Annotated in this window: 51 protein-coding genes and 5 pseudogenes (1 of these 56 only partly in view); 31 read left to right on the top strand and 25 right to left on the bottom strand. The window is 57.0% G+C overall.

All coding sequences use genetic code 11. The annotated features are described in order from the left end of the window. Positions 1–86: 86 nt before the first annotated feature. Positions 87–1,451 carry a sensor histidine kinase gene (locus AC13QE_RS01070; RefSeq protein ID WP_488482205.1) on the bottom strand — a complete coding sequence of 455 codons (1,365 nt, stop codon included), beginning with the start codon at positions 1,449–1,451 and terminating at the stop codon, positions 87–89. After that, positions 1,444–2,109, bottom strand: a complete 666-nt coding sequence (locus tag AC13QE_RS01065) for a response regulator transcription factor (RefSeq protein WP_488482204.1) — start codon at positions 2,107–2,109, stop codon at positions 1,444–1,446. The genes AC13QE_RS01070 and AC13QE_RS01065 overlap by 8 nt, the downstream gene beginning before the upstream one ends. A 100-nt stretch (positions 2,110–2,209) precedes the next feature. Here AC13QE_RS01065 and AC13QE_RS01060 point away from each other — a divergent pair, with 100 nt between their 5' ends. The 4 genes and pseudogenes from AC13QE_RS01060 to AC13QE_RS01045 all read left to right on the top strand — a co-directional run bounded on the left by AC13QE_RS01060 (position 2,210) and on the right by AC13QE_RS01045 (position 5,743). Further along, entirely contained in the window at positions 2,210–2,989 is a 780-nt protein-coding gene (locus tag AC13QE_RS01060; RefSeq protein ID WP_488482203.1) for an ABC transporter ATP-binding protein, read from the top strand. 13 nt (positions 2,990–3,002) lie between these two features. Further along, positions 3,003–3,869, top strand: a complete 867-nt coding sequence (locus AC13QE_RS01055) for an ABC transporter permease (protein ID WP_132720966.1) — start codon at positions 3,003–3,005, stop codon at positions 3,867–3,869. A 41-nt stretch (positions 3,870–3,910) separates the two neighbouring features. After that, a complete protein-coding gene (locus AC13QE_RS01050; protein ID WP_488482202.1) occupies positions 3,911–4,915 on the top strand; it encodes an ABC transporter substrate-binding protein in 1,005 nt (334 codons plus the stop codon). Positions 4,916–5,093: 178 nt separating this feature from the next. Next, positions 5,094–5,743, top strand: a pseudogene (locus AC13QE_RS01045) (IS6 family transposase). A 409-nt stretch (positions 5,744–6,152) separates the two neighbouring features. On the opposite strand, the pseudogene AC13QE_RS01040 reads toward AC13QE_RS01045, so the two are convergent. Further along, positions 6,153–6,444: pseudogene (locus tag AC13QE_RS01040) on the bottom strand (IS6 family transposase); the annotation flags it as partial. A gap of 135 nt (positions 6,445–6,579) precedes the next feature. Continuing rightward, positions 6,580–7,485 carry a helix-turn-helix domain-containing protein gene (locus tag AC13QE_RS01035; protein ID WP_132720964.1) on the bottom strand — a complete coding sequence of 302 codons (906 nt, stop codon included), beginning with the start codon at positions 7,483–7,485 and terminating at the stop codon, positions 6,580–6,582. Positions 7,486–7,686: 201 nt separating this feature from the next. Between AC13QE_RS01035 and AC13QE_RS01030 the strand changes: the two genes are divergently transcribed. From AC13QE_RS01030 to AC13QE_RS00990, 9 genes are all read left to right on the top strand, one after another. Next, positions 7,687–8,877: an ABC transporter substrate-binding protein gene (locus AC13QE_RS01030; RefSeq protein WP_488482857.1), complete on the top strand. Its 1,191-nt coding sequence runs from the start codon at positions 7,687–7,689 to the stop codon at positions 8,875–8,877. Between the two features lie 169 nt (positions 8,878–9,046). Further along, entirely contained in the window at positions 9,047–9,865 is an 819-nt protein-coding gene (locus AC13QE_RS01025; protein ID WP_488482856.1) for a carbohydrate ABC transporter permease, read from the top strand. Next, positions 9,865–10,716 carry a carbohydrate ABC transporter permease gene (locus tag AC13QE_RS01020; RefSeq protein ID WP_132720961.1) on the top strand — a complete coding sequence of 284 codons (852 nt, stop codon included), beginning with the start codon at positions 9,865–9,867 and terminating at the stop codon, positions 10,714–10,716. The genes AC13QE_RS01025 and AC13QE_RS01020 overlap by 1 nt, the downstream gene beginning before the upstream one ends. Beyond that, a complete protein-coding gene (locus AC13QE_RS01015) occupies positions 10,713–12,803 on the top strand; it encodes an alpha-galactosidase (RefSeq protein WP_488482201.1) in 2,091 nt (696 codons plus the stop codon). Before AC13QE_RS01020 ends, AC13QE_RS01015 begins: the two co-directional genes overlap by 4 nt. Positions 12,804–12,808: 5 nt before the next feature. After that, complete coding sequence (locus AC13QE_RS01010) at positions 12,809–13,900, top strand: sn-glycerol-3-phosphate ABC transporter ATP-binding protein UgpC (protein ID WP_132720959.1); 1,092 nt, start codon at positions 12,809–12,811, stop codon at positions 13,898–13,900. Beyond that, on the top strand, positions 13,900–15,852 hold the full coding sequence (locus tag AC13QE_RS01005) for a beta-galactosidase (protein WP_488482200.1): 1,953 nt from the start codon (positions 13,900–13,902) through the stop codon (positions 15,850–15,852). Before AC13QE_RS01010 ends, AC13QE_RS01005 begins: the two co-directional genes overlap by 1 nt. Positions 15,853–16,329: 477 nt before the next feature. After that, on the top strand, positions 16,330–16,593 hold the full coding sequence (locus tag AC13QE_RS01000; protein WP_132720957.1) for a GlsB/YeaQ/YmgE family stress response membrane protein: 264 nt from the start codon (positions 16,330–16,332) through the stop codon (positions 16,591–16,593). Positions 16,594–16,746: 153 nt separating this feature from the next. Beyond that, the gene (locus tag AC13QE_RS00995; RefSeq protein ID WP_132720956.1) at positions 16,747–17,127 is read left to right on the top strand and encodes a DUF3597 domain-containing protein; all 381 of its coding nucleotides are present in this window, start codon (positions 16,747–16,749) and stop codon (positions 17,125–17,127) included. Positions 17,128–17,194: 67 nt separating this feature from the next. After that, positions 17,195–17,476 carry a hypothetical protein gene (locus AC13QE_RS00990; RefSeq protein WP_132720955.1) on the top strand — a complete coding sequence of 94 codons (282 nt, stop codon included), beginning with the start codon at positions 17,195–17,197 and terminating at the stop codon, positions 17,474–17,476. A 384-nt stretch (positions 17,477–17,860) separates the two neighbouring features. Here the strand turns inward: AC13QE_RS00990 and AC13QE_RS00985 are convergent, their stop codons facing one another. The 3 genes from AC13QE_RS00985 to AC13QE_RS00975 all read right to left on the bottom strand — a co-directional run bounded on the left by AC13QE_RS00985 (position 17,861) and on the right by AC13QE_RS00975 (position 21,563). Continuing rightward, positions 17,861–18,784, bottom strand: coding sequence for an ABC transporter permease (locus AC13QE_RS00985; protein WP_488482199.1), 924 nt, complete (start codon positions 18,782–18,784; stop codon positions 17,861–17,863). Further along, a complete protein-coding gene (locus AC13QE_RS00980; protein WP_488482198.1) occupies positions 18,777–19,787 on the bottom strand; it encodes an ABC transporter permease in 1,011 nt (336 codons plus the stop codon). Before AC13QE_RS00980 ends, AC13QE_RS00985 begins: the two co-directional genes overlap by 8 nt. A 69-nt stretch (positions 19,788–19,856) precedes the next feature. After that, positions 19,857–21,563, bottom strand: a complete 1,707-nt coding sequence (locus AC13QE_RS00975) for a peptide ABC transporter substrate-binding protein (protein WP_488482197.1) — start codon at positions 21,561–21,563, stop codon at positions 19,857–19,859. Between the two features lie 625 nt (positions 21,564–22,188). On the opposite strand from AC13QE_RS00975, the gene AC13QE_RS00970 reads away from it, so the two are divergent. Continuing rightward, positions 22,189–23,352 carry a M20 aminoacylase family protein gene (locus AC13QE_RS00970; protein WP_488482196.1) on the top strand — a complete coding sequence of 388 codons (1,164 nt, stop codon included), beginning with the start codon at positions 22,189–22,191 and terminating at the stop codon, positions 23,350–23,352. A 222-nt stretch (positions 23,353–23,574) separates the two neighbouring features. Here AC13QE_RS00970 and AC13QE_RS00965 read toward each other — a convergent pair whose 3' ends face one another. Then, positions 23,575–24,627, bottom strand: coding sequence for a helix-turn-helix domain-containing protein (locus tag AC13QE_RS00965; RefSeq protein WP_488482195.1), 1,053 nt, complete (start codon positions 24,625–24,627; stop codon positions 23,575–23,577). A 172-nt stretch (positions 24,628–24,799) separates the two neighbouring features. On the opposite strand from AC13QE_RS00965, the gene AC13QE_RS00960 reads away from it, so the two are divergent. Beyond that, on the top strand, positions 24,800–25,387 hold the full coding sequence (locus tag AC13QE_RS00960) for a TetR/AcrR family transcriptional regulator (protein WP_488482194.1): 588 nt from the start codon (positions 24,800–24,802) through the stop codon (positions 25,385–25,387). 105 nt (positions 25,388–25,492) lie between these two features. Here the strand turns inward: AC13QE_RS00960 and AC13QE_RS00955 are convergent, their stop codons facing one another. Continuing rightward, positions 25,493–25,951: a hypothetical protein gene (locus tag AC13QE_RS00955; RefSeq protein WP_488482193.1), complete on the bottom strand. Its 459-nt coding sequence runs from the start codon at positions 25,949–25,951 to the stop codon at positions 25,493–25,495. Positions 25,952–26,237: 286 nt separating this feature from the next. Between AC13QE_RS00955 and AC13QE_RS00950 the strand changes: the two genes are divergently transcribed. The 5 genes from AC13QE_RS00950 (at position 26,238) to AC13QE_RS00930 (ending at position 29,311) form a co-directional block, all read left to right on the top strand. Then, positions 26,238–26,627, top strand: a complete 390-nt coding sequence (locus AC13QE_RS00950) for a hypothetical protein (RefSeq protein ID WP_488482192.1) — start codon at positions 26,238–26,240, stop codon at positions 26,625–26,627. Between the two features lie 102 nt (positions 26,628–26,729). Next, complete coding sequence (locus AC13QE_RS00945) at positions 26,730–27,419, top strand: lysozyme inhibitor LprI family protein (protein WP_488482191.1); 690 nt, start codon at positions 26,730–26,732, stop codon at positions 27,417–27,419. 155 nt (positions 27,420–27,574) lie between these two features. Beyond that, positions 27,575–28,399, top strand: coding sequence for a lysozyme inhibitor LprI family protein (locus AC13QE_RS00940; RefSeq protein WP_488482190.1), 825 nt, complete (start codon positions 27,575–27,577; stop codon positions 28,397–28,399). A 121-nt stretch (positions 28,400–28,520) separates the two neighbouring features. Beyond that, positions 28,521–28,841, top strand: a complete 321-nt coding sequence (locus tag AC13QE_RS00935) for a lysozyme inhibitor LprI family protein (RefSeq protein ID WP_488482189.1) — start codon at positions 28,521–28,523, stop codon at positions 28,839–28,841. Beyond that, positions 28,838–29,311, top strand: a complete 474-nt coding sequence (locus AC13QE_RS00930) for a hypothetical protein (protein WP_488482188.1) — start codon at positions 28,838–28,840, stop codon at positions 29,309–29,311. Before AC13QE_RS00935 ends, AC13QE_RS00930 begins: the two co-directional genes overlap by 4 nt. Positions 29,312–29,343: 32 nt before the next feature. On the opposite strand, the gene AC13QE_RS00925 is transcribed toward AC13QE_RS00930, so the two are convergent. Next, complete coding sequence (locus AC13QE_RS00925; RefSeq protein WP_488482187.1) at positions 29,344–29,793, bottom strand: lysozyme inhibitor LprI family protein; 450 nt, start codon at positions 29,791–29,793, stop codon at positions 29,344–29,346. Between the two features lie 825 nt (positions 29,794–30,618). On the opposite strand from AC13QE_RS00925, the gene AC13QE_RS00920 reads away from it, so the two are divergent. Then, the gene (locus AC13QE_RS00920) at positions 30,619–31,608 is read left to right on the top strand and encodes a DUF4424 domain-containing protein (protein WP_488482186.1); all 990 of its coding nucleotides are present in this window, start codon (positions 30,619–30,621) and stop codon (positions 31,606–31,608) included. A 72-nt stretch (positions 31,609–31,680) separates the two neighbouring features. Further along, the gene (locus AC13QE_RS00915) at positions 31,681–33,576 is read left to right on the top strand and encodes a DUF4344 domain-containing metallopeptidase (RefSeq protein ID WP_488482185.1); all 1,896 of its coding nucleotides are present in this window, start codon (positions 31,681–31,683) and stop codon (positions 33,574–33,576) included. Positions 33,577–33,704: 128 nt separating this feature from the next. Here AC13QE_RS00915 and AC13QE_RS00910 read toward each other — a convergent pair whose 3' ends face one another. Together AC13QE_RS00910 and AC13QE_RS00905 are read right to left on the bottom strand one after the other, a co-directional pair. Continuing rightward, entirely contained in the window at positions 33,705–34,565 is an 861-nt protein-coding gene (locus AC13QE_RS00910; protein ID WP_488482184.1) for a hypothetical protein, read from the bottom strand. Between the two features lie 427 nt (positions 34,566–34,992). Further along, positions 34,993–35,382 (bottom strand): hypothetical protein, encoded by a 390-nt coding sequence (locus AC13QE_RS00905; protein ID WP_488482183.1) that lies wholly within the window; start codon positions 35,380–35,382, stop codon positions 34,993–34,995. Positions 35,383–35,804: 422 nt separating this feature from the next. Between AC13QE_RS00905 and AC13QE_RS00900 the strand changes: the two genes are divergently transcribed. The 4 genes from AC13QE_RS00900 (at position 35,805) to AC13QE_RS00885 (ending at position 39,132) form a co-directional block, all read left to right on the top strand. Further along, positions 35,805–36,848, top strand: a complete 1,044-nt coding sequence (locus AC13QE_RS00900; protein WP_488482182.1) for a tetratricopeptide repeat protein — start codon at positions 35,805–35,807, stop codon at positions 36,846–36,848. A 602-nt stretch (positions 36,849–37,450) separates the two neighbouring features. Continuing rightward, positions 37,451–38,284: an SGNH/GDSL hydrolase family protein gene (locus AC13QE_RS00895; protein ID WP_488482181.1), complete on the top strand. Its 834-nt coding sequence runs from the start codon at positions 37,451–37,453 to the stop codon at positions 38,282–38,284. After that, complete coding sequence (locus tag AC13QE_RS00890; protein WP_488482180.1) at positions 38,281–38,523, top strand: SDR family oxidoreductase; 243 nt, start codon at positions 38,281–38,283, stop codon at positions 38,521–38,523. The genes AC13QE_RS00895 and AC13QE_RS00890 overlap by 4 nt, the downstream gene beginning before the upstream one ends. A 168-nt stretch (positions 38,524–38,691) precedes the next feature. Next, the gene (locus AC13QE_RS00885) at positions 38,692–39,132 is read left to right on the top strand and encodes a Rossmann-fold NAD(P)-binding domain-containing protein (protein WP_488482179.1); all 441 of its coding nucleotides are present in this window, start codon (positions 38,692–38,694) and stop codon (positions 39,130–39,132) included. On the opposite strand, the gene AC13QE_RS00880 is transcribed toward AC13QE_RS00885, so the two are convergent. After that, positions 39,129–39,758, bottom strand: a complete 630-nt coding sequence (locus AC13QE_RS00880; RefSeq protein WP_488482178.1) for a TetR/AcrR family transcriptional regulator — start codon at positions 39,756–39,758, stop codon at positions 39,129–39,131. The two genes, AC13QE_RS00885 and AC13QE_RS00880, sit on opposite strands and share 4 nt — an antisense overlap. A 539-nt stretch (positions 39,759–40,297) precedes the next feature. Between AC13QE_RS00880 and AC13QE_RS00875 the strand changes: the two are divergent. Then, positions 40,298–40,997, top strand: a pseudogene (locus AC13QE_RS00875) (TOBE domain-containing protein); the annotation flags it as partial. A gap of 702 nt (positions 40,998–41,699) precedes the next feature. On the opposite strand, the pseudogene AC13QE_RS00870 reads toward AC13QE_RS00875, so the two are convergent. After that, positions 41,700–42,450 (bottom strand): annotated as a pseudogene (locus AC13QE_RS00870) (IS6 family transposase). Positions 42,451–42,725: 275 nt separating this feature from the next. Between AC13QE_RS00870 and AC13QE_RS00865 the strand changes: the two are divergent. After that, positions 42,726–43,085, top strand: coding sequence for an SPW repeat protein (locus AC13QE_RS00865; RefSeq protein WP_488482177.1), 360 nt, complete (start codon positions 42,726–42,728; stop codon positions 43,083–43,085). Between the two features lie 330 nt (positions 43,086–43,415). Here AC13QE_RS00865 and AC13QE_RS00860 read toward each other — a convergent pair whose 3' ends face one another. The 8 genes and pseudogenes from AC13QE_RS00860 to AC13QE_RS00825 all read right to left on the bottom strand — a co-directional run. Further along, entirely contained in the window at positions 43,416–43,748 is a 333-nt protein-coding gene (locus AC13QE_RS00860) for a cytochrome C oxidase subunit IV family protein (RefSeq protein WP_132720933.1), read from the bottom strand. 10 nt (positions 43,749–43,758) lie between these two features. Further along, positions 43,759–44,481, bottom strand: a complete 723-nt coding sequence (locus AC13QE_RS00855) for a heme-copper oxidase subunit III family protein (RefSeq protein ID WP_132721011.1) — start codon at positions 44,479–44,481, stop codon at positions 43,759–43,761. Between the two features lie 12 nt (positions 44,482–44,493). Beyond that, entirely contained in the window at positions 44,494–45,198 is a 705-nt protein-coding gene (locus AC13QE_RS00850; RefSeq protein ID WP_488482176.1) for a cytochrome c oxidase subunit 3, read from the bottom strand. Further along, positions 45,195–46,973, bottom strand: coding sequence for a cytochrome c oxidase subunit I (locus AC13QE_RS00845; protein WP_488482175.1), 1,779 nt, complete (start codon positions 46,971–46,973; stop codon positions 45,195–45,197). Before AC13QE_RS00845 ends, AC13QE_RS00850 begins: the two co-directional genes overlap by 4 nt. 56 nt (positions 46,974–47,029) lie before the next feature. Then, positions 47,030–47,833: a cytochrome c oxidase subunit II gene (locus tag AC13QE_RS00840; RefSeq protein ID WP_132720930.1), complete on the bottom strand. Its 804-nt coding sequence runs from the start codon at positions 47,831–47,833 to the stop codon at positions 47,030–47,032. Positions 47,834–48,068: 235 nt separating this feature from the next. Further along, positions 48,069–48,455 (bottom strand): c-type cytochrome, encoded by a 387-nt coding sequence (locus AC13QE_RS00835; protein WP_132720929.1) that lies wholly within the window; start codon positions 48,453–48,455, stop codon positions 48,069–48,071. A gap of 107 nt (positions 48,456–48,562) precedes the next feature. Beyond that, positions 48,563–49,375, bottom strand: coding sequence for a DUF2189 domain-containing protein (locus AC13QE_RS00830; RefSeq protein ID WP_488482174.1), 813 nt, complete (start codon positions 49,373–49,375; stop codon positions 48,563–48,565). 290 nt (positions 49,376–49,665) lie between these two features. After that, a pseudogene (locus AC13QE_RS00825) lies at positions 49,666–49,875 on the bottom strand (IS6 family transposase); the annotation flags it as partial. Positions 49,876–50,224: 349 nt separating this feature from the next. On the opposite strand from AC13QE_RS00825, the gene AC13QE_RS00820 reads away from it, so the two are divergent. Together AC13QE_RS00820 and AC13QE_RS00815 are read left to right on the top strand one after the other, a co-directional pair. Next, complete coding sequence (locus AC13QE_RS00820) at positions 50,225–51,178, top strand: sulfonate ABC transporter substrate-binding protein (RefSeq protein WP_488482173.1); 954 nt, start codon at positions 50,225–50,227, stop codon at positions 51,176–51,178. 560 nt (positions 51,179–51,738) lie between these two features. Beyond that, complete coding sequence (locus tag AC13QE_RS00815) at positions 51,739–52,515, top strand: TylF/MycF/NovP-related O-methyltransferase (protein WP_488482172.1); 777 nt, start codon at positions 51,739–51,741, stop codon at positions 52,513–52,515. A 183-nt stretch (positions 52,516–52,698) separates the two neighbouring features. Here AC13QE_RS00815 and AC13QE_RS00810 read toward each other — a convergent pair whose 3' ends face one another. From AC13QE_RS00810 to AC13QE_RS00800, 3 genes are all read right to left on the bottom strand, one after another. After that, on the bottom strand, positions 52,699–53,826 hold the full coding sequence (locus AC13QE_RS00810) for an NAD(P)/FAD-dependent oxidoreductase (protein ID WP_488482171.1): 1,128 nt from the start codon (positions 53,824–53,826) through the stop codon (positions 52,699–52,701). 68 nt (positions 53,827–53,894) lie between these two features. After that, positions 53,895–55,415 (bottom strand): amino acid ABC transporter permease/ATP-binding protein, encoded by a 1,521-nt coding sequence (locus AC13QE_RS00805; protein WP_488482170.1) that lies wholly within the window; start codon positions 55,413–55,415, stop codon positions 53,895–53,897. Positions 55,416–55,483: 68 nt separating this feature from the next. Then, positions 55,484–56,311: an ABC transporter substrate-binding protein gene (locus tag AC13QE_RS00800; protein WP_488482169.1), complete on the bottom strand. Its 828-nt coding sequence runs from the start codon at positions 56,309–56,311 to the stop codon at positions 55,484–55,486. A 184-nt stretch (positions 56,312–56,495) separates the two neighbouring features. On the opposite strand from AC13QE_RS00800, the gene AC13QE_RS00795 reads away from it, so the two are divergent. Beyond that, positions 56,496–56,578: the beginning of a LacI family DNA-binding transcriptional regulator gene (locus AC13QE_RS00795; protein ID WP_488482168.1), read on the top strand. It continues 997 nt past the right edge of the window; the window shows 83 of its 1,080 coding nt (coding positions 1–83); it begins with the start codon at positions 56,496–56,498; its stop codon lies off the right edge, out of view.

Genomic DNA, 56,578 nt, shown 5'->3' with positions numbered 1-56,578 from the left:
TGGTCCCGCTCCCTTCAAGAGCGATTTTCTTAAGGTTAGGCGGCAATCTGTGACGCACATTTCCCGCATTCGAGCTTGGATTTCGCTTATCCCGTCTGTGACGGCAGCGTTAATTGAACGACGGTGACGTTGTTTTCCCTGTGAAAGAGTAATGTGCCGTTGTGCGATCTGGCGACTTCGTAGGCGATCGTCAAACCCAATCCTGAGCCGCGTGACTTCGAACCTTTCTCAAACGGCGCAAGCAGCGATTGCGGGTCTGTTTCAAAGCCGTCTCCATCGTCGCGGATAACGACGCTTGCGCCTGCCGGAAGAGCTTCGACCTCGACTTCCAGCCTGGAGGTCGCTCCATGCGCCAACGCGTTGCTGATGAGGTTGGAAATTGCCTCGCGAAGGCTTATCGGATCGACGGGGAGCACGAGGGGAGGTGTTGCGGGCTTGAAGCTGATATCGACGTCCCTCGAGATGGAAAGAGGTATCGCTTTCGACATGACCAGCCGGACCAGCTCGTTGATATCGACTGGGTCCAGCCTGCTTGAATCGATGCGGTGCAGGATCATGGCGTGATCGAGCAATTGTCCGGTGAGCCGCCCCAGTTCGCTGTTTCTTTCTTTTATGCGCGATATCGCGTCGTTGACTGCGGTATCGGATTTGGCATGTGAAAGCATCTCGACCTGAGCGTCGAGGGCCGCAAGCGGCGTGCGCATCTGGTGTGCTGCATCCCCGATGAACCGCTGGAACATCGCCATTCGCTCAGATAATCTGCGCATGAATTCATCAATGGCCTGCACGAGATTGCGTATTTCAACCGGGGGCTCGGCATGGATTGGGGATAGATCGTCAGGGTCTCGGGATTGTATCTCCTGCTCGATCTGGATAAGCGGCTTCAGGGCAAATCGCAGCGAGAGAGCGGTCGCCGATACGGCCAGCAGGAACATCACGGCGATCACACCCAGCGCCTCGTAGGTCAGTCTGCGGGCGAGAGCGGTGCGGGCATGTATCGTCTGTGCCACCGTGATCTCCGCCCAGCCGGTCACAGCGGCATTTTCGATTTTCTTCGAAATAGTGGCCATGCGCACGGGCTGATCCGCGTAGACGCCGTCCTCGAAGACCAACTCCTTCTGCGTCGCCCGAGGCGGCGCTGTGGGGGAAAGATCCTCACTGCCGGCAACGATGATGCCGCGTGGATCGACGATGCGGTAGAAGACAAGATCGTACGCCGCAAGACCTGAGATGGCCGAGGCCGGGGGGTCCAGCGTCACGACACCGCCTTGCACAAAGACGTTTTCTGCAAATTGGACCGCACCGTTTCCAAGGAGCCTGTCATAGGCCTCCTGCGCTGCGGTACCGGCAGCGTAATAGGCTGTGCAGCCCAGAATGAAGGCTCCGCCGGCGAGAACACCGGCAACAAGCCCAAGTATTCTGACCCTGATCGATCGACCGAATTCACGCATGAACAATTTGATATCCGAGGCCCCGCAGCGTTCGGATCTCCACGGAAGAGCCACTGAGCTTCCGCCTTATTCTTGCGACGAACTGCTCGACGGCGTTGGAGCTTGGATCCTGATCGAAATTGAAAAGCTGATCGATCAGCTCCTCCTTGGAGAAAATTCTCTCCGGTCTTGAAACGAGTATTTCGAGAACGGTCAACTCCCTGCGTGTGAGGCTGAGGGGCTGACCGCCGACTGATGCCACGCGAGCCTTGCGGTCCACCACGAGGGCACCGAAAGAAATGCGGTTATCCGTCAGGCCGTCGCTGCGCCTCAACAGGGCTCGCGCTCTTGCTTCAAGCTCGCCGTAATCGAACGGCTTAGTCAGATAATCATCTGCACCGAGATCCAAAGCGCTGATCTTCTCGTTGACTTCGGAACGTGCGGTCAGCACCAAGACAGGCGTTTTTACGCGGCGAGAACGGATGTTGCGCAGGACCTCCAACCCATCGCAGCCAGGTAGGGTCAGGTCGAGGATAACCAGATCGTAGGTCTGGACGTTGAGGAGGTCGATGGCATTGGCTCCATTCGCTTCCAGATCGATGGCATGGCCGGCATTCTCCAGGCGGATGGATATCGCCCTCGCAATGTCCTCGGTATCCTCCACAATTAAAACTCGCACGCTTTCACGCCTCCCCCGCTTGAGTCAGACAAGAGTCAGAATAGCTTGCTAACGTCCAAATCGCACTAGAGGAGTTGCAGACTATATTTCGGGAGGATCGATGGACATGCTATCCACTGGCGTGATGCCGGCACCTTTGTTGCGCGTTGAAGGCGTCACCATACAATACAAGACGCCTGAAGCGTTGATCACAGCAACCCGCCGTGTGAGCTTCGATGTACATAATTCCGACCGCTTCATTCTCCTTGGACCGTCGGGTTGCGGAAAATCAACCCTGCTGAAGGCGATCGGGGGCTATCTTCCGGTGACGGAAGGGAAAATCACCGTCAAGGACCGTGCGGTCACCGAACCCGGTCCGGACCGCATGATGGTTTTTCAGGAATTCGATCAGCTGCTTCCGTGGAAGACTGTTATCGAAAACGTCACGTTCGCACTCACTGCATCTGGTCGCCTTTCAGGCGCGGAAGCGCGTGACCGCGCGGAGTCCTACATCGAAAAGGTGGGACTGACCAAGTTCATGAACAATTACCCGCATATGCTGTCGGGCGGCATGAAGCAGCGCGTGGCAATTGCACGCGGAATGGCGATGGAGCCCGACGTCCTTCTCATGGACGAGCCTTTCGCCGCTCTCGACGCCCTGACCCGCCGCAAGATGCAGGACGAGCTGCTGCGTCTGTGGGATGATACCAAATTCACTGTTCTTTTCGTCACCCACTCGATTGAAGAGGCGATCCGCGTCGGCACACGCATTTTACTGCTGTCGCCCCATCCTGGCGAGGTCAAGGCCGAGCTCAACAGCATTGCGCCGGATCAACTCGGGACTGCCAAACAGGCGGAGCTTGAGATCCGCATCAACGACATGCTGTTCGCATCACACTGACGGGGTGACCAAAATGACCGACCTTTTCACCTTCAGACCGGAAGTCATAAACGACGTGGATTCCGGTAACGCTCCCATTGTCGCCAAGTCTGTCAGTGCGTTCGAACGCGCCTATCGACTGGGTTTCCTTCGGAAAGCCTTCATCCTCCTAGTTCTGGCCGCGATATGGGAGATCTATGGCCGTTGGCTTGCCAATCCTCTCCTTTTCCCGACGTTCGGGCAGACCGTTGACGCCTTTATCGCCAATATCGTCAACGGCGTCATTCCCGATCGTATGCTCGTATCGCTCAAAACGCTGGTCATCGGCTATGGCATTGGCATCGTTCTCGCGTCGCTGCTGACCACCCTGGCGATCGGCTCACGGCTGGGCGCGGACCTACTCGAGACGTTGACCTCGATGTTCAATCCGCTTCCGGCGATTGCGCTTCTGCCTCTGGCTCTTATCTGGTTCGGCCTTGGTTCGGGCAGCGTCATCTTCGTTCTGGTTCACTCGGTACTGTGGGCGATCGCATTGAACACCCATGCCGGCTTCCGCTCTGTCTCTCCGACACTCAAGATGGTCGGCCAGAACTACCACCTCAAGCGCCTCAAGCTGGTCCGGCTCATCCTTATTCCTGCGGCCTTTCCCGCCATTCTGACTGGCCTGAAGGTGGGCTGGGCGTTCGCTTGGCGAACCCTGATCGCGGCGGAACTGGTTTTTGGCGTGTCGTCCGGTTCAGGCGGACTAGGTTGGTTCATCTACGAGAACCGCAATCAGCTTGAAACGGCAAATGTGTTTGCCGGCCTGTTCACCGTCATTCTGATCGGCCTTTTCGTCGAGAACGTTATTTTTGCAGCCATTGAGCGCAAGACGGTTCGTCGATGGGGCATGCAACACTAGCCGTCAAACGAAGAATTCATGTTTATAAGGAGGAGAAAGACATGAAACTGAAACAAGCATTCCTAGGTCTGATTGCAGCCGGCCTGCTCGCCACTGCCGCGCATGCAGAGGTCAACGAAGTCAGGATTTCCAAGGGCTTCGGCATTCTCTATCTGCCCTTGATCGTCATGGAGAACCAGAAGCTTCTCGAGAAGCATGCCAAGGAAGCCGGTCTTGGCGACGTCAAGGTTTCCTGGCTCTCGCTCGATGGTGGCAACGTCATCAACGATGCCATGATGGCCGGCACCCTGGATTTTGCCGGAACGGGTGCCCCGGGCTTCGTGACCCTATGGTCCAAGGCGAAGGGCATCCCCAACGTCGAAGTCGTCGGCGTTTCGGGCCTGAGCTCCACTTCGCTGTGGCTCAATACCAACAAACCTGAGATCAAGTCACTCAAGGACTTTACGAGCGCCGACAAGATTGCACTTCCCGGCATCAAGACATCGCTTGCCGCCGTCGTGCTGCAGATGATCGTCGCCAAGGAGTTCGGTGAAGAGAATTACGCGAAACTCGATCCTCTCACCGTTAGCCTTCCTCACCCCGAAGCGCTGGCGGCTCTTGTTGGCGGGAAAACCGAAATTGACGCACATTTCACGTCCCCTCCCTTCCAGTATGTCGAAGCAAAGTCGCCTAACATTCACCGGGTGCTGAGCTCGACTGATTATCTCGGCAACATCACGCTCGACGTCACCTTCGCGCCGAAGAAGTTCGTCGACGCCAACCCCAAGATGACGCAGGCCTTTATCGATGCTCTCGATGAGGCCAACGACTTGATTGCCAAGGACAAGAAGACGGCGGCGGAAATCTTCTCCAAGAGTTCGAAGGTCAAGGTCGAACCCGCGGATGCGCAGGAGATGATCGAGGACAAGGACGCAAAGTTCGATACGACCCCGAACGGGATCATGAATTTTGCCGACTTCATGCACCGCGCCGGCCTGATCAAGACCGTTCCAGCCAAGTGGAGCGATATGTTCGTTCCGCAGCTTGCGGATCGCAGCGGCAGCTGAGCTCCTCCCAGCGAGGGTCGAGACATTCCGATGTCTTGGCCCTCGTAAACTTTTCCACCGCGATGGAAATACGCTCGATGGGGATGTCAGGTTAACTGGAGATGAAGCTGTTGGCTGGTAGTTGGCAACCCTGCTCCAGGCCAGAGTCGGTTACAAGCGTCATCGCTACCCACTGTCTATGATCGCGCACGCATCTGGCTTTACATCCGATTTCCGTTGAGCCTGCGGCTGGTGGAAGAGATGCTATTGGAGCGCGGTATTGTCGTCTCCTATGAGACGATCCGGTGTTGGGCGAAGAAGGTCGGTCCGGATTATGCTGGACGTTTGCGGCGGAAATCGCCGAGCGCCAACGATGTATGGCACCTCGATGAAGCCGCCGTTTCGATCGGCGGCAAGAAGCACTGGCTCCGGCGCGCCGTCGATCAGGATGGCTTCGTTCTTGAAGTGCTGGTTCAAAGTCGCCGAAATGCCAAGGCGGCCAAGCGTTCGATGCGCAAACTGTTAAAGGATCACGGCCACGCGCCACGTGTGATGGTCACCGACAAGCTTCGATCCTACGATGTTGCAAAGCGCGAGATCATGCCCAGTGTTGAACATCGCTCTCACAAGGGGCTGACCAATCGGGCGGAGAATTCCCATCAGCCAACCCGGCGGCGAGAACGGATCATGAAGCGCTTCAAGTCGAAACGACATCTGCAACGCGCTTCGTTTCCATCCCTGACCCACTCCAACGTGTTCAACATTCCCCGCTCCGACATAACCTCAAGCCATTTTCGCGAACTGCGTGCGGCAGCGATGAGCCTGTGGACGCAAATCGCTCGGGTATGAACCGTGAAAGCGACTAGGCCCACCATTGCACCGCGGTCGTTAACTTTACGATGCCTCATCGCAGTGTGTTGCCTGATTTAATAAGCGGCCACAGCCATTGAATACAACATAGCATGCGATATATCTGCAGAGACGCGACGCAACTCTGGTGACCAATGGTGCGATACAATTTTCAGGTACGGGATCAATTCAAGCGCGTTTTGGCAAAGAGCCATATTGACGAAGCCGATCAATTAACGGCCTGCCGGACCGTTGCCATGGCGCTTGCCACGTTTGCCTTCAACGTGAACGCACCGCCGCGCACGTCTGTTGAACTTGAAGATTCGTTGGGCAATCGGATAGCTGTCATTACGCTGATTGTTGAGACTTGAGGGTAATTTCGTAGCCGGAGCCATGACGATGGATCCGCCACCTCGTCCAGATGCCAGATATCTTTCCGCGACGACTTCTTTCTGCGCAACCGCTTGGCATAAGCCGCCTCGAATTTACGGCCCCATCGCCGGATCGTTTCGTAAGATACGACAATGCCCCGCTCCAACAGCATTTCCTCGACCAACCGCAGGCTTAACGGAAACCGGAAATACAAACACACCGCATGGGCGCTGATCTGTGGCGGAAAGCGGTGGTTCTTGTAACTGATCGTAGGCCCGCTCATCGAGCTTAATTATCCGCCAACCGTTAACCCACCTACAACGTGACAACGCCGGCTATCCTTCTTTCATGTTTTGGCTTGAAGTGTAGAAGTCACTGTGGGTTCAGGTCCCCGCAACCAAATCCTTTCTTGTCCGCCCCGAAGCTCTAGAGACGACGGATTGGGATGAGTGGAGAAGCGGATGCTAGGTAGATGCCGCGACGACAGCACCGAAGCGGCCGCGATATTTCGCGGGCGTTGTCGAGAAGCGCTCCTCAAAAGCTTCATAGAAGCGCGACAGTGAACCAAACCCCGCTTCGAATGCGACGGCGGCTACCGGAAGGTCGCTGGAGATCAACAGCGATTGAGCCGTGTCAAGCCGATGACGCGTTATGGCCTGACTGACGGTCAGGCCCACGGTCTTCTTAAAGATAGACATTGCGTAGTTCGGATGCAGTCCCGCGGCCGATCCGACATCGATCGCCGATATCTGGCCAAGCGCATGCTCCGCAATGAAACGAATCATCTTTTCCACCCTTGGCAGGCGGTCGGGATCCTGATTGCGTGACGCTTCGATTGCGGAACCTTGTTCCCGCAGGTCTCGCCAGCCCTCGCGGGCAATCCGCCGGATGCGCGCTACGAGCTCGTCGCGGACGATCTGTTCCAGTTCAGCATCCCCGGACAACAACTCTTCGCGCCATCTCAGGAAAACGTCGCGATCATGTGCCCTGACGCTAATTGCCTCTATCAGACCACCACGAAATACAGCGTCTCGAAAGGCTCCCATGCTGTGCAAATTGACGAGCACCGACATTGGGACATAGAGGCAAACGAACGTCGTCTGCTCGGTAACATCAACGACCTGGTGCGGGATCATTCCCCAAAAGAGGCAGAGCTGCCCTTCGGAGATCTGCAGCCTACGTCCATCGAACCAATAAGTGATCCGCCCTTCGAGGACAAAGTTCAGCTCCACCTGGCTGTGCATGTGCGGACCGCTCATGCGGCGCACATCCAAGCGTTCGCCCGCACAGAAGCGATGATCGCCGAAGACGACGAGCGGATGGCGCGTCGGGCCGTCGTGAACAGGAACTGACTCGTCTTCGATCAGCATTGCAAGGGTCTCCACCACGGTTGCGATCTTAGAAAACCGGAAGCGATCTTTAATATCGCGGTAGAGGTCTACGAATTTGGATGATGAATATCAACCGCCGCGCATTGGGGGCGATGTGGTGGCCGGCGTCCGCGCCGTAACAGGTCAGTGGAGGAATACGTGACCCTTTTGAAAAATATCGGCTCGCTCGCATTAAGCTACATGCTGGTGACATCGGCGGCATGCGCCGGCGAAATCGTTCTCAATTCCGACCAATCGGATCCTGTGCCGAAGAAGGCAATGGAGCAACTGATTGCCGACTTCCAGACGAAGAACCCCGACATCAAGGTCAGGTGGAACAATTTCGATCATGAAGGCTATAAGTCTGCGATCCGCAATTTTCTCACGGCAACGCCGCCCGATGTCGTCGCCTGGTACGCCGGTAATCGCATGGAGCCTTTCGTCAAGGCGGGCCTCTTCGAAGATGTCAGCGACGTCTGGGCTGCAAACGGGCTGAGCGACCAGCTGAAGTCCGCCGCGGCATCGATGACGATCGACGGCAAGAAGTGGGGCGTCCCCTATACCTACTATCAGTGGGGCATCTATTACCGCGCCGATATCTTTAAGGATAAGGGCATTACGCCGCCAAAGACCTGGGACGAGCTGGTCGCCGCCTGCGCCAAGCTGAAAAGCGCCGGCATCACCCCATTTACGATCGGTAGCAAGGCACTCTGGCCGACCGCTGGTTGGTTCGATTATCTGGATCTGCGCGTCAACGGCTATCAATTCCACATGGATCTGACGTCCGGGAAGGTTGCCTATACCGATCCGAAGGTCAAAGCCGTGTTCGCCAAGTGGGCCGAGCTCGTGAAACCAGGCTATTTCCTCGAGAACCATGCAGCGCTCGACTGGCAGGACGCCATGCCGCAGTTCGTTCAGGGGAAGGCGGCCATGTATCTCATGGGCAATTTCGCCGTTGCCCCGATGAAGGATGGCGGGCTGAAGGAAGACCAGATCGGTTTCCTGCCGTTCCCGGAAATCACAAAGGACCTGCCTGCCGCCGAAGAGGCTCCGACAGACACGTTCCATATTCCGTCAGGCGCGAAGAACAAGGAAGACGCGAAGAAGTTCCTTGCCTACCTGGCCTCTCCAGAAGTGCAGACGAAAATGAACGCGACACTCGGCCAATTGCCGGTCAACAACCTGTCGACCAAGCCGGATGACAAATTCCTGAAGGCTGGCTTCGAGATGCTGTCGAAGGCCCAAGCTCTCTCGCAGTTCTACGACCGCGATGCTCCGCCCGACATGGCGAAGGCTGGCATGGAAGGCTTCCAGGAGTTCATGGTGAAGCCCGACAAGATCGACGCGATCCTGGCACGTCTCGATAAGGTGCGCGCCCGCGCCTACAAGTAGCCCATTCCAACGATGACCCGCTGCCGGACGTTGAAGACGTCTGGCAGCGTTCTTACTCGCATTTGCATAGGAGCAGACAGTGGGAACGAGCAGCACCGCTCTACCGGGGTTCTGGAAACGCAATCAGCGGACCTTCGCACCCTGGCTATTTCTTGCGCCGGGTGCCCTGATGTTCCTGGTCTATGTGATCCTCCCGGTCTTCCAGTCCGTATGGATCAGCTTTCACGACTGGGATGGTCTAGGCCCCAAAACCTGGATCGGCCTTGGGAATTACGTTGAGCTTTTCTCCGACGACGCCTTCTACATGTCGCTGAAAAACAACATCATATGGCTCGTCCTCTATCTGCTGGCAGTTCCGGCGGGGCTCGCTGCGGCCCTGTTCCTGAACCAGACAGTTGCCGGTATCCGCATCTACAAATCGCTGTTCTTTTTCCCCTTTGTGATCAGCCAGGTCGTTGTCGGCCTGATCTTCAGCTGGTTCTATGCGCCGAATTTCGGCTTGTTCTCGGTCCTGACCCAAGCTTTGACCGGGACGCAGGTCGCCGTGCTGGCGGATGAGCACCTCGTGACCTACGGCATCATCGCGGCCGGCCTCTGGCCGCAGATCGCCTATTGCATGATCCTCTATTTGACGGGTCTTAATAACATCAACCCGGAACAGATCGAGGCCGGGCGTATGGACGGCGCCAAAGGCTGGCATTTGTTCTGGAACATCGTCCTGCCACAGCTTCGACCGGCCACCTTCATCGCGGTGGTGGTGACGGTCATCGGCGCGCTTCGCTCCTTCGACCTCGTATCCGTCATGACAGCCGGCGGCCCTTACGGATCGAGCCGCGTTCTCTCCTATTACATGTATGAGGAAGCCCTCTCGGAATACGGGTTCCGCATGGGATATGGCGCCGCCATAGCCGTCGTGCTCTTCCTGATCATGATGATCTTCATCACCTTCTTTCTCATCCGCATGCTGAGACAGGAAAGGAATTCCTGATGTTTCCAACACCTGTCCAGAAATCCGGTCCATGGGCATCCACCGCCTACCAGATCATCCTGCCGATCGCGCTGATCATCTGGCTGCTGCCGCTGATCGGTGTCGCGGTCACCTCAATTCGCCCGTCGGGGGATTTGGCGGCCGGCAACTATTTCGGCATTCCCTCGGGCTTTGCCGGCGTGGAAAACTACACCGCCGTCTTCCGGGATTCGCCGATCGGCCACTACATCCTGAACTCGTTCAAGATTACGATCCCGACGGTGATCGGCGCGGTTGGGCTGTCCTGCCTTTGTGGTTTCGCGCTCGCCGTCTATCGCTTTAAGGGAAGCCTGGCGCTGTTCTTCATCTTCGTTGCCGGCAATTTCATTCCGTTTCAGATCCTGATGGTTCCGGTGCGCGATATGACGCTGAAGATGGGCCTCTACGATACGGTGACCGGGCTGGTGCTGTTCCACGTCGCGTTCCAGACGGGCTTCTGCACCTTATTCATGCGCAATTTCATCAAGGGCCTGCCCTTCGCGCTGATCGAGTCGGCGCGCGTCGAGGGCGTCTCCGAATGGCGGATCTTCGTCCATATCGTGTTGCCGTTGATGCGTCCGGCAATCGCGGCGCTGTCGGTGCTGATCTTCACCTTCGTCTGGAACGACTATTTCTGGGCGACCGTGCTGGTTCAGGGACAGAGCGCCATGCCTGTTACCGCCGGCCTTAATTCCCTCAACGGGCAGTGGGTTGCGGCGTGGCATCTGGTGTCGGCGGGGTCCATCGTTGCGGCGATGCCGCCGGTTCTGATGTTCTTCTTCATGCAGAGGCACTTTATTGCGGGCCTCACTCTCGGAGCGACCAAGGGATGAGCAAGACTGTTATTATCAAAGCAGGCGCGGTGTCGATGGCGCTCGGCCTGCCTGTGACTGGCGTGCCGGAGATCCTCGGCTTCGGTCGCGGGGCGCTTGCGCCGGAATTCTGGCCTGACGTTCCGCGTTCGAGCCGTGTCAACGGCATGGATATCGCCGTGCCGTCAAATGTTCTGCTGCCTGTCGGCGGGCTCGGCTTCTTCGGCTGGCCGGCGATCTCAGGGCACCGCGACGGGCGCTCATTCATCCTGGAATTCGGAAACTGGCAGGTCGAGGAAAACGACCTTGGCGTCGTCCTGAAGGCCGAGGATCCCGTCGCGGAAATCGGCTTCCAGATACGCCTCGTAGGCAACCGCACCGGGGTGCTGTCGGTTTCGACATTGCTGACCAACCTTGGTTCTGACTATTACACCCTCGATCGATGCATGGCGGCGAGCTTCCTGATGCCCGCCGGCGCGGCCGAGTTGACCACCTTTACGGGCATGTGGGGCCGGGAATTCCAGACACGCCGCACGACAATTGCTGACGGACTCTGGATGCAGGAAAGCCGGCGGGGGCGCACCTCGCATGACCGTTTCCCCTTCGCTTTCCTTGAATGCGGTGGCGAGAGGATGGGCTTCCATCTCGGCTGGAGCGGCAATCACCTGATGGCGATCGATACGCTTGATGACGGGCGTAGGCTGGTCCATCTCGGCGAGTTGTTCGAGCCGGGCGAAATACGTCTGGCAGCCGGCGAAACCTACGCCAGCCCGACGGCTTTTGCCGGCCCTGACAGCGAAGTGTTCCATGCCTTCGTGCGTGAGAGCGTGGTTGCGTGGCCGGGCGGCGAGATGAAGCCTCGGCCGGTGACGCTGAACACCTGGGAAGGCAATTATTTCGATCACCGCATGGACTCCCTGAAATCTCAGGCGGATGCGGCAGCAGCCCTCGGCATTGAGCGCTTCGTCCTCGACGACGGCTGGTTCGGCAAGCGCGACGACGATACCACCAGTCTCGGCGACTGGTTCATCGATGAGCGGAAGTATCCTGACGGACTGAAGCCGCTCGTCGACCATGTAACTTCGCTTGGCATGGAATTCGGTCTCTGGTTCGAGCCCGAAAACGTGAATCCCGAGTCCGAACTGTTTCGCGCGCATCCCGATTGGGCTCTGCAGGTCGAAGGGCGTCCGCTGCTTCTGTCGAGAAACCAGTTGGTGCTGGATCTGACGCGGCCGGAGGTCAGCGACTATCTCTTCGGATGCATGGAAGCCGTACTCTCGCAGCATGCGATCTCTTACATCAAATGGGACATGAATCGCGACCTGACCCATGCCGGCGGCGCGAATGGCCGTGCGCGGACGGCGCAACAGACGCGCGCCGTCTATGCCCTGATGGACAGGATCCGCCAGGCGTTTCCGGCAGTCGAGATCGAGAGCTGCGCATCGGGCGGCGGACGCATCGATTATGGCGTTCTACGGCACACGCATCGCGTCTGGACCTCCGATTGCACCGATGCCTTTGAGCGGCTCGAAATACAGCATGGAGCCTCGCAGTTCGTTCCGCCGGAACTTCTCGGCGCGCACATTGCTGCTTCGCCAAACCATCAGACCGGCCGCAGGCTGACCCTTTCCTTCCGGGCACTCGTTGCGCTCGCCTATCATCTAGGGGTGGAACTCAACCCGCTGACCCTCGATGCGGAGGAGAAGCGGGAGCTTAAGGGCTGGATTGCACTTCACAAGAATCTGCGCCCGCTCCTGCATGCGCCGGGCAAGCAGTTCCGCCTGCAGCCGCTTGATGGACGTTACGTCTGGGGTGCCGCGGACGAGAGCCGTATCGCCGCTTTCGTCGCTCAAGGCCCGCAAATGGTCGGCGAGCAGCCGGCACCGATTCGCCTGCCGGTCGGTGGTGACGGTACCGGCGAGTGGCGCGTGAAAGCGATCCATCCCGCCGAGCCCGAGTTCATCCGGATATCGGAAGGCGAACAGCGGCTTCTGAATGGTGAACTGACGTTCAGCCTCGATACGCTCCGGCATGTCGGCTTGCCGCTGCCGATGCTTCGACCTGAGAGCGGGCTTCTTCTTGAATTCGAACTAGTGACGGGAGACTAAGTCTCATGGGGAATGTAACCCTTAATCGCGTGACCAAGCAGTTTGGCGCTGCCAGCGTCATCAAGGGAGTCGATCTGGCGATCGAAGACGGTGAGTTCTGCGTCTTCGTCGGTCCGTCGGGCTGCGGCAAGTCCACGCTTCTGCGCATGATTGCAGGGCTCGAGGATATTTCCTCCGGGGAATTGAAGATCGGCGGCGATGACATGACCAGCGTCGGCCCCGCCGAGCGCGGCGTCGCCATGGTGTTCCAGAGCTACGCTTTGTACCCGCACATGACGGTCGCTGAAAACATCGGTTTCGGCCTGCGAATGACCGGCCATTCCAAGGATGAGGTTGCCCGCCGCACTGATGCCGCCGCGGAGATGCTGCAGTTGAAGTCCATGCTCGATCGCAAACCGTCCCAGCTTTCGGGCGGCCAGCGCCAGCGCGTTGCCATTGGCCGCGCCATCGTCCGTAATCCGCAGGTATTTCTCTTCGACGAGCCGCTCTCCAACCTCGATGCCTCGCTCCGGGTGCAGATGCGCACGGAGATCAGCAAGCTGCATCGGGATATCCGCACGACGATGATCTACGTCACCCACGATCAGGTCGAGGCTATGACCATGGCCGACAAGATCGTTGTACTGCAGGGCGGACTGGTCGAGCAGGTCGGGTCGCCGCTGGAACTTTACCATCAGCCAAAGAACATCTTCGTCGCCGGCTTCATCGGTTCGCCGAAGATGAATTTCCTGAAGACCAAGGCCTCGCCGGCCGGCGGTGGCGTGAAGGTCGATCTTCCCGGTGGCCAGTCGATCATGCTCCGGGGCGGTTCGGCGAAGGAAGGTCAATCGGTTACTCTCGGCATCCGCCCCGAGCACCTCGATCGAAGCGAAGGCGGTGATGCGACGCTCCAGGGCAAGGTGCGTCTTGCGGAATATCTGGGCTCGGAAACGATGTTCTACATCGAACTTGCCGACGGCACCGAGATTGCGGTGAAGGCGGATGGCCTGGCGCAGGCCAAGCACGGCGACGATTTTTCCATCCATATTCCTGCGGCTGCCTGCCATCTTTTCGACGATGCTGGCAATGCCATCCTTAACGGAGATCTGACGAAATAATGCTTGGCGTTTGCTATTATCCGGAACATTGGCCTGAAAGCTGGTGGGAAAAAGACGCGCGTCGCATGCGGGCGCTTGGTATCTCCTATGTGCGCATCGGTGAATTTGCCTGGTCGCGCCTTGAGCCGACGCGCGGCTCTTTCGATTTCGGCTGGCTCGACCGGGCGATCGACACGCTGGCGTCCGCCGGCCTGAAAGTCGTACTCGGCACGCCGACCGCCACGCCGCCGAAGTGGCTGATGGACGAATATCCAGAGATCGCGCCGGTGGACGAGCAGGGTAGGGTGCGGGGCTTCGGCTCGCGCCGTCACTATACGTTCTCGTCGGAGATCTGGTGGAAGGAGTCGGAACGTATAGTCGACACCGTCGCGAAGCGCTATGGCTCGCATCCGGCTGTTGTCGGTTGGCAGACCGACAACGAATACGGATGCCACGATACGAGCCTGTCCTGGGGTGCCGAAGATCTGAAGGCATTTCGCCGCTGGCTTCGCCTCCGTTATCAGTCGGCACAGCAATTGAACGAAGCCTGGGGAAGCGTCTTCTGGTCGATGGAAGTCCAGAGCTTCGAAGACGTCGTCCTGCCCAACCTGACCGTGACGGAGACGAACCCCGCTGCGCGGCTCGACTTCTGGCGCTTCCATTCCGATCAGATCGCGGCTTACGATCGCATGCAGTGCGACATCATCCGGAAGTACTCCCCGAACCGTTGGATCACTCATAATTTCATGGGTTTCGTCAACGATTTCGATCATTGGAAGGTCGCAGAGAACCTGGACCTTGCGTCGTGGGATTCCTATCCGATCGGCTTCGTGGAGAAGTTTCCCTTTAGCGAGGAAGAGAGGACGCGCTGGGCGGAGACATCCCACCCAGATATCGCCGGCTTTCATCACGATCTCTATCGAGGCGTCGGCAATGGCCGGTTTTGGATCATGGAGCAGCAGCCGGGGCCGGTGAACTGGGCGCCGTGGAACCCGGTACCCAAGCCGGGGATGGTGCGCTTGTGGAGCTGGGAAGGTCTTGCTCATGGAGCCGAGGTCGTCAGCTATTTCCGCTGGCGCCAGGCACCGTTCGCGCAGGAGCAGATGCATGCCGGCCTGAACCTGCCGGGTCTCGACGAACTTTCGCCGGGCGGCAAGGAGGCCGAAATCGTCGGACGCGAGATCGATGCAGTGGGTCCGTTGCCGGACGCCGTTCAGGCACCCGTCGCAATCGTCTACGACTATGAAAGCTACTGGTCCGCCGTCATTCAGCCGCAGGGCAAGGACTTCCGCTATGAAGAGCTGGCATTCCGCTGGTACGAGGCGATCAGAAAGCTCGGGCTCGATGTCGATTTCGTCCGGCCCGGTCATTCGCTGAAAGGTTACAAGCTTGTTCTCGTTCCCTGCTTGATGCATGTATCGGATGTGGCGCTGGCTGCATTCGAGGAGGCTGATGGGATCGTGCTGTTCGGTCCGCGGACCGGATCGCGGGATCGCAGTTTCCGCATTCCGGCCAATCTTCCGCCTGGGCCGATCGCCGAACTCACCGGCGTTAGGATCACGCAAGTTGCTTCATTGCGTCCGGGGCTGAGCGTCTCTGTTGTCGGCGCGTTCATCGGCCAGTCGACAAGATGGCGTGAGTATCTTGAGGCGACGGCGGATGCCGTCGTCGAAGCGGTGTTCGAAGATGGAGGCCCCGCGTTGATATCCAACGGACGATACCATTATCTCGCCTGCTGGATTGAAGGTCTACCGCTTACCGAGCTGATGGTGCATCTTGCCAACAAAACCGACATGAAAGCCGGTATGCTGCCTGATGCCATACGCTATCGCCGCGCTGGCAACCTGACGTTCGCGTTCAACTACGGCCCCGACGCCTGGCTCGTTCCCGAGCAACAGGACTTTGTGTTGGGTGGAAGAGAAATCCCCCCATTTTCCCTCTCAGCATGGAAAGCTTCTTCCACTGGTTCCTAGAAAGGGAGCTGGAGCAGAAACCTAGCCGTAGTGGGTGGCGGAAATCTGCCGGAACGGCATTATCGATGCGGGCGATGTCACGTTGTCCGCGTAATCCCCGAGGAGACGCTTGTGGGCGAGTTTACGCAGTTGCGCGGGGGATGGGTTTCCACTGCGCCATTGCGCGAACGTCAATGAACGGTGGAGCATAAAGGCTCTTCCATTTCAGGGAGCCCGTCAAGTTCGTCCGGACAGCCGGCCAATGTTCCTTCAGCTCGCGGCTGGTTGACGCTCAGCCGCCAAGATTCAGTGATTGGCTCAAGATCGAGCAGCCGGACGAGGGGTGCCTGATTTGAAAAAGATGACTAATGTCACTTGCATGTCGGAATGCTTTGTTTACCAACGGGGCGTGCAAATATGACGGGGAATGTTGTTGAAGTGCGGGCTAAGCGCTCGCCGTGACAGCAGCCGCTCAAGGTGTCTGGCAAGGAGAGACGTATGCATTTCATCATCGCGCTCATCATGGGCGGATTCATCGGCTGGGTCGCCGGCATGATTATGCGGGGCGGGGGCGGCATCGTCTGGAATGTGCTGGTCGGCTGCCTCGGTTCGATTGTGGGACGATTCCTATTGGGTAGGTTCTCGGATCAGGGGCATCTCACGGAGAACCCGTTCGATCCTAAGACGCTTGTCGTCGCACTCGTTGGGGCCATCGTATTGCTGGCAATATACAATCTTATCAGGCGCGGAGCGGTGCGATGATGCCTGCTCGGGGTCATGCGGCTGTCACGAATAACAGCATGTGAAATTGGACTGAGGGCATCTTTCGCCCGAAAGTACAACGTGGCCGGTTGATTTGCGGAGAATTACAGTCGCGCAGTCGAATTGGTTTTTGGTTACAATATCGGAGACATTATGGGCATTTTCAGCACCATCAAAGACAAGATTTTCGGTCATCCCGCCGCGCAGGCAGCTGTGCCTGACGCAACCACGGAAGTCGCGCAGGCTGGTGCGGCCGCGCCGGCAGCAGCTCCTGCTTCAGTCGATGTCGGCGCTGTGCTGGCCCAGATGGCGGCGACCAAGGGCGGCGGCGGCAACTACCAGACCTCGATCGTCGATCTGCTCAAGCTGCTGGACATGGATTCGAGCCTCAACGCACGCAAGGAGCTCGCCAACGAGCTGAACGTCCATGTTGCCGAGGATGGCTCGGCTGCGGAGAATATCGCCCTCCACAAGGCCGTGGTCGACAAGCTCGCCGAGAATGGCGGTAAGATCCCGGACAGCCTTCGGCATTAACCCCCTCGGCGGAGGACTTCGCTACTGCGGCAAAGTCCTCCGCCGATCAACGAGGAAGGAGCATAACATGGGAATTCTCGACGGTCTTCTTGGCCAGTTTCTGGGCAGCGGCGAAGCCAATACGCTCGTTGCGGGCCTCGCTTCCAAGGTTGGTCTGCCGCCCGAATTGGCGCAAACAGCGCTTAACGCGCTGGCGCAGGCACATCCACAGCCGGGTGACACGATTCAAACCGCCGCCGCCAATAGCGGCCTGTCGGAAGACGTGCTCCAGCAAGTTGTCTCGCACCTAGGCGGTGAAGATGGGCTCGCCAACCTTGCCGCCAGTTGGCTGGGGGGTGGCAAGCCGTAGGCTTCCGCCTGATTATTAGCCAAACCCAGTCTTCCGTTGGGCGCTGATCGTGCTGTTGGCGCATCCGTCTTGTGCAGATCATAAGCTTTGGCCTGCTATCACCCGTTGCGATCACGCAGCGGGTGATTAAATGGTGTGGAAAATTCCAAGTCTGAATGGCCTAATTTGACGGGGGCACGTCACTGTCACTCGACTCAATGAAACGCGGTTTGACAGCATCGACGCAGAACCAAATAGCATTACGGTTGATCATTTCTCAGGTCCTTCATTTAAGGGAGCCTCCAATACGAGAGGTCACTAACTTGGCCCGCTGCCCACCACCGCCGAGACAATCAGCGCGGCAAAATAATTTGCACTCCAATAATGTACATTGAGATCTAGCTATCACCTACTCTTTAACATACGCGGATCGAGCGCATCGCGCACCGCATCGCCGAGATAGTTGACGCTCAGCACCGTCAGTGAGATGGCGAGGCCCGGCCACAGCACGCGGGACGGCGTGAGCTGCAGGAAGCTTGCGCCATCGAAAAGCAGACGCCCCCATGTCGGAAAGTCCGACGGGAAGCCGAGACCCAGAAAGCTCAGCGCGGATTCGGTGATAATCGCAGAAGCAATGCCAAGCGTCGCCGACACCATGATCGAGCTCATGACATTCGGCAGAATGTGCTTCAGGATGATCCGGTATTCTCGCATGCCGCTGCTTTTAGCCGCCATGACGAAATCCAGCCGTTTCACCGCCAGGACGTCACCACGCACGATGCGGGCGGTATGCATCCAGCTCGTCACTCCGATCACGAAGACGATTAGGATGAAAATTCCAGTTTCCGGGCCGAAATAGGCACGGAGCGTGTCGCGGAACAGCATGATGATGACCAACAGCAGCGGCAGAAGCGGGAGCGCCAGAAACAGATCCGTCAGCCGCATCAGAGGTCCATCGAGACGTCGAAAATAGCCCGATGTCACGCCGACCAATGTCCCGAGGAGAAGCGCCAACAGCATCGCGGTGATGCCGACCGCCAGCGAGATGCGTCCACCTGCCATCACCTGCGCCAGCATGTCATGGCCAAGATTGTCTGTGCCGAAGGGGTGAAGGAGGGAAAGTCCTTGGTTTTTGGCGCGAATGTCGATCTTATTCGGATCGACGCTGTGGATGAACGGACCGACATAGACGACCAGCAGGATGAATATGAAAACGATCAGGCCCGCAAAGCCACCTTTATGAGCCCGGAATTGCCGCCATGTGGCGGCCCTGATCGAGCGTGGTGGCGCGGTCAAAGCCGTCGTCGGGATTGCTGTTACGTCAGTCATAGCGGATCCTCGGGTCAAGAATGCCGTAAAGCACGTCGGCAATCAGATTGAAGAGAACGATCAGCACCGCAAAGATGAAGGTCAAGGTCTGAACCATGGGGATATCCCCACCCTGCACGGCGACAATCAAAAGCTGGCCAAGGCCGTTCACCCGAAAGACCTGCTCGGTGATGATGGCGCCGGAAAAGATCGTCGGCACCCCAAGCGCGATGACGGTTACGACCGGGATCAGGCTGTTGCGCAGTACGTGGACCAGAAGCACGGTCTTTTCCTTGACGCCCTTGGCGCGCGCGGTGCGGACATAATCCTGATGCAGGTTGTCGAGCATGGAGGCGCGCACGAAGCGGCTGATATGCGAAACGTTGTAGAGCGTCAGCACCATGACCGGCAGGATCATCTGCTTGATCTGTGCCATGAGGCTGGACCAGTCCGTCACGTGCAGGTTGGTGTCGTAGACCGATGGAAACCAGTGCAGAGTGGAGCTGAATACGACGATCAGCAGCACGCCGGTGAAGAAGGTCGGCACCGAATAACCGACCATGGAGATGAATGTGCCGATCTGATCGAAGATCGAATATTGCTTGTAGGCCGAGAGAACGCCGATCGGGATCGCCAGCAACACGCCGAAGAGGTAGGAGAGGCCTACGACCCACAGCGTTTGCGGCATGCGCTGGACGACAAGATCGACCACCGGGCTGCGTGTTGCCCATGAGAGCACCCGCAGTCTGTGACCATCACCGAACTGCCAGCCGGTGATCTGTTCGAGGATATTCAGCGGTTCGTTGATGAAGAATTGATGCAGCCATCTGAGATAACGGATCAGGAAGGGCTGATCGAGACCAAGTGCTGCGCGGATCTGTTCGCGGACCTCCGGCGGGATCGTCAACGGCAGATCGCCAGTCGGATTATTGGGCGCAAGGTCGAGAAGGGCAAAAATGACAAAGCTGATCACCAGCAATGTCGGCACGGCGAAAAACAGCCGCCGCAGGGTGAAATGAAACATCGGAAAGTCTCCAGAACTTCAGGCGATAGAAGACGCCGGCCCCTCTGGTGGGCCGGCGTCTTTCGTAACCTACTTCTTGCGAGACCAGTCGGCGACGTTCCAGAGTTCGGAATCCCAGCCGTTTATCCTGACGCCTTCGAGGGTCACGGCGCGCGCCGAGACCTGACCACGGTAGATAAGCGGGATATGCGCCCCTTCCTCCGTCAGCATGTCATTGGCTTTCTTGGCGATTTCCGCCCGTTTGGCGAGATCGGCCGTCTTCGACAATTCCGCGACGAGCTTGTCGTATTCCGGATTGCAGTAACGCGGCATGTTCTGCCCCTGCCAACCGTTTTCGGGAGCGGGGATCTTGTTGCACAGCCATTCCGCCAGGTATTTTTCCGGGTCGGTGCCGTCGAAATTGTTGGTGTACATTTCGACGTCGGCATAGAACTTCTGGAAGGTGTCCGGGCTTGCCGGATCGCCGCCGAAAAACACTGAGGCGCTGATGTTGCGCAGCTCCGCCTGCACGCCGATCTGCGCCCACATGTCCTTCACGAGCGCCTGCGTCGCCTGACGCACGGAGTTGGTCGAGGTCTGGTAGAGGAAGGAGAGCTTCACGCCGTTCTTGGCGCGGATGCCATCCGAGCCCTTGACCCAGCCGGCCTCGTCGAGAAGCTTGTTGGCGCCATCGACATCCGGCTTCAGGCACCAATCGTTCGCCGTCGAGGCATAGACCTCGGGACCGGGCACGATGTTGCAGGTCGGCTTGCCGGCTGCACCATATCCCGTCTCGTTGATGACATCGCGGTCGATCGCCATCGACAATGCGCGGCGAACAGCCGGGTCCGACAAGGACGGATGCGGGCCGGCCTGCTTGGTCGAACGCTTTTCGCCAAGCGACGGGTCGACGGCATAGTGGTTGATGTTGATACGTTCGACCTGCGATCCGAAGGCCGTCACGAGCTCGCCCTTGCCGGCGGCCACCATGGTTGCCAGAATTTCCGGCTCGACCTGCATGTTCCAGGCATAGTCATATTCGCCGGTTTCGAGCACCGCGCGGGCTGCAGACACTGCGTCGCCGCCACCCTTGAGCGTCACGGTGGCGAAGGCGGGCTTGGCCGGATCCCGGTAATTCTTGTTGGCGACGAAGGTGATCACATCGTTCGGCTTGAATTCCTTGACGACGAAGGGGCCGGTGCCGATCGGGCCAAAATTGGCCGAGGTGCATCCGGGAGCGGCAGCACCAAGGCAATCCTTGAACTGGGCCTTCTGGATCACGGGCGACTGGCCGCCGACGAAGGCGCTATAGGGGTAATATTTCGGCTCCGTAAAGGTCAGCTTGACGGTATGCGGGTCCACGGCCTCGACCGACTTGACGCCTTCATATTGCGCCTTCTGGGCGCAGCCGCCATCCGGCGCGGTGCAATATTTCCAGGTGAAGACCACGTCATCGGCGGTGAAATCGGTGCCGTCGGACCATTTGACATCCGGCTTCAGTTTCCAGGTCATGCTCTGCATATCCTTGGAGATGCCACCATTTTCCAGCGTCGGAATTTCCGTCACCAGTGTCGGCACGAGCTTTCCGGTTTCATCGTAACGCGCCAGCGGCTCGATGACCATCGAGGAACTATAGACCTCCTTTGTGCCGCCTGACAGATACGGGTTAAGCGTCGAAACCGCCTGCCAGAACAGGATCTTCAGCTCTCCGTCGCTGCCGCGTTCCGCATGGGCGGCGGAGCCTGCCATGGCGAAAACCGCAACCGCGCTGGCAAGAAGGATATTGCGTCTCTTCATCTTCATTTCCCCATGTGATTTTTGTGCGTTGAGCTATCGACGCGGCATATTCCATATGCCGCGTCGCAAAGGCTTAGTTCCGAGAGTACTTATCCAGCGAAAGGCGGCTTGCCGGGACACGAATCCATGCAGTCGAGAACCTTGTTTCGGCCCGCCACAGGCCGACGTCGCGCCGCTCGCCGATTTCACTTTTCATACTGGAATGGAGCGGAAAGTCTTTCAGTGGCAGAGGCCGCCGGCAGTGCCGGAAGGCGACTTTGGCGATCGGCTTGGCGAGCTTACAGGGCTTTACATCCCTTGGCCGCCCCAACAGATTCGGGCGCAAGCCATCTGCGACCACTAGCGGGTCTTCGCAAACCGACAGAATAATAACCTCCTAAAATTGCTCAGTTCTTTTTCGATGAGAACTTAACCAATCATGCGTGCAGGAATTCTCTCCGCCCGCCGCCCGCTATTATTGTTCCCGTTTATCGGCACTCGCGTCAAAGGCGATGCTCAAATTTTGAGCTATCTAAACACAAGCCTATTTTTCGTTCAAGAGCGAAAACTCAAGCTTGCAAAATCGGATTGCCGCAACGCAATATATCGTCATATCTATGGGATCCGGAGAAAAGAGGATGAGAAAATGCCGATATTGAATCGTGCCGCTGAGATGCAGGAAGAAGTTGCCGGCTGGCGGCGCCATTTGCATGAAACACCGGAGCTGCTCTACGATGTCTACGAGACATCAAGCTTCGTCGCGGAGAAATTGAAAGCTTTCGGCTGCGACATCGTCGAGACCGGCATCGGCAGGACCGGCGTGGTCGGCATCATCAAGGGCAGGCATGGCGACGGCCCTACGATTGGCTTTCGTGCAGACATGGATGCATTGCCGATCACCGAAACCAGCGGCAAGCTGTGGACGTCCAAGGTGCCTGGCAAGGCGCATTCCTGCGGCCATGACGGTCACAGCGCCATGCTTCTCGGCGCCGCGCAATATCTGGCGGAGACCCGCAACTTCAAAGGTTCTGTCGCATTGATCTTCCAGCCGGCCGAAGAAGGCGGAGCGGGCGCGCTCGCAATGCTCGACGACGGTATGATGGACAAGTTCGGCATTGAGCAAGTCTACGGCATGCACAATTCGCCCGGCATGCCGGTCGGCAATTTTGCGATCTGCAAGGGATCGGTAATGGCCGCTGCCGACAGTTTCGAGATCACCATCAACGGTAATGGCAGCCATGCCGCCGCGCCGCATCTCTCGATCGATCCTGTACTGGCATCCGCCCATGTGGTAATTGCCTTGCAGTCGATCGTCTCGCGCGGAGTGGACCCACTGAAATCACTGGTCGTCTCGGTAACCACGACGCATGGTGGCACGGCGCACAATGTCATTCCGAGTTTCGTCACCCTCACGGGAACGGTGCGTACGCTTCTGCCCGAGACGCGGGATTTCGCCGAAAAGCGCATCAGGGAAGTGGCGCAGGCGACCGCCATGGCGCATGGCGCAACGGCTGATGTCAACTACCATCGCGGTTACCCGGTCACCGTCAATCACGACAACGAAACCGAATTCGCGATCGGCGTCGCAGGCGCGGTTGCGGGCACCTCCGCCGTCGAGGCCAACACGGCGCCGCGTATGGGGGCGGAAGACTTTTCCTACATGCTGGAATCTCGCCCCGGCGCCTTCATCTTCATCGGCAATGGCGACACCGCCGGCCTTCATCATCCGGCTTACGATTTCAACGACGACGTGCTGCCCTATGGCATCAGCTATTGGGTGACGATGGCCGAAAAAGCCCTTGCCGCCTAACGATTAGGGGCAACACCGACCCTAGTTCCTTCCGCCTTAAAGAGAATCGAACCACCGTCACCACAAATGCTCAACGTACATTATTCAAGCAAATCCCGCGCCCAAACCTTTGGCGCATCAACGTAAATGAATTGGCACAACCTGCAGGTGGATTGGCAGCTTACAATCTAAAAAGAGCGCGCTGGGCAGATCTGAGATATTATAAAATACGTCTCGGAAGCCTCAATTGCCGGGCACTCCAAACGGCAATGTCCAGCCCGAGGGTCGCTCGACATGCTCTTGTTGATCACGACGAGCGGCCGGTTTCAGCACGGACGCGGCCCGCATATTCTCCAGCGTCTCGCTTGGGGTGTGGCCGAATTCGGTCTTGAACAGGCGGTAGAAGTATTTCTCGTTCGGGAAGCCGTGCCTCCAGGCGATCTCGGCTATATGAGGGTGCGGCCGGGTGGGATCTGCCAGCATTTGGTAGGCACGGCGCAGCCTCCTGCGTTGTATTTGCCGCATGACGCCGCCGCTGCCTTCGAATAGTTGGTAGAGTTTTGCCCGCGACAGGCCGACATCCCGGCAAATCCGATCAGGCGTGAGGTCGACATTCAGCAAATGCGTATCGATGTAACGCAGGACCCGCTCGCGTAGTGCATCTCGGATCGGACTATTTGCCTCAACCAACGCATCCGGCATCGGGGACACCGCGGCGGTGACGAGCTGCAGGGTCGATTGAACGATATAGGGAATTTTATTCTCGGTAAGGCTTGCGAGGTTTCGCAACAAGGAAAGAAGATGGTCGCCGAGAAGACAAGCAACGCCATCCACAAGCGTCTGCCCGTGCAAAAGCGCGGTTTGGCTTGGCAGCAGATCTCTCGGCACCACCAAAGAAATCACGTCGCCAGCCTCAACCAGGCCTTCGTTCACTTGAGCGGCATCAAGGACAAACAGATCCCCAGCCGCCTTTATGGGGTGAGGCGTGCTCCATCGACACAAATATCGGCCACTCACCATCAAGACGAACCGAAAGAAATCATGACCGTCCGTTCGGATGCGCCGCTCGGCTCGATTGGTTTCGTGGACGGAAAATCGGGTCTGATTGAGCCACCGTCTACCGGATAGGATAAGAGGGCCGAGGGCAGCACCGGTTGCTTCGGCGTCGAACGCGATGGAAGCATCGCTCCGCAATATGCAATCGCAGTGGTTGTCGTCGACCCACACGTGAAATCGATCTCTTTTAGGAAACTCGAGTGTCGAGAAACTGAACATTAAAGGGGAAATCTGCGCCATTGAACTTGCCTTTAACGGCCACGGTCTTCCAATATATGCAGCAATAAGTTGAAGGGCTGATCTGGACGATTGGTGGAATAGATAGAACGATCAGTATAAGATGTCCATATGCAAATCGGCGCGACAAGGAAGTCTGATAAAGGCCTATGGATGAATTTGACTTGAGGCATCAATGAGCCCGAAAAAGGAGCAGCTTATCGCGGTCGCGACCGACTTGTTTTCAAGGCATGGCTTTCATCCAGTCGGAGTCGACCGGATTTTGTCCGAGGCCGGTGTCGCCCGCATGACGCTCTACAATCATTTTCCCGGCAAGGACGATCTGATCAGCGCCGTCCTTGATCGCCGCTACCACGACATCATGGCCAGCCTTCGCGCCTGCGTCGAACCAACGTCTTCGGCAATGGAACAGCTAAGAGCTATTTTTGCATGGCACGAGGCATGGTTCGCCACTCCCGAATTTTCCGGCTGCCTGTTCGAGCGTGCGCTTGCTGAATTTAGCACCGATTATCCAAAGATCTCCGATGTCGCCATTCAATACAAGAAAACCATGACGGCGTGGATGGGCGACATGCTGAAAACCCTTCTACCGGAGCACACCGCAACACGCGTCGCCTCGATCCTCTTGATACTGCTGGATGGCGCCACGATCGATGCTCGCGCCTTTCATGATCCGACCGTTGCTACAAGGGCATGGGGCGCTGCGGAAGCCATTATCGAACGGGAAATAGCGCTAACCTCATCGAACCCGACGCGGTGTTAGCGATGATGCCCCGGTAGCGAGGCATGCGGCGGCTTCACAGTTCGCGGTTGCGACGTCTCTCCTGTGGACCGCTTCGCCCCCTTGCACTCGTCAGTGCTTGGCCCTTCAGTCTTTCAGGCGAAAGACTCCGTGGAGCGAAGAACCATCTCCTCCACAGAACTTAGCCACCGCCGCTTTCGTCGCGTTGAAGGTCAGCGCGTCTCGCTTGACAACCGCCACCAGAGCCGGCAGCGTTGCATCAGCCGGATCCCCTTCAGGAGCAAGATCGGCAACAACGTTGATGCGGGTCACGGTACCGTTGAAAACGTTCGCAACGAGCTTTCCTTCGGCGATAAATCCACAATCGACGGAGGTTGCTTCTCTATTGGGAATACCGCCGACTTGTACCGTCAACCGGGTACGTGACGATTTTTCGTCGAGAAGCATGACCTTGACCATCCCCTCTCCAAAATTACCGCTCGCTCTCTGGTAGATATGCTCCTGATCGACAGCATTAGTATCGGCGGCATGGAAAACCACTGCACACAGGATCAGAAGCTTAGCCGCGTACGCTTTCTTGTTCAATCTAGCCCTCATTTGTATCAAAAGATTGGCTGTGAAAACTCAACTTCATCCATCGGTCGAGCACAGTTGGACAGAAACGCAAATAGAACCTTGCATGGTGATAATCTAACGCTCCCAAGTGCAACTTCATCCAAAAGGGCTGCACTTGCGTTCAAATCGCAAACGTCCGAACTGTCGCCCATCGACATTTGTAGCCTTACGGGGCAAGCAGCCTTACCGCAGGCGACTGTCTGGAGCGACAGCGGATGACCGCGCGGTAACTTATTTGTTCGAAGCTGAGGGATCGATGCGTCGGCTGATACTATCTCTTGCACTTCTCGGAATGGCGGACATCGCCCGTGCCGGGGACACCTACATCTACGATCTGCTGAAGAACTCCGTCTACGCACAGTCGTGGAAGACGCTGACCTCAGCCAAAGAGACGCCCGCCTGGGTGCGTGACGAGAACAGGTTCATCGCCGGGGCTTTGAAGATCATATCCATCGACGCAGTCAACTACCAGATCAGCATCATATCCAAGCAACATGCAACGAACGACGGCCAAGCCTCCATTCTTTTCAACATGAACGGGACGCAGGCATGGGCTGAGGTCCAGGAGGAAGGAAAACCTACTCTCTATTTGGGTGAGCCGTCCGCGGCCCAAAAGTCAGCACTCGACGAGGCTATCGCGGAATAGTCGTCTCTCCTCACCAATATGAAGCTCTCCATACTCGACCCCGCGGGATAGCATTGCGGGATTTCCAATCTGTCGAGGACCGGTCTAGCGAGGTGCGCCAAGGTGGCCTTCATTATGCGTAGAAATGTACTTTCTCTGCTTTATTTCCTCCTGATTGTCTGGATGCCTGCCGGCGCTGGCGCTGCCGGTTTCGATTGTGAGAAGACGACTGCCCGCATAGAGAAATTGATCTGCGGAACCCCAAGCCTTTCGCAACTCGACAGCCAGTTGACAACTGTTTTCGAGACGGCCCTGACCGCGGTGGCACTCTCCAGCAAACAGACCTTGATCACAGAGCAGCGAAACTGGATCAATCACACTCGCGACATATGCGAGGATACCGCCTGCATCGAAGAGGCGTATCTCAAGCGGATCGATATTCTTGCACGCAACGAGAGGTACATCGTCGACAAGCCGTCGTGCGAGATTCCGGATGGCAATTCCTGCCGCAGCATCGTCGTTCTTCGCGACCCCAACAGCCGGCTTCAGTCCTTCGATCAGTCCATGTCCGGCCGAAACATCGACGGGAAGATCATCGGCTGCAAAAAGCTGATCGATTTGCCGGTCGGAACGGCAGACGGCAACCATAGCTTCGGTGGCGACTGCGTGCTCGAAAGTCACTCGAAGAGAACTGATATCCGAATCTGTAATGATTTGATGCTCGGGCGTTTTGCAATCGAGCCTCTCGAACGACGCGAAGAGCCGGATCACGACCTGATCGACTTCACCAATCGGCAGTGCTTCGGTGGATAATCGGACTGGCGAGCGATCATCTTGGCCGAATGACGACCCGTCGGATGCAGAAGCGCCCATAACGAGCGCGCATATATTTCAACCGCAGAAACCGATGCTCCAGATAGCTCTGAGGCGCTATTTGCAGGCGGATAGAAAATCGAGGAACAAACTGCATGCCCATCCATCGACTTAAGAAGCAAATTCGGCTCGCGATGATTTGTCTGATGACGACCTTCGGCGCGAGTATGCCGGCCTGGGCAATCGACTGCACAAAGGCCAGCGATGCTATCGACAAAAGGATTTGCGGCGATGCAGGCCTGAAGGCGGCCGATGCCGCCCTGGGGCAGGCCTATAGCGCACTGCTAAAATCTGCGCCGGACGCCGAGGTCCGTTCAATGCTTATAAACAGCCAACGCCGCTGGGTTGCAGCCCGCAATGCATGGTTCAGCAGTAATTCTGGCGATCGCCCATTGCCGATCAGCCAACTTCGCAAGGCCATCACGGATCGAACAACCGGGCTTGCCGACCGATCAGACAAGGGCTTTGTTGCCCAGGCAGAGGCCCAACGCCGGTTTCTCACAAAATATACCGGCGGGGCGTTTTCCGGCTTTGACGCGAGCTGCGAATTCATTCCAGACGACAATAACCAGAAGAGCTATTCCTATCAGTGCACCGGCGCCGTTCACGCGCAGAACAAGGATCGAGTTTGCAGCCTGAGTGCGGAGTTCGCATCCTGGGCGCTCTACCAATATTACGGTGTCAGCACCATTGCGGCAGAGCAGGCCAAACCCGTCGCATTTTGCGGTGATCAATCGGGAGATGTCTGTGAAAATGGCAAGAACGGTAAATGGGACCTCGACCCCGATCCCAACCACTTCCCGGTCCCGAAGAGAGACCTTCCGAAACTTGACGCCGAGATCGACTGGCCGCTGACAGAATCCGATGCCACTTGGTTCGACCGGTGCCTGACCAGCCCGACATATCCGCCGGCGCAGTAAACAATATCCTTCCTGAAGGACCGCACGGATGAGCATTGCAACCGCGTTCACGACCAGTGTCGGCCGCACAATCACAGGCGGGCTAGGCTTATGCGCTTTGGTTGTCGCCGGATTGCTTTCGATGTCGACAACCGCCTTGAGTGCCGGCTTCGACTGCAGGTTTGCCAAAAGCAAGGTCGAAAAGCTGATCTGCACCGATGCTGGCCTTTCCAGACTGGACGAGCAGATGAATGCGCTATTTGATAAGATCCGGAACGAAACGGCCGGGCGCGACGGGGAGACCGGAGAGATCATCGATCCGGTCGATAAGGAGCAAACTCTCTGGCGCAAGACGGTCCGCGACAAGTGCATGGATATCGGCTGCCTGAGGAATGCCTACACAGCCCGTCTGTCTGATATGCGGAAGAACTGGGCTGAAGCGCTGGGGCCGTCCAACCAATGACCACTTTCCGACCCTGCACACGACGAGATTGCTGCCTTGCCCGGGCGCTCCTGTGGTCGGCGATGGCAGGCGCCTACGTCCTGCTGGCGGCACAATCAGCCCTTGCCAGCGGATCGTTGCCGCCGGAGCCGCTCGTGGCCGGCCCCTTCCCGGACTTTGCGGCATGTCTGAGCTATCTGACGGCAATGGACAAGGAGCAGGCGGCCCTTGCTATGTCGGAGCCCGTCGCAACGCAGGAGGGCGGCACACGTCAAACACTTGTCTCGACGAACGGTGTCTCGCGAGGACCGGGTGAACAAGCCCTTTATGAGGCGGAGGTCGACGATCAGAACCGGGCTGTGGACACACGAACACAGTCTGTTGTCACGAACATTTCCTGGCAGCGCTATTCCCTGAGCTGTGATGGCCCCACCTTTAGTGGAACAATGCAACGTGGCTACTACCTTCCGGCAATTGAGCCGGCCCCATAGAGGGCCAGCTCTCACGAATGAATTTCGCCTCCCTATCGCGGAATCCGCTTCTCCAGCTCGATGGCCCGCTCGGATGTCACTTGTATTAAACAATCGTCGGCAACGATCAAAGCGGCAGTGCCGCCGTCTTTGTCCACGGCACATTGCTCGTCGCGTTCGGCAATCCAGGCCCGTTGTTCGTCACGCAGATGCATGGCGCTGGACTGTTTCAGCTTTGTCCGCAAGGTGCGATAGGCTCGATTGAGGCGATTGTCTTGATATTCAAGTTCCGTGCCTGTGCAGTCGCGCATGGAAACGGTAATACCTTCGGATTTGTCCATGCAGGCCTTGTAGGAGGAGCGGCTCGTGTCGACCTGCTTCTGCGCCATGGTTGATTTTGACGTTTCGGCTATCTTCTGCTCGACCGCCAAAACAAGCGTCGGAACAAACAACATCAAAGCGGTTAGTGAGAGGCGGAAAATGGCACGATGGCGGACATTCATGCTGATATCCTTTTAACGAGATAGGCCGTTTGATGCGTTGGACTGGCTGCGATTTTATTACGGCGAAGGAGCGACGTTTCGTCCCACGTCGAATGCTGGTCGCCCATACTCATGAAAAATGGCGAGCTCTCTTGTTTGCCCGCGGCTGAATACGGTGCTCGGGCCTTAACGCGTCTCATCGTGTAATCAATCTACCAAAGTTGCTATCTGCAAGACCGTCCGCGTTGCCGGATCGGAACAGCAAATAAATTTGTCATCCCGCGCATCAAATTCCCTTGCGCCACTACGGTACACGGGAGCTACCCGCCAGTCGTTAAGATGCGAAATTGAAAAATGTAGACGGATGTACACCAATGACGGACGCAGGAATATCGGTGCATCGAAGGCGCTCTGATAATTGCCGACGTAACCTCAGTAATCCTGCGGCGGTGGCTCTTGAGACAAGGCTCGGAGAGATGCGGCTGTAGTGATTAAACCATTGTTGGGCGTTGGATTCGCATGCTTGGACCAATAGAGAACGCGCACCTTCGGAAACCACGGCTCGCAGCTTTCATACGTGTTAGCGGCTGCCTGATGCGCCCGATAGCAGCCATGCCGCCCGGATCGGTGGCTCGAGCAGCATTGGGGAATGCTGCGGCTAAGCGAGTTCCGGTTCTGCTCCGTGACGGCGACAAGGAGGTGGTCGCTGACAATGCCGATATGCATACATACAGTTTCGATGGCACGGCCTACCGAAAGAACAAATCCCGATGCCGAAACCGGCCAATCCGCCCTCATTCCGAAAGATCAGCAATGCGTTTTATTCCATGTGCCTTTGGCGCTTTGATGCTCCTGTCCACGCAGGTCTTCGCCGACGACAGTTCGGCGACATTGGGGACCGGCGGTCTCGTTCTTCAGAAAACAGATAAGATCGCGCTCGTCTCCGAGGCTCTCTACCTGTCCCCCACAGGCATTCGAATTTCCTATCGCTTCCGCAATCTGACGAACGCAGACTACACCACAACGATTGCCTTCCCGATGCCGGCATTGCCGGGCGGCGGTTCTAATTCCACGACCGTCGTTCCGGACCCGGCGAGCGACAATTTCATGAAATTCAAGACTGTCGTCGACGGGCAGCCCGTTCCTTCGCAGCTCGAACAGCGCGCCTTCCTCGTTGCGGATGGGCAACCGGACGAAGAAATTACGGATAAGCTGAAGGCACTGCACATATCCCTGGTGCCGACGGTGGAGGCAAGCGAGGCAACGATCGGCCGCCTGACAAACGCTCAACGTAAGGAGCTGGTGGATGCCGGTTTCTTCGATACCGGCGAAGGCGACTACACCGGACAGCCAACCACTCTTTATCCGCTCTGGACGCTGCGTTCCAAATATTGGCGGCAGCAGACCTTTCCCAAGGGAAAAGACGTCATCGTGGAGCAAAGCTATGTCCCGGTCCTCGGCAGCCAATCCACCCTGTCGCTGGGTTCCCCGGACATGGACAGCGATCAGCTCAAACACTACCGCGACACCTTCTGCACCGATGAGGCCTTTCTGAAGGCAGCCCGCTCGCTTTACAAAAAGCTGGGCGACGCCAACCCGACGTTCCAGGCTTTCGAGCAATATCTGTCCTACGTCATCACATCCGGCGGCAATTGGGCGGGACCGATCGGCGAGTTCAAACTGATCGTCGACAAAGGCGATCCAAAGACCCTGGTGTCCTTTTGCGGCGACGGCGTGAAGAAGATTGGCCCGACCCAATTCGAAATGGATATCAAGAACTATACACCCAAGCGCGACATCGATGTGCTGCTTCTTAGAACCACGCCGGTTCAATAAGCCAGTCAGCAAACGTGGTGCCCGCCTGAGCTTTTCGTGACGTTTCCTATGGAAAACCGGAATTCGCGCAAAATGAAATTCGCTTTGAAGCTTGATTTTTCGAAGACTGCGATCTTCGCCCTCACCCTGGCTTCCGCCATTCCCTGTGCGGTTTGGCTACAGCCGGCATTTGCCCAGATATCGGCCCAAGGCGACCAGCTCGATCAGGCCGGCTCTGGTTCGATCGAGGAAGCTCTGAACATATGGGAGAAACGGCTCAGCCAGGAAGGCCTGATCCTGCTCGGCTACTATACCGGTTTTGCCGACGGTAACTTCGGACAAGCCAGCCGCAATGGCATCGCAAGCTATCAACGCGATCACAATCGCACCGCCACCGGAATGCTGTCGCCGCTGGATGCGTTGGAACTGTCCAAAGCAGCTCTTGATGTCCGCAAGCAGCTGCAGTGGCAAAGCCTCGATAATTCCAAAGCCGGCCTGACCATCTCCTATCCCGCCGGGCTGCTCACGGAACGGCAGGACAACAGTCTTGGCGGCGAGACGCTCGAAGCGAGAAACGGCTCGATTTCGTTGAAGACCGCGCGCTTCAGCAATAGCGGCATTACCCAGCTGGACAATCTGTTTCAGACCCTTTCCGCGGAGCAGGGCAGTACGATCACCTATCAGCTCAAGCGGCGAAACTGGTTCATCGTGTCAGGCAAATCGGGAGACCGGAACTTCTATTCCCGCTTCGAGCAGCGGAGCAATGAAATTCGCGGCTACGATTTGACCTGGAATGACGATAAGAACGACAAGCTGGTACAAAATATCTCCGTGCTCATCTCCAACGGCTTCTATCCCTTCGGCGATGATTCTGCCGACGGCGAACCCAGCTATCCGACGCTGGCAAAGCTCGCCGAGCTGGCCAGCGCAAACGACAATGATAGTAAACAGGCGAACCAGAACGCCCCTTCGGACAGCTCAAGCACACCTGAACAGCCGCAACAAGGACAGTCGCAGCAGGCCGACACGCCGACCAAGCGGTTGAGCGACGACAAAGATGGTGTGACGGAACAGAAGGACAATGCATTGCCCCCGCCCTCCGATGGCAAACTGATTACGACAGATGGCAAGGGTCTGCGTTTCGTCTATCACTATTTTCCGCCGCAGGATTCCAATTTCAACTACGCCTATCAATGGGCTGTCGATACGCACCTGTTTTCCAACATTCCCGAAATAGACGGCCTCGACGGGCTCTTCGTCACTCCGCGCCCTCTGCATTACGTGACGCGGCAATGCGGCACCATCAATGCATTCTATAACAAGGAAAACGGCGCGGTATTTCTCTGCTACGAGATGATCGACAGCCTGCTGCAAATGGGCCAGGCTCTGTCGAAGGGAGCATCCGACCCCAAGGCACTGACGATCGAGTTCGTGCGCGACAATCTGCGTTTCATTCTGCTGCACGAGTCGGGCCATGCATTGATCGACTTGCTGGATCTTCCGGCCGTCGGACGCGAAGAAGATTCCGTCGATCAGCTGGCAGCCGTCATGCTGCTTTCCCATGTCGACGACAGCGAGAGCAAGAACGACATAACCCGTGTCCTGCAGCTGGCGTCGATATGGTTCAAGGTCAACAGCCAATCGACGAACACTCAAGATGTGTCCGCCTTTGCCGATGAACATTCGCTTGATGCCCAACGCTACTTCAACCTGCTATGTATGATCTATGGGCTTGATCCGAATAACAACGGCGCAATTGTCGACAATGGGATGCTACCCAAGGAGCGAGCGGCGCGCTGTCCCGATGAAGCCTCCAAGATCAATCGCTCCTGGGCACGATTGCTGCTGCCGCATTTCTCACCAAGGTTTGCGCCGAAGTCGGACAACGACAACGCGGGTAATCAGCAGAATACCTCTTCCGCGCAGCCGCCGGCAGCAGGTGGTAATCCTCTCGAATGGGACAGGAATTCCAACCCGTTCGGCAAATAGACGCGGCCATATGCCAATGTGGCATGACGAAGGGCAAAAAAGCGCAACTTCGATCGTGATATATTGGCCAACAATTGTTCGGTTAGTTTCCGCTTACGCTCAAGGCAGAAGCAGGAATCTCGCCGTGATTAATTGGCCTTATGCCATTTAGACCGATCACACGCGATCTGATGGCCGTCGACCGTCGGCCTGTGGTCCCCGTGAGTGGTGAGGCTCAATTCCATATCGTCTTTTCGATAGTAGTAACTGCACGACGCCGAGTCGGTCTCGGAACAGTCGGTCGCCTCGATGATGCCGCTTTTGCGAATACTGTCGCCGACGAAATCCTGATAATTGGGCGGTGGGCTTCGAAACGGCTTCCACCCCTTGGCAATGATCTGCTTGCGCGCCTCACTGACCGGCTTGCCATCGACTTTCGGCACCACTTCTTTGCCGCCGCAGACGGATTGTTCGGCCGTTATCGGTGTGACCTCGACGGCGTGGTCGCCGACCAGCCGTACGTCGCCGAGAGGCATCTGGACAGGACTGCCATCAACAATGCGCAGCCCATCGTCGTCGGCGATAACTCTGCCGATTGATAGCTTGCTGCTCTTGGCGACGTAGATGATCATAACCAGTTGCGAGCCGTTGAAGAGCGCGATGTTGCCTTGATTAATCTCACAGGAACCGGCAGTTGAAGGCTCGAATTCTCCAGCAAAGCTCACCGCGTCATAGGGTCCGAGCTTTGCCTCCCCAGTTACGCCCCAACCAAGCCCATTGATAACTTGCCCACCTGCGGTCGTTGGAGGGAAGACCGCATTGCACTCGTCCTGAGACTGAGCAGACGGCGGTGCCTTCGAAAGTTGTGTCAAATGCCTGATTTCTATCCCTGGAACCTTGGAGCTACCCCTGGGATCGGCGCTCTGTTGCGCCATCAGCTGACCACCCGCAAGACTGGTGGAAATCAACACCGCACTGGTGGCCAAGAGGAAATGGCATTTAAATAGCATCGGCGGCTCAATTTTGAATCATGAAAGATACTTCAAGGTCTACTTCACGCAGCGCGTGGGCTTCAACACCCGGTAAGCCGATCTGCGTTCACTCGGCTCCATCTTAGGTGCACATGCGTCGTTAAGTGCGCATGCGTCGAAAACAACGCGCACTTAAGGAAGCTATCCGGCCTGCTCCGCCACTGCGAGGCCACCACTGATGCATCCGCACCGGCCGCAATTCAGGGCGGCTGCCATGGTCAAATAGCTTGGTACCCCAGATGGCAGGGTGACCGGTGACTGGTAAAGTGCCACCAAGCGGCACATCAAGCTGCTTAAGGCCGGCGTTTCGCTGCCTATTAATTCGATGTCTTAGCCGGACCAGCATTGTTGTTGACGGGAGTCCCATGCTGATCGAGAGGCTGCTGATTTCAATGACCGGTGCCCGTTATCTTTTAGGACGGAAGATGACCTTCACAGGCTCGTTTTGACCGGAAACGTATGTTTGCGGGCCATAGCTGGGATTAAATTTAGGATGCCATGCCCTGAGCTGTGTTTCCGAAACCCATTCGAGCTCGAGCTGATCTTCCGGCGAATTCACGCTGAACTGTTCGATCACATTTACAGATGAATGACAGACACCGATCCTCCCGGCCTCCAGAACGGTGGCCTGGACCTCCTCGCCCCGCACAAGCGACCCGACCTGTGGGCATTTTCGTATCTCAACGTGATACCGTTTGCTCGGCGAATAGAGGTCGGCAACAACCTCGTTCGGCTGTGTCGCACAGGATGCTAAAAAGCCAAGAATTACAAGCGGAAGCAACGTCGCAAATTTCATCGGAAAGCCTAGAGGTCAATATGAAACACGAGGAAGAATGGTGATATGCGTGAGGTTGCTGGCAGCTCTCGGTGACCGATGCCGCCTTGAGGTTCGTCTCAGATCTGCCACTGGACATCGACAGGTTCAATTCGCTTGCAGGTTCGGCGATCTTTTGCGGATAAAGTGAACGGCACTAATCATTCCAATCAAATTTCATGCTCTCGGCATTCTCAGAAGTTCGGCTCCATTTCAAATCGTGCTGATCGCCGATTGGACAAGAGTTCGCCGCGTGCACGATCGTCCACAACAGGTGCATCTGTGTTTGGATTTCAAGATTCGACTGGAGGAAAATCTCGGCAGACACTAACTACTCCCTGCTGTGCGATAAAGACTCCATCCCAACATGGAGTAAACATTCCTGTTTAGTAGCTGAGGGATCGATGCGAAGGTTTGCACTGTTGCTTGTCCTTCTTGGCGCCGTAAACCCCGCATATGCCGAGGATATATGCAAAACTGGACAAGAGGCGGTCGTCACCTTGCCTGCTTGCCTGGCCGTCGCCCAAGACGAGACCCAGACACTTGCGGACCGATCATTTGCCTACAGTAGCGCGGGCTATATTAAGATTGGGAGCCAGGACCTTAATCTCGCCGAAGATTACTTCAGTCGAGCGCTAACGCTCGATGCGAATTCTGACGTCGCTTATGCGGGGCGGAGTGTTGCGGAATTTGCGAAAGGCGCCTACGAGCAAGCCATTGCGGATGCCGAAAAAGCGGTGGAATTGAAGCCTGACGACCATCCTGACTCCTATCTCATCCTTGGAACTCTCGCCGACCGCAATGGCGACCACGAAGCCAGAATCGGCTATATGAACAAGGCCATCGCACTGGCGCCGGAATATGCGGAAGCCTATGCAGGACGCGGTAACGGTTATCTTGCACAGGACAAATACGATTTAGCTTTGGCCGACTTCAACAAGGCGGTTGCCCTCAAGCCCGAATTGTCAGGCCCGCTGCAGCAGAATTTCGAGCTTGTTTATATCGAACGAGGCGGCATGAGGGGAAAAGAGGGGAACTATGGTGCGGCGATCGACGATTATACGAAGGTTTTGCAGCTAAACCCTCTCAACACAAGGGCGCTCAACGATCGGGGCGATGCCTACAACATGAGTGGCGATTTCGACCGCGCCATTGCGGATTTCACCAAAGCCATCGAGAGCGACCCATCCTATCCCTACGCTTATATCAATCGTGGCCTTTCCTATTTTAAGACTGGCAACAACGACCAAGCTCTGCTCGACCTCAACAAGGGAATCGAATTGAACAATGAATCCAGTTCGGCTTACTTCGTGCGAGGTGAAGTTCACCGCAGCAAATCAGATTTTGGGGCAGCTTTGGCTGACTTTCAAAAAGCACTCGACCTAATGTCGAACGATGATCCGACACGCCCCAACATCCTGCTGGCAATTGCCTCCGTAAAGCGTTAGAGGCCCTAGAAATGTCGAGTCTCACGACATTTTCACCCGTGTTTCCATTTGCCGGTAAAGCGACTGATCATCGTAGTCGCCTCAGCCCGCCGGATGCTCTTGCGCTCATTCCATGATCGACGCTGAACAGGGACTGACTGGTATTGCTCTTGAAAGGGTTAGAACGCACGACCCTGTTGGTACAAACGCCATCGGCTTCCTATTTTTCGATGGCATACATCTGCTTGACCTTGATGGAATGACCGATTTGGGGCCGAGAGCGGACATTCCGGTCTTGAGGCAAGACCGGCCACGGAACCATGTTGTCCGAGCGAACTAACTCCGACTTTCTTGCGGACGTTGTGCCGGATTTGACCAGTCCCCGAAAGCTGCCGCCTAGGCGTCATTCCAACTTCGGGAGCGACGGCAGATAGCGTGGTCTCGGGGCGGCCCAGGGCTGTCAGGCACGCGGCAAGCAACGCCAAAATCTGAAGAAAAGTTCACTGAACCCAAAAATACATAACAATTACATGAATTTAACTGGCCTGTAATGCGAGTAGCGACGCTCCGAAGGCGCGCCTATCTTCGTCTTGTGCAACCGGTACAAGTGTGGAGAAATATCGATGTCGGACGAACAACTGCGCTGGCTTTTGAAGGTCATCCAACCCGAGCGGACGCTCGCCCTCCTCCCTGGCGGCTCTGGCCTCGGCGAGGCGGCCTACGCCGGGCTTCTCAATCTGCCGGTCGAGGTCTACGCAAACGAACTCGACTGTCTACAGAAGGAGGCCTCGGAAGCGGCCACCGCCTTGCTTTCCGACCACACTGTGGCATCGATGGTCGATCACCTCCCCCTGCGGAAGGGAGCCAGCATAGTGGCGTTCGGCGACAGCTTGACGTCCGAACCCCAGTCTTGGGCAGTGATCCTGAGAGAAATGCTCGCGATGCGCCGCAGCGCCGATCAGATATCGCTCACAATCAGCGCGGTAGCCGGCGAAACGACGACGCACGGCCTAGTGCGGGTCGGCGGGATTGTCAATTCCCGGCCCGACTGGATTCTCTTTCTCGTCGGAACGAATGACGCACGGACGCAGGGCCCGCATCCAATGAAGACGCTCGTCCATCGCGAGGAGACGGCGCGCAACATTGCGGAGCTGCGTGAGCGCGTCTCCCGGGAGACTACTGCGCGCAGCATCTGGATCACTCCACCCGCAGTCAACGAGGCACAGGTGGCCGCGCATTCGGGCTTGGCTAGGTTCGGAGTTCGGTTTCGCAACGAAGACTTGGAGCGGGTCGCGAAGATCGTCCGAGACGGTGATGAGCCTGTTGTCGACGCCTTCTCCAAGTTGGGGAGTCCACCTCCTTCTGAGCTGCTGATGAGCGACGGACTGCATTTCACTCTGGAGGGTCAGAAGCGACTGGCGCTCGAAGTGATCCGGGGATGGAGCAGCCTCAAATGAATTACCTCGTTTTCGGCGCCACGGGAAACATCGGGTCTCGGGTTACCCAGCGCCTGCTCGATTCTGGAGCAAGTCCTTCCGTTTTCGTTCGCAACGCGAAGAGGGCCAGAGCTCTTTTCGGTAACCGCGTCGAAATCCACACCGGAGACCTCGAAAGGCCCGGCTCCTCGCTGGATGCTGCGCTGAGCGGGGTCGGCGCGGCTTTCCTCGTGACTGACGGACCGCATCTCGACATGTAGGATCACGCAGTCGCCTTGGCTGCGCGCCACTCAGGCGTGCGGCACATCGTCAAGCTCTCTACCTTGGACGTGCTATCCGGGGTCGGCACTGGCGCATGGCACGCACGCGGTGAGGACGCCATTCGCGCTAGTGGAGCGGCGTTCACATTTATTCGGGCGGCCGGATTCATGTCGAACGCGCTCAGCTGGTCGCACTCCATTCGCAAAGATGGAATGCTGCGCTCGTCCACAGGCGCTGGCAAAATCGCTTTTATCCATCCAGACGACATCGCCGCCGTCGCCGTGACCGCCTTGACCACCCTCGACTATCACGGTCAGGCATTGGTGATTACAGGCCGCGAGGCGCTGTCGTACGGGGAGATGGCCGCCGCGATAGGCAGGGCTATCGGCAAGCCTGTCGGCTTCGAGGAATTATCTGACCAGCAGGCATACGCGCGCGCGGTCGAATGGGCTGGCAAAGGTCCTTATGCCGAAGCCCTCGTCGACATCTGGCGCGCGGTGCGCGAGGGACGGCTTGAAACGGTAACGGGCGAGGTAAGGCGGATTTTGAGGCGAGAACCAATCTCGTTCGATCAGTGGTCTGCCGAAAATGCCCCATCGTTTCACTAGTGTTTCGGCGCGATGTCCTGAAACGAATTCACGTAAAGCGCTACGGCGCGGATTGCCTCGCCCTCGGCGCCATTGCGCGAAAGGGCGGCGCGCCCCTGATGCGCCGCCCCGTGCACGAGCGACTCCACCATTCCCGGAAGGACAAAGAGCATTCGCTCCTTTTCATCGAGACTGTACCGCTGCTGGTCGTCGTACGACAGCATCTGTCTGAAAGAATGATGCAGGGCGCGCTTGAAGCCGATAGCGTTCTCCGGAACGGCAGACGAAACGGCGTCGTGCAAGTCCGCGAAGCCCGCATGCGCATTCATCAGGCCTTGGACAAGTTCACGAGCGAATTTGTCTAGTGGTGCCAAGCGGCAGGCGGTCATAGTCTGCTCGATCAGCTGTCGTACCTCGTCGACATGTCGATCATGGAGGGCCGCGAAGATCGCGCGCTTGTCAGGAAAATACTGATAAAGTGACCCGATGCTGACACCGGCGGCTTCCGCGATCCGATTCGTGGTGATGGCACGCATCCCGTGGCGCTTGACGACAAGTTGGACCGCCTCAAGCACCGCCTCTACCGTCTGCTGCGAACGTTTCTGTTTGGGCTCGCGCCGGGTGAGAGCTCTTTCGGCCGTCGACATGCTATCCTGCCATTTGTCACAAACCTCAACAAGGAACCATAGCAGCCGCCCAATTTGCGGGCAATGTGCCAAGGAAAGCGCAACCACGACCGCTCTTCGATGAAGGTGAATTTCACCGAACCAGTATCGATCGCGCAGTTGAAGCTACGTCGCTTGGGGCGCATCGGCAAGAAAGTTCGATTGACTGCTATCCATCTCTTGCCCGCCTTTGGTGGCTTGGCGGCAGAACGGCAGCTTCTAAGGCTGTGAACCGCGTGTTCGAACGATAGCGATGAAGGCGCTAAGCAGTCGTCCTACGCTTTGCTGCAACGGCACTTTTTAAGACCACGACCCACAGTCAAAAAATCGGACTTATGGATCATAGTCCCTACTTATAGCACCAGCAAGCCTGGGGTTCATTCGCGTCGAGATTTCAACCAGCTTTGTATTTCGTCGCGACCCTGCCCATAGGGGCGATCTTGTCGATTTCAGGCGCGGCATGCGTCTGCACCGCGATGGAGGAAGTGCTGGACCGCCTCTCGTCTCGGAAGCGTGTTTAGGCACGATCGCTTGAAATCGAACCATTCCTCGAGCGCAAATCACGCCAACTCTCCGGCGGTCAGCGGCAACGCGTAGCGATGGGTCGTGCCATCGTGCGCGAGCCGGTAGCGTTCCTGTTCGACGAGCCGCTTTCAAATTTCGATGCCAAGTTGCGGGTGCAAATGCGCGTCCAGATCAAACGGCTACAACGATCTCTCGCGACCACGAGCGTCTATGTCACTCATGACCAGATGGAGGCCATGACGCTGGCCGATCGCCTGGTCGGCTTGAATAGCGGGCGGATCGAACAGGTCGGCACACCCATCGAACTCTATGAACGACCCGCCACGACCTTCGTTGCGACCTTCATAGGCTCGCCTTCAATGAATCTTCTGAAACCCACCGAAAACAGCACAATTGCGCTTTCGCCCGGCAGCCGCCTTAGCGGCGCCGACACGACAATCGGCATCCGCCCCGAAGATCTTCATCTGGCCGGCGGCGCGAGCGAAGCGGCTTTCAGCGCAAAAGTGCGTATCCAGGCGATGGAGCTCGCCGGGGCGGAAAGCTATGTCTACGGCGCCCTGGCGGACGGTCAAGCCATTGTCTTTCGAGTGTCGGGGCAGTCCCGGATCGCAATGGACACGGAATGCGTGGTTGCCGCTTCGGCCGGGGAGCCTGCATTTCTTCGACGGTCGAGGGAACCGGATAGAACCCGCATAAATGGTTCACATCTTGCAACGACGCTGTCCAAGACAGCACCTCAGGATGATAAAGGGCAGTAAGGGCATCAGAGACCGCCCGAACTTCTGCGTTTGAGCATACGCCCAGGGATGAGCGTGGCGAGGATGTCCGTGATGAGCAGTTGCTCGCCACACGAGGGCATTATGGAAAGCTCACGCTATAGGGCCGCGACTTGCTGTTCAGTTACGGGCTCGTCGGAACTGTAAGACCACGATGAGGATAGAGAACCGGGCCACATCGACCACTGGCCCGGCCCCAATAAACATCGGGTGACACGGACTTGCTTCGCGCCACCACGGCCACGCTAAGTCTAGCAGCGCAAGACACCGCCCGCCGGCTTGGATTGAGGCTGTTAACGGTGCGCCACGGCCCAATCCCCTCAGGGGAATGATCGAGAGCAGGTCAATAGCAGTACGGATTACTATTCGGCGTCCGCAGGCTTATCTAGGGTTTACCCCCCGCAAGTGGGCGGATCCGATATGAGCGGTCGTCACAGCCACCTATATTGCCCGGCCTTGCATCTTCCCCCTGGAACTGACCTCAGCCTTTGGTACGCTGGATTAGAAAGCTGGTAGATCTTGCCCCTGGGTGTCGAAAGTGTGCCAAATCTCGCCTTTGTAATCGTTATTGCGGCGATGTCACCTTGTTCGCTTAATCCCCGATAAGGCGTTGCCGATGAATTTACGCAGTTGCGCCGGTCACGACTTTCCGCTGCGCCATTGCGCGAACGTCAATGAATGTGGGTGGCGGGGGATGAGCGTTTCTGATGCGGCGGCACGAAGAGATTTCTAACTGCTGAAAAGACCGAGATGAAACGTTGCAAGCCGCCGACGGAACGGAAGCCCTGCATCATCCGCTCTCGTTTTCGAAGCGGCACGTGAGAATTCTCCGCGCGATTGTTCAGGCCCTTGTGTGATCGATGTTCGACGCCGGGCATTACATCCCGCCTTGCCGCTCCGTATGAGCGCAGTTTGTCGCTGACGATGCGCTTCGGCGGCAGGCCTGCTTCTTCAGCAGCCTGACCAGCAATCGTTTGGCTGCTTTGGTACCGCGGCGGGTCTGGACGATCTCGTCGAGAAGCTAGCCGTCCTGGTCAACGGCACGCCAAAGCCAATGTTTCCGGCCGCCGATGGAAATCGCGACCTCGTCCAGATGCCAGATATCTTTCCGCGACGGCTTCTTTCGGCGCAACCAATTGGCATAAGCCGCCTCGAATTTGCGGCCCCATCGCCGGATCGTTTCGTAAGATACGACAATGCCCCGCTCCAACAGCATTTCCTCGACCAACCGCAGGCTTAACGGAAACCGGAAATACAAACACACCGCATGGGCGCTGATCTGTGGCGGAAAGCGGTGGTTCTTGTAACTGATCGTAGGCCCGCTCATCGAGCTTAATTATCCGCCAACCGTTAACCCACCTACAACGTGACAACGCCGGAGATGGCAATGGTCAACCTCGACCGTGCCATTGAACTGTGCTCGCGCGCCACCGTGGACGGAGCGTGCCCCATCCTCCAGGCTCAGATAAGCTCAAGCCGAATACACCATCTGAGCTTGAGCTTAGCGCAGCTGAGATTTCAGACGTGATACCGGAAGTATCGTTCGCGTATTATCTTGAATCAGAAGATCTAGTAATTATTTCTATACTTAAGCGTGAAGTTCACGCCGGATGAAATTGTTGTTAGGCTTCTTGGTGAGGAGGTTGCCATGGCAAACATTCTGATGAAAGGAAAAAGGAAGCAGGATTGGGCAAATCTGCTGCTGGCTGCATGTTTATTTGCCTCCCCGTGGGTATTCGGCTTCACAACCGAGGCAATGCCGAGCTGGAACGCGTGGATCGTTGCCGTCTTGCTGGGTGTGTTGGCGACCGCCGCGCTTTCGGTATTCGCCGAATGGGAGGAATGGGCCAATATGGTGCTCGGCCTGTGGTTGGTTGCATCTCCCTGGCTGCTCGGTTTTACCGCCAACGTAAACGCCATGTGGACGGACATCGTTCTCGGCGTGTTCGTCATTGCGGCATCGCTATGGGCGGTCTGGGATGTTCATCATCCTCACGCCCACGCTTAGCTGTGGACGCGTGCCTTATATTGACTGGACCCGCCGCCTAAAGCGGCGGGTATGTGGTGACTGTTCGAACCATCGCCATCAATTGACTATCGGCATCAAGCGATGTGCTTTTCGCGATTGTTAAGCCTAACACGCTGGAGCGTGAGGAATTGCAGGGTAGCAACATTGTAGCTGAGTAGATGACCCGTCTCATGCCACAGTTCCATCCCGTTCATAGAATCTTGGTCTTCTTGTCTGCCACGCAGATGCTAAACTTGTCTTGCGTTGAGGCTAAGCCATATTGCGAGCACTTAATACTCCGCTTCAGGGATGGCTGGATGGTGCCGAACCTTACGGACCACCCCCCAAGAAAGCCAGCCGCGTCAGGACCGTGTAGTGCGATTCCGACACCATCAGAGCGACAAAGACAAGTATCAGGACCGGGGGGAACAGGATGGCATAGATTAGCGCCAGCCGTTCCCAGGCCATGTGCATGAAAATCGCAACGATCAGCCCAGCCTTCAGGATCATGAACAGAAGGATCAGAGACCATCTGAGAGAGCCCTGAATGCCGAGATAGTCGACGAGGTAGGAAAAGGTGCTGAGGACGAAAAGCAGCCCCCAAACCACCATATACAGTTTTATCGGATGCTGTTGTCCCGAATGTGCCTGCCCTTGTGCCATGATGCCATCCTCACCACAGATAGAAGAATGCAAAGATGAATACCCAGACCAGATCGACGAAGTGCCAGTATAGTCCCGTAATCTCGACGATCTCATAATTGCCCTTGCGGCTGGTGAAAAACCCCCGCCGTTCCTGGTCGAAATCTCCTCGCCATACCTTGCGTGCCATGATCAGAAGAAAAAGAACGCCGATCGAGACGTGGGTGCCGTGAAAACCGGTAATCATGAAAAAGGACGAACCGAACTGTGCCGCACCCCATGGATTCTCCCAGGGGCGGACTCCCTCCCTGATCAGTTTGGTCCATTCGAATGCCTGCATTCCGACGAATGTCGCGCCGAGAACCGCCGTCGCCAACATCAGTGCGGCGGTCTTGCGACGATCGCGGCGATATCCGAAGTTGACCGCCATGGCCATCGTACCGCTGCTGCTGATGAGGACGAAAGTCATGATGGCAATCAGGATCAACGGAATTTCCTTGCCCCCGATCGTCAGGGCGAAAACCTCACTGGGATTGGGCCAGGCGACCGTGGTCGACATGCGCGCCGTCATGTAGGCCAGCAGAAAACAGCCAAAGATGAAGGTGTCGCTCAGGAGGAAGATCCACATCATCGCCTTGCCCCAGGAGACGTTCTTGAACGCTCGCTGGTCCGACGACAGGTCAGCCGCGACGCCGCGTAGTCCCACGGGCCGCAGATGTGGATTACTTGTCGGTCTTTCTATGGACTCGGTCATCATCGAGGCTCCTCAACTGACCAATTGACGGCAGAGATCGACGAAACTATTTGCCCAGCCGGCAAAGAGCGCAAAAAGGATCAGCCAGACAACGAGCATGAAATGCCAATAGACGGCGCAGAGATCCACGCTTAGGCGAACTCTTGCGAGGACAGGGCTGATGCGAGCGCGGATTGCTGTTCGCCCGAGCACGAAAAGCCCACCCAATATGTGCAGGCCATGCAATCCGGTGATCATATAGAAGAAGCTGTTGGATGGGTTGTCTGCAAGCACATAACCTGCCGACACCAGTTGCCGCCACGCCAGAACCTGCCCGGCCAGAAACAGAACAGCCAGTGCGAAGGCCACGGCAAGAGCCGTATTCAGCATCTCGCTGCGGTCGAGACAGGCTTCGGTTTTCGCCCACTGCAATGCGACACTGCTAGCGGCAAGGGCAGCGGTATTCACCCAAAGCAGTCGGGGGATTGGAATACTCCACCAGTCGGAGCCACTGAGGCGGGTAAGATAGGCGCTGATGAGGAGCGTGAACAAGGCGCCGACGACGGCGAGAAAGATGCCGAGACCGACTTTCGCCGCGGTCGCCGATGATCCCCGCATCTCCGGCGCATCGCCCGCAAGGCCTGCTTCCAGCCAGGGCTTTGAGGTCAGCCGCTGTCCTGCCATCCACCAGATGATGATGCCGGCGATCCCCGCCATGAAGATGAGAATGGCGCTCATGACAACGCCCTTTCGGACGGCCCGACCGAGGCCGGCTGATTCTGCGGCAGGAAGTCCTGATCCGCTCCGGGAACACTGTAATCATATGGCCAGCGGTAGACGATCGGCAGCTCCTTGCCCCAATTGCCGTGAACGGGCGGCGTTTGCGGAGTCTGCCATTCCAACGTCGTCGCACGCCAAGGATTGCCGCCCGCTTGCCTGCCCCAGCGAAGACTCCAGGCGAGATTGAACAGGAACACAAGCTGAGCAGCTCCCACGATCAATGCGGCAACGGTGATGAACATGTTCAGCGTATGCGCCGACGGCGGAATGAAAGCGGTTTCGCCAAGCTCGTAATAACGCCGCGGCACACCCATCAGGCCGAGATAGTGCATCGGGAAGAAGATCGCATAGGCGCCGAGAAAGGTGATCCAGAAGTGGATATGCCCCATCGTCACGTTGAGCATGCGCCCCGTGACTTTCGGATACCAATGGTGGATTGCACCGAAGATCACCAGGATCGGCGCGACCCCCATTACCATATGGAAATGAGCAACGACGAACATGGTATCGGACAGCGGCACGTCGACGACGACATTGCCGAGAAAAAGGCCGGTCAGCCCGCCATTGATGAATGTGACGATAAACGCCAGGGCAAACAGCATCGGCAATGTCAGATGGATATCGCCGCGCCAAAGCGTCAGCACCCAGTTATAGACCTTGATGGCCGTCGGGATGGCGATGATCAACGTCGTGGTCGCGAAAAAGAACCCGAAGTTCGGATTCATGCCGCTGACATACATGTGATGGGCCCACACGATGAAGCTCAGCGCTGCGATGATGACGATCGCCCAGACCATCATCCTGTAGCCGAAAATGTTCTTGCGTGCATGCGTGCTGATCAGGTCCGAGACGATACCGAAGGCTGGAAGCGCGACGATATAGACTTCGGGGTGACCGAAGAACCAGAACAGATGCTGGAACAGGATCGGGCTGCCGCCGCCCTGCTTTAACTGCTCACCCATCTCGACGATCGCGGGCATGAAGAAGCTCGTGCCGAGCAAGCGGTCGAACAGCATCATGACGGCTGCGACGAAGAGCGCCGGGAAAGCAAGCAATGCCATGACGGTGGCGGTGAATATACCCCAAACCGTCAAGGGCATTCGCATGAGCGTCATACCACGGGTGCGACCCTGTAGCACCGTGACGACATAGTTGAGCCCACCCATGGTAAAGCCGATGATGAATAGGATCAGCGACGATAACATCAGGATGATGCCCCAGTCGCGTCCTCCCGGCGTCCCGGATAGAAGTGCCTGCGGTGGATACAGCGTCCAGCCGGCACCCGTTGGCCCACCAGGCGCGAAGAAGCCGATGACCAGCACAATGACCGCGAGCAGATAAAGCCAGTAGCTCAGCATGTTCGCATAGGGGAACACCATGTCACGGGCGCCGAGCATCAAGGGGATCAGATAGTTGCCGAAGCCACCGAGGAATAGCGCCGTCAGCAGATAGATCACCATGATCATGCCGTGCATGGTGATGAACTGATAATAATGTTCCGTGTCGATGAAGGAAAAATAGCCGGGAAACCCGAGCTGCAGGCGCATCAGCCAGGACAGCACCAGCGCCACCATGCCGATCGAGATGGCGGTCAGAGAATACTGAATAGCAATGATCTTGGCATCCTGGCTGAAGACATATTTCGTCCACCAGCTTCTGGGGTGATAAAGCTCCACATCCTCGACCTCAGCGGGCTGGATGACCTGCTCGGTGCCAGATCCAATCTCGACCATATTCCATCCTCCCTGTTCCCTGCGATGCAGCCTTCCTCCTCAGCTGCACATGGCGCTTATTTTTGCGCCGACGCCAGCGATTTCGAAAAAGTCGGCTGTTGCTGCAGCCAGGCTTGATAGGCGGTGTCGGTATCGACGACGACTGTGCCGCGCATCTGGGGATGACCGACGCCGCACAACTCTGCGCAGAGAACCTCGAAGGTTCCCGTTCGCGTCGGCGTGAACCAATAATAGGTGACCGTGCCGGGGATCATGTCCATCTTGGCCCGGAATTCCGGCACGTAGAAATCGTGAACGACATCGATCGAGCGCAGAAGCATCTTCACCGGCTTGCCGGCGGGTATGTGCAGTTCGCCGCCTTCGACGATGACATCGTCCGTTCCGGCGGGATCGTTCTTGTTCAGGCCGAGCGGATTATCCGGAGCAACATTGCGCGTATCCGCCCGACCCAGCTTTCCGTCCGCCCCCGGCAGCCGGAAACTCCATTGCCATTGCTGAGCGACGACTTCGACCTCGCTGGCGTCACTCGGGACCGTTACGAACTGTTTCCATACGAAGAGGCCCGGTGTGAGCATCGCAGCCACGCCAATTGCGGTTCCGCCGGCAAGCCACCATTCCAACCGCTTGTTTTCAGGCTGGTATGCCGCCTGGTTTCCGGCGCGATGCCTGAAGCGCAGGACGCAATAGGCTATGAACAAGACGACGGTCGTGAAAACAATGCCGGTGATCCAGAATGTGATGACAATCGTGTTGTCGATATAGCTCCAGTTCGACGCAATCGGCGTCCACCACCAAGGACTAAGCAGATGGAATGCGATCGATCCCACCACCAGCAGAACGAGAACTATGACGACAGCCATTGTCGCCTCCCTGACCCGGCCGCGAATATTTCCACAATCCCATCGCGAGAGATTTTAGCATTATCTCATGAAGAGGTCAGGCGAGCAATTGCGACAACGACAGCGGCTCATCCTGACAAACCATACGGGGCGCGAAGGCACCGCGCGAACAGAGCGGCGGTGTCACATCACCGAGCGGAATTCCGCCGATCCAACCGGCGGCACGGAAGACAGCTCATCCCAATTTGCCATCTGGCTATTTGGAGTATTGCTTCAGATAGGCGATCAGATTGGTAATCTCGGTATCGTCCTTCAGCCCGATGAAGGTCATTTTCGTGCCTTTCACCTTCGCCTTGGGATCGTGCAAATAGTCGCGGAGCGATGTCTCGCTCCAGACGAGGCCGTCTTTGCCTGCCTGCTGCATTGCCGGCGAATAGGCGAAATTCGGATGTGTTCCAGCCGTTCTGCCGAACAGACCGTTCAGCGAAGGTCCGATCTTGTTCTGGTCCGTTTCGGCTATATGGCAAATGGCACATTTCTTGAAAACAATGGCTCCCGCGGTCGCATCGCCCTCCTGCGCGAGAGCGTCATACGGGGTGGCGATGGCGAGAAGCAGACAGATCGAAAGAAAACGGCAAGACATGGTAATCCTCATTCTCTTCATCGCTATTCCAAACGACGCGACTCCCATTGGACAACAGGTCGTAATGGCTTGGAGGGATGATCCCGGGGTAAGTTTCCTTTGTGAATTCAAGACGTGCGGTTCGGATAGGCGGCAATCAATTTCCGATACAGGTGCCAAGTCGAATGCCCGAGGATGGGCATGACGACCGCAAGGCCGACAAAAATCGGGATCGTGCCGACGACGAGCAGCGCCGCGACGATCAATCCCCAAAGCGCAACAGGCCCTGGATTGGCAAGCGTGACGCGTATGCTCGCATTTACGGCCGCGGTTGCGCCGACATCCCGGTCGAGCAGCAGCGGGAAGGTCACCACAGTCGTCGCCAACACAATTATTGCGAAAACGAAACCGGCCAAGTTTCCCCAAAGTATAAGGGAGAGACCTTGAGAAGTGGTCAGTGCATCTAACAGGAAGGTGGAGACCGAGGTCAGATCGGCCTTGCCGAAGGTGAGGGTGTAGATATGCTGCGCGACAAATAACCAAGCGACGAAAAGCGCGAACAGCATGAAGCCCACCGCAATGATCGATGGCAGTGCCGGAGAGCGGCAGACCTCCAACGCGTGATACCATGAGCTATCCAGTCCCTGTTCGCGGCGTCGACTGATTTCATAAAGGCCAAGGGCCGCAATCGGGCCAACCAGCGCAAAGCCGGACATCAAGGGATAAAGCAACGGCATCAGGTTAGCGCCGGAACTCCACATGATCAGGAAAACGCCTGTAATCGGATATATAAGACAGAGAAAAACGTAATGTGAGGGCTTCGCTCCGAAATCATTAAGTCCCAATCTCAGCGCATCGATAAGATCTCCGATCTTTATCTTCCGCACTTCCGGGCGCGCAAATTCGCCGCTCGCACCGGCCATGACGTGGAATGCCACCATAACATCTCTCCTCCTGCACCATATACCGGCTGGCGCTGCAAAGACGTCCGGCGAATTTTATCTACAATCAAACCGCAACCGGCTAGCGTAAATTTATCAAATCTTATCGCTTTTGTCGCCTATTCTTTGATTTATGAAATTAGATACTATTCATTCATGATGCCAAATGATCGACGATTTTGAACGTCGGTACATGGAAGACAATATTCGCCTGCGGCAGTGAGATCTCGCCCATTGTACGTCCGGCTTAACGACCGCGGTGCAATGGTGGGCCTAGTCGCATTCACGGTTCATACCCGAGCGATTTGCGTCCACAGGCTCCTCGCTGCCGCACGCAGTTCGCGAAAATGGCTTAAGGTTATGTCGGAGCGGGGAGTGTTGAACACGTTGGCAGTCGGGTCAGGGATGGAAACGAAGCGTTGCAGATGTCGTTTCGACTTGAAGCGCTTCATGATCCGTTCTCGCCGCCGGGTTGGCTGATGGGAATTCTCCGCCCGATTGGCTCCCCCCGCTAGGCATTGATTTTAAGATTTGGAACCCTTGGCGCTCTTGAAGCGATCAGAACCCGCGACCCTGATATTACAAAAGTATTCCACCTCGGATTTTCAATTGCATACATCAGCTTGACCTCGATGGAATGACTGATTTCGAGACCGACGCCACGCTACCGGCAGCGATCCAAAAGTGGCCTCAACGACGATCATCGAACACGTCATGAGACGCAGTTCTTTGCCTGAAATCCGATAGAATAAAAAAGTGATTTCCGGAGAAGCCCGCTTCGCAGGATGTACATTCTAGAAAAAATATAAGGATACTTTAGTTTGGTTCGAGCTTGTTTCGGAGGGCATGATGAAGATCACAAGGCGGGCTTTCACCGCGGTCGTAGCTGGTGCTATCGCGGCGCCACTAACGGATATTCGAATTGCAAGGGCGGCCGACAAGGTCGTGCGCATCGGCTACCAGAAATATGGAACGCTGGTGCTCCTCAAGGGCAAGGGAACCCTGGAAAAGAAACTCGAGGCAATCAACTACCGGGTTGAATGGGCCGAGTTTCCTGGCGGTCCCCAGCTCCTGGAGGCGCTGAACGCTGGTGCTGTCGATTTCGGATCGACCGGCGAAACTCCGCCAATTTTCGCTCAGGCCGCGAACGCTCCGCTTGTCTACATTGCACATGAGCCGCCAGCCCCACGCGGCGAAGCCATTCTTGTCCCGAAAGATAGCTCTATAAAAACCGTTGCAGATTTGAAGGGGAAAAAAATCGCCTTCAATAAGGGCTCGAACGTTCATTATCTGCTCGTGAAGGCTCTTGAGGAAGCTGGCTTGACCTATGCGGACGTCGAGCCATCCTTTCTCGCGCCAGCCGACGGCCGTGCAGCCTTCGAAAGGGGCGCAGTCGATGCATGGGTCATCTGGGATCCCTTTCAAGCGGCGGCAGAAGTGGCGCTTGAAGCGCGAGAGCTTAGAAACGGTGAGGGCATCGTTCCCAACCATCAGTTCTACCTCGGCACCGACGCACTGGTCGACGATCACGGCGAAGCCGTTGATGTCCTGATCGAGGCTATTTCCGAGATTGACGCATGGACCAAGTCCGACACCGCGGCGGCGGCCGCGGAACTATCGCCGTCGGTCGGCATCCCGGAACCTATCCTTGTCAAGGCGCTAGAGCGTCAATCCTATGGCATCAGCAGCCTTGATGGCTCCGTGGTGGCACAACAGCAAGCCATCGCCGACGCCTTTTTCGAGCTCAAGCTCATCCCTAAGAAGGTGACGGTCGCAGACGCTGTGCGCAAGAACAAGGCATAGCGCTGCTTTCAAGGCCTCCGATAATGGTTCAAGCGAGGAGATCGGTGTTGCCTCGTTTGACGTCCAAACAGGGCACCCTTTCTATACGGCTGGCATTGTTTGATCCGCAAATCAGATACCCTCTATAATTAAGTATAGAGTTTAGCCGCGTTTGACGCTGCACCTGCGGTCCATCTAAGGCCTAGCATACATCGGCTTGATCTCGATGGAGTGCCCGAGGCCGAGAACGGAATGTCAGCTTTTGATCGCAAGCCATGGTGAATAGGACAGCCTCTGGACTAGCCGCCCAGCCTTATCGATGCGAACTTACTTCCGGCAGGTGTCGCCGAATTCACTCCTCTCGCGATGGCGATCATCCATTCCTCCCCCAACTATGGTTTCCTTGAATAGAGCGAGCTCACGCCCCCGGCTTAACAGCCACTATGCACTTTAGAGATCTTACGGGCTCGCAACGCCTGTGCGAGCAGAATTCACATTTGTAATTCTCGCTGCCAACTGAATATAGAAAGTATAATGTCATGATGATATTGTCATCATGGGAGAACATCGGGAGGATTAACGTGGACAATTTCTTTATCACAAGAAATTTCGATTGGGGTTTACGGAGATCATCTCATGCCGATCGAGCGCTTAATCTCATAACAAGGCGCTTCGGCATCGAATCGCGAACCGCTTCTTTTGTCGATGCGATCTTATACCGGATAACAGGCATGAAATTTTCTGCTGTGCATTCAGGTGTTTCCACCAATGTCGAGCAGAGAATGAACATGTTCCATCTGGTCTCCCAGACAATCGCCTATGACGTGGAGGGAGACCTGGTGGAGGTTGGCTGCAATCAGGGCCAGTCCTCCGTGCTGATCGCAAAGGTGATCAGCGATTTCGGATCTTCAAAGCAGCTTCACGTTTTCGATAGTTTCGAAGGCCTTCCACCGGCGAGCGATGTAGATGGTGCTTCCTACAGCGAAGGCGATCTTGCAACCTCGGAAGAGGTTCTGGTTCACAATTTCAAACTGCATGGATTACGCCTCCCGATAATTCACAAAGGCTGGTTCAAGGATACGTTGGCCGACGGGCTACCGAAAAAGATAAGCTTCGCCTATCTGGATGGAGATCTCTACGACTCGATCGTGATCAGCCTGGAAAATGTTTATCCGCGGCTTTCCAAAGGCGGGATTTGTCTTGTCGATGACTATTGCGACACCGAGATCAATCCGGACGGATGGAACTATCTTCCCGGCGTAAAGAAGGCCTGTGACGATTTCCTGTGCGACAAGCCCGAACAGATGTCCTACATCTATTCAGGGGCATTCACGCATGCCTTTTTCCGCAAGCATTGAATGCCGGCGTCTTTCGCGATCAACATGACGTGACCTTCGCACGGCAAATCACTGACCTTTACGATTGTTCCATCTGTTCCGTGCGGAGGCGTCCCGCCTATATCCGACATGTTTCTGAGGGTGTGATCCTCGCCCTGCTCCGGCAATGGCGAGGATCGGAAGATCCGGCACTTTCCGATCGCACTACCTCGCGAAGCGTTCCGGCCGGAAGGAAGCCAGAAGCGGATGCCGTTTACCGGTGGCGATCTCGTCGGCAAGCAACTCGCCCGCGATCAAGCCGAGAGTGGCACCGCTGTGGCTGAAGGCGACGAAGTAGCCCGGGATCGCCTGCAATTCGCCGAATACCGGCTCGCCATCGCCCGGAATAGGTTTGGGGCCGACGCCGTAGTCGCCGATTTCGAGCTTCGGATTCCCTTCCAGCACCTTGGAGGCTTCAAGCAGCAAGCCTTCGAGCGTTGAGGGCTTGATTTCGTAGCTACCGTCGACATTTTTGATCACCTCTTCCTCCGACCAGGCCGAATCCAGCGCGAAGGCGCCGTCGGGTGTCGGGCGGATGGCGACGCGCGGCGTATTGAGGACCGCCTTCAGCTGGTGCTTGATCGGCTTCGTGCGAACGAGAAGCGCAATTGGCGTATCATCACTGATATGCTGGCCTGCCTCCGCAACGATCGCCGGCACTTCACCACCAGCCGCCAGCAGCACGGCATCCGCCACCCAAGTGACACCATTCGCGGTCGTAACGCCGATGGCGCGGCCGCCCTCGACATTCACGGTTGCCCGGCCGGCATCGGTGACGACTTCGCCGCCCAGTAACCGGAACTCCTCGGCAAGAACACCGATCAGGGATGGCAGGTCGACCCAACCCTCCCCCGGATTGAAGATCGCTCCCTGTCTGGTCACCGAGCGGGCATCGACGCCAGGCGTCGCCTTGGCGATCTGATCGGGCGTCAGCAACAGCGCGTGATAGGCAAGGTCACGCTCATACTCGAAAACGGCGGCAATGTCGTTGCCGGCATCATCAGCATCCCAGGTGAGACCACCATCGAAGCGCAGCCAAGCCGCATCCGGATATTTGGCGGAAAGTGTACGATAACGGTCGATCCCAGCTAGGCGCAACCGATGATAGGCGTCGGACCGTCGCCTTGCAGAATTGAGCCAGGCGAGTGAGCGGCCGGATGCGCCATTTGCCAAAGGACCGTCATTGATCAGCGTTGTTTGAACGCCAAGCCGAGCCAGATGAACGGCCGCGGAAACTCCGAAGATACCGCCGCCGACGACAACGACTTTCGAAGGGCGAGTGGAAGCATGCATGTTGGGAAACCTTGTCAGTTTGAATGTTGCAATCGAAAGGCCGTCGGACGTCTCGCCGACCCTGTTTGTCAGAGAACCTCAGCGAGGAAGCGCTTCAGGCGTTCGCTTTGCGGATTGTCGAAAATCTGTTGCGGCGTGCCGGCTTCGACGACGCGGCCTTCATCCATGAAGACGACCTGGTCGGCCACCCTGCGGGCAAATCCCATTTCGTGGGTGACGACCGCCATGGTCATCCCCTGGCGTCCGAGATTGGCCATCAAATCGAGAACGCCCTTCACCAGTTCGGGGTCAAGTGCGCTCGTAACTTCGTCGAAAAGGATGACTTCCGGATCCATGGCGAGAGCCCGGGCGATGGCGACGCGCTGCTGCTGGCCGCCGGAAAGGCCGGCGGGCCGATGGTCCTTGCGTCCGGCGAGCCCGACCTCGGCGAGGCGGCTTTCGGCGATCCGGCGAGCCTCGTTTTTTTGCACCTTCTTGATCTTCATCAACGACAGCATGACGTTTTCCAGCGCCGTGTGATCCGGAAAGAGATTGAAGTGCTGAAAGACCATGCCGACGCGGCGGCGCAGGCTTTCCGGCTTCATCGACAGAATGCTTTCGCCATCGAGCTGGATATCGCCGCGTTTTGGCTCGACCAAGCGGTTCAGGCATCGGAGCAGCGTCGACTTTCCCGAGCCCGAGGGGCCGATGACGCAGGTTACGGTGCCCTTTGCTATGTCGAGATCAATGCCCTTCAGCACTTCGAGGTCGCCGTAGGACATGCTGAGATCGCGGATTTGAACGGCCCCGCCCTTGAAGCGCAAAACGCCGGGAACCTGAGCGTTCGAGGCCGCCTCGAGTTCGCCGACCTCGACAAGACCGCTTGTCGCACCGGAACTACGGCCCTGGCGTCCAAGACGCAGACGTGCATCGATATAGTTGACCAGGTGGGTCAACGGAACGGTGATGACAAGATAGAAGACGCCTGCCAGCAACAAGGGTGAGAGATTGCCGGTGACGACGGCCTGATCCTGGCCGACGCGAAAAATTTCGCGCTCCGAAGCCAGCAATCCTAGAAAGTAGACAAGGCTGGAATCCTTGACGTTGCCGATGAACTGGTTGACGAGCGCCGGCAGGACGCGCCGCACGCCTTGAGGGATAATAATCAGCCGCATCCCCTGCCCGTAACTCATGCTAAGCGCACGGCAGGCCTCCATCTGCCCGCGTTCGACGCTTTGAATGCCGGATCGAAAGATCTCGCCGATATAGGCGCCGGCGATCAGGCTGAGTGCGATGATCCCCAGCGGAAAGGGCGACGGACCGAATATCTCGCGGCCGAGGCGGGCAAAGCCCTGGCCGATGATCAGAATCGTCACGATCGCCGGCAGGCCACGAAATATATCGGTGTAGATGCGCGCCGGCAAACGCAGCCAGCGCGACTGCGAGATACCCATCACGGCCAGCACCATGCCGATCACAACGCCAAGCACAGTGGAGGCTGCCGCCAGGATCAGTGTGTTCTTCAGTCCGACCGTGATCATGCTCGGCAGAACTTCGGCCATCGCATTCCAGTCGAGAAAGCTGCGACGGAGGTTTTCAAGCCAATCCATTCAATTCCCCATGAAATTCGTCAGGCGGTTTGATGCCACCGCCCGGCAAGCCGGACGGCGGCGCGGCCTTACTTCTTGGGAAGATATTGATCAGGCATCGGTGAGCCGGGGAACCACTTCTCATAGAGCGTCTTCCAGGTGCCGTCCTGCATCGCTCCGTGCAGTGCCTTGTTGAGCGCCAGCCGGAAGGCATCGTTGCCCTTGTGGACGACGAAGCCCGCCGGTGCGTCGAAGGATGGGATATTCACCGCGATTTTCAGCGCGGGATAGCGCTCACCATATTGCTTGGCGGCTTCATAGTCGAGGAAATGCGCGTCGATGGTGCCGTTGTTCAGCGCCGCCACGGCGGAATTGTTGTCCGGGAATTTGACGAGGTCCGTGCCGGCAAAATTCTTTGTCGCATAGATCTCCTGCAGCGTGCCCTGCACGACGCCTAGGCGCTTGCCCTTGAGACCGGCTGCATCCTTGATCGAGGCATCCGATGTCAGAACCGAGAGGTAGCCGGCGAGATAACCATCGGAGAAATCGACCGTCTTCTTGCGTGCCTCGGTGGTTCCGATTGCGGCAACGGCGACGTCGAAACGCTGGTTGGCAACGGAGGGCAGCAAGGCCGAGAATTCCTGGCCGGTAAACGTCACCTTGTCCTTAGGAAAGCCCATGCGGGAAACGACGTTCAGAAAGAGTTCGATATCGAAGCCGGTGAATTGCCCGTCGGCCGTCGTGAAGGTGTAGGGCTTGGAATCTCCCATCGTGCCGACGCTGATGACGTTCGGATCGATCAGATTATAGGGATTGTCGGCCGCAACTGCTGGGACCGCGCTTGCTGCGACGAGGCAGGCCAGCAGGCTGGCGCCCAAGGGCACGGCAAAGGCCGAGAATATGGCAGATAGTTTCATGTTCGTTCTCCGCTCTGAAGGATGCTCTTATTGGCATTCATGCATGCGCGCCCATCCCTCACCCATGGATCGGAAAGAGGTTATCTGGACAAGAGACCGGTTTCATATTAAAAGAGACCGGTCTCATTCTTATTTGTTACCGTGAGATTGACCGTCCGTCAACAACTCTTGTAATCGTCATCGAATGGAAGAACCCCTTACCTCGAAACGCTCCGTCACTGTCGCCGATGTTGCGAGAGCCGCGAATGTCTCAAAGGCGACTGCGGC

The organism is Martinezella sp. CNPSo 3957 (assembly GCF_057784395.1).
The sequence above is the reverse complement of the archived record's forward strand: the minus strand, read 5'-3'. Positions and strand labels throughout refer to the sequence as shown.

What these genes read in the sequence shown, in the direction of transcription:
- AC13QE_RS00860 (WP_132720933.1), bottom strand. Translation starts at nt 43,748, where the DNA reads ATGGCACAAGGGCAGGCACATTCGGGACAACAGCATCCGATAAAACTG.
- AC13QE_RS00810 (WP_488482171.1), bottom strand. Translation starts at nt 53,826, where the DNA reads ATGCATGCTTCCACTCGCCCTTCGAAAGTCGTTGTCGTCGGCGGCGGT.
- AC13QE_RS00930 (WP_488482188.1), top strand. Translation starts at nt 28,838, where the DNA reads ATGACCACTTTCCGACCCTGCACACGACGAGATTGCTGCCTTGCCCGG.
- AC13QE_RS00850 (WP_488482176.1), bottom strand. Translation starts at nt 45,198, where the DNA reads ATGAGCGCCATTCTCATCTTCATGGCGGGGATCGCCGGCATCATCATC.
- AC13QE_RS01035 (WP_132720964.1), bottom strand. Translation starts at nt 7,485, where the DNA reads ATGCTGATCGAAGACGAGTCAGTTCCTGTTCACGACGGCCCGACGCGC.
- AC13QE_RS01005 (WP_488482200.1), top strand. Translation starts at nt 13,900, where the DNA reads ATGCTTGGCGTTTGCTATTATCCGGAACATTGGCCTGAAAGCTGGTGG.
- AC13QE_RS00845 (WP_488482175.1), bottom strand. Translation starts at nt 46,973, where the DNA reads ATGGTCGAGATTGGATCTGGCACCGAGCAGGTCATCCAGCCCGCTGAG.
- AC13QE_RS00890 (WP_488482180.1), top strand. Translation starts at nt 38,281, where the DNA reads ATGAATTACCTCGTTTTCGGCGCCACGGGAAACATCGGGTCTCGGGTT.
- AC13QE_RS01070 (WP_488482205.1), bottom strand. Translation starts at nt 1,451, where the DNA reads ATGCGTGAATTCGGTCGATCGATCAGGGTCAGAATACTTGGGCTTGTT.
- AC13QE_RS00830 (WP_488482174.1), bottom strand. Translation starts at nt 49,375, where the DNA reads ATGGTGGCATTCCACGTCATGGCCGGTGCGAGCGGCGAATTTGCGCGC.
- AC13QE_RS01050 (WP_488482202.1), top strand. Translation starts at nt 3,911, where the DNA reads ATGAAACTGAAACAAGCATTCCTAGGTCTGATTGCAGCCGGCCTGCTC.
- AC13QE_RS00885 (WP_488482179.1), top strand. Translation starts at nt 38,692, where the DNA reads ATGTCGAACGCGCTCAGCTGGTCGCACTCCATTCGCAAAGATGGAATG.
- AC13QE_RS01030 (WP_488482857.1), top strand. Translation starts at nt 7,687, where the DNA reads ATGCTGGTGACATCGGCGGCATGCGCCGGCGAAATCGTTCTCAATTCC.
- AC13QE_RS00900 (WP_488482182.1), top strand. Translation starts at nt 35,805, where the DNA reads ATGCGAAGGTTTGCACTGTTGCTTGTCCTTCTTGGCGCCGTAAACCCC.
- AC13QE_RS00855 (WP_132721011.1), bottom strand. Translation starts at nt 44,481, where the DNA reads ATGACCGAGTCCATAGAAAGACCGACAAGTAATCCACATCTGCGGCCC.
- AC13QE_RS00835 (WP_132720929.1), bottom strand. Translation starts at nt 48,455, where the DNA reads ATGTCTTGCCGTTTTCTTTCGATCTGTCTGCTTCTCGCCATCGCCACC.
- AC13QE_RS00895 (WP_488482181.1), top strand. Translation starts at nt 37,451, where the DNA reads ATGTCGGACGAACAACTGCGCTGGCTTTTGAAGGTCATCCAACCCGAG.
- AC13QE_RS01000 (WP_132720957.1), top strand. Translation starts at nt 16,330, where the DNA reads ATGCATTTCATCATCGCGCTCATCATGGGCGGATTCATCGGCTGGGTC.
- AC13QE_RS00865 (WP_488482177.1), top strand. Translation starts at nt 42,726, where the DNA reads ATGGCAAACATTCTGATGAAAGGAAAAAGGAAGCAGGATTGGGCAAAT.
- AC13QE_RS00805 (WP_488482170.1), bottom strand. Translation starts at nt 55,415, where the DNA reads ATGGATTGGCTTGAAAACCTCCGTCGCAGCTTTCTCGACTGGAATGCG.
- AC13QE_RS01025 (WP_488482856.1), top strand. Translation starts at nt 9,047, where the DNA reads ATGTTCCTGGTCTATGTGATCCTCCCGGTCTTCCAGTCCGTATGGATC.
- AC13QE_RS00820 (WP_488482173.1), top strand. Translation starts at nt 50,225, where the DNA reads ATGAAGATCACAAGGCGGGCTTTCACCGCGGTCGTAGCTGGTGCTATC.
- AC13QE_RS00800 (WP_488482169.1), bottom strand. Translation starts at nt 56,311, where the DNA reads ATGAAACTATCTGCCATATTCTCGGCCTTTGCCGTGCCCTTGGGCGCC.
- AC13QE_RS00940 (WP_488482190.1), top strand. Translation starts at nt 27,575, where the DNA reads ATGCCCATCCATCGACTTAAGAAGCAAATTCGGCTCGCGATGATTTGT.
- AC13QE_RS00935 (WP_488482189.1), top strand. Translation starts at nt 28,521, where the DNA reads ATGTCGACAACCGCCTTGAGTGCCGGCTTCGACTGCAGGTTTGCCAAA.
- AC13QE_RS01010 (WP_132720959.1), top strand. Translation starts at nt 12,809, where the DNA reads ATGGGGAATGTAACCCTTAATCGCGTGACCAAGCAGTTTGGCGCTGCC.
- AC13QE_RS00995 (WP_132720956.1), top strand. Translation starts at nt 16,747, where the DNA reads ATGGGCATTTTCAGCACCATCAAAGACAAGATTTTCGGTCATCCCGCC.
- AC13QE_RS00920 (WP_488482186.1), top strand. Translation starts at nt 30,619, where the DNA reads ATGCTCCTGTCCACGCAGGTCTTCGCCGACGACAGTTCGGCGACATTG.
- AC13QE_RS00910 (WP_488482184.1), bottom strand. Translation starts at nt 34,565, where the DNA reads ATGCTATTTAAATGCCATTTCCTCTTGGCCACCAGTGCGGTGTTGATT.
- AC13QE_RS00905 (WP_488482183.1), bottom strand. Translation starts at nt 35,382, where the DNA reads ATGAAATTTGCGACGTTGCTTCCGCTTGTAATTCTTGGCTTTTTAGCA.
- AC13QE_RS00990 (WP_132720955.1), top strand. Translation starts at nt 17,195, where the DNA reads ATGGGAATTCTCGACGGTCTTCTTGGCCAGTTTCTGGGCAGCGGCGAA.
- AC13QE_RS00985 (WP_488482199.1), bottom strand. Translation starts at nt 18,784, where the DNA reads ATGACTGACGTAACAGCAATCCCGACGACGGCTTTGACCGCGCCACCA.
- AC13QE_RS00970 (WP_488482196.1), top strand. Translation starts at nt 22,189, where the DNA reads ATGCCGATATTGAATCGTGCCGCTGAGATGCAGGAAGAAGTTGCCGGC.
- AC13QE_RS00925 (WP_488482187.1), bottom strand. Translation starts at nt 29,793, where the DNA reads ATGAATGTCCGCCATCGTGCCATTTTCCGCCTCTCACTAACCGCTTTG.
- AC13QE_RS00975 (WP_488482197.1), bottom strand. Translation starts at nt 21,563, where the DNA reads ATGAAGAGACGCAATATCCTTCTTGCCAGCGCGGTTGCGGTTTTCGCC.
- AC13QE_RS00950 (WP_488482192.1), top strand. Translation starts at nt 26,238, where the DNA reads ATGCGTCGGCTGATACTATCTCTTGCACTTCTCGGAATGGCGGACATC.
- AC13QE_RS00965 (WP_488482195.1), bottom strand. Translation starts at nt 24,627, where the DNA reads ATGGCGCAGATTTCCCCTTTAATGTTCAGTTTCTCGACACTCGAGTTT.
- AC13QE_RS01015 (WP_488482201.1), top strand. Translation starts at nt 10,713, where the DNA reads ATGAGCAAGACTGTTATTATCAAAGCAGGCGCGGTGTCGATGGCGCTC.
- AC13QE_RS00980 (WP_488482198.1), bottom strand. Translation starts at nt 19,787, where the DNA reads ATGTTTCATTTCACCCTGCGGCGGCTGTTTTTCGCCGTGCCGACATTG.
- AC13QE_RS00960 (WP_488482194.1), top strand. Translation starts at nt 24,800, where the DNA reads ATGAGCCCGAAAAAGGAGCAGCTTATCGCGGTCGCGACCGACTTGTTT.
- AC13QE_RS01020 (WP_132720961.1), top strand. Translation starts at nt 9,865, where the DNA reads ATGTTTCCAACACCTGTCCAGAAATCCGGTCCATGGGCATCCACCGCC.
- AC13QE_RS01060 (WP_488482203.1), top strand. Translation starts at nt 2,210, where the DNA reads ATGGACATGCTATCCACTGGCGTGATGCCGGCACCTTTGTTGCGCGTT.
- AC13QE_RS00880 (WP_488482178.1), bottom strand. Translation starts at nt 39,758, where the DNA reads ATGTCGACGGCCGAAAGAGCTCTCACCCGGCGCGAGCCCAAACAGAAA.
- AC13QE_RS00840 (WP_132720930.1), bottom strand. Translation starts at nt 47,833, where the DNA reads ATGGCTGTCGTCATAGTTCTCGTTCTGCTGGTGGTGGGATCGATCGCA.
- AC13QE_RS00915 (WP_488482185.1), top strand. Translation starts at nt 31,681, where the DNA reads ATGAAATTCGCTTTGAAGCTTGATTTTTCGAAGACTGCGATCTTCGCC.
- AC13QE_RS01055 (WP_132720966.1), top strand. Translation starts at nt 3,003, where the DNA reads ATGACCGACCTTTTCACCTTCAGACCGGAAGTCATAAACGACGTGGAT.